The sequence below is a fragment of the Oligoflexus sp. genome (genome assembly GCF_035712445.1).
Taxonomy (GTDB): Bacteria; Bdellovibrionota_B; Oligoflexia; order Oligoflexales; family Oligoflexaceae; genus Oligoflexus.
Window position 1 is genome coordinate 1 of the sequence record NZ_DASTAT010000069.1, and the last position, 57,671, is coordinate 57,671.

43 protein-coding genes and 2 pseudogenes (1 of these 45 running past the window's edge) are annotated in these 57,671 nt (G+C 55.5%); 22 read left to right on the top strand and 23 right to left on the bottom strand.

Features of this window, described 5'->3' with window-relative positions:
- Together VFO10_RS15140 and VFO10_RS15145 are read right to left on the bottom strand one after the other, a co-directional pair.
- Positions 1-994: pseudogene (locus VFO10_RS15140) on the bottom strand (oligopeptidase B); the annotation flags it as partial.
- A gap of 70 nt (positions 995-1,064) precedes the next feature.
- Positions 1,065-1,913, bottom strand: coding sequence for a lysophospholipid acyltransferase family protein (locus tag VFO10_RS15145; protein WP_325141585.1), 849 nt, complete (start codon positions 1,911-1,913; stop codon positions 1,065-1,067).
- A gap of 62 nt (positions 1,914-1,975) precedes the next feature.
- On the opposite strand from VFO10_RS15145, the gene VFO10_RS15150 reads away from it, so the two are divergent.
- The 6 genes from VFO10_RS15150 to VFO10_RS15175 all read left to right on the top strand — a co-directional run bounded on the left by VFO10_RS15150 (position 1,976) and on the right by VFO10_RS15175 (position 7,207).
- A complete protein-coding gene (locus VFO10_RS15150) occupies positions 1,976-2,113 on the top strand; it encodes a hypothetical protein (protein ID WP_325141587.1) in 138 nt (45 codons plus the stop codon).
- 329 nt (positions 2,114-2,442) lie between these two features.
- Positions 2,443-3,165, top strand: coding sequence for a substrate-binding periplasmic protein (locus VFO10_RS15155; RefSeq protein ID WP_325141589.1), 723 nt, complete (start codon positions 2,443-2,445; stop codon positions 3,163-3,165).
- 82 nt (positions 3,166-3,247) lie between these two features.
- Positions 3,248-5,374, top strand: coding sequence for a S8 family serine peptidase (locus tag VFO10_RS15160; RefSeq protein ID WP_325141591.1), 2,127 nt, complete (start codon positions 3,248-3,250; stop codon positions 5,372-5,374).
- A gap of 7 nt (positions 5,375-5,381) precedes the next feature.
- Complete coding sequence (locus VFO10_RS15165) at positions 5,382-5,987, top strand: hypothetical protein (protein WP_325141593.1); 606 nt, start codon at positions 5,382-5,384, stop codon at positions 5,985-5,987.
- Between the two features lie 63 nt (positions 5,988-6,050).
- Positions 6,051-6,641 (top strand): hypothetical protein, encoded by a 591-nt coding sequence (locus tag VFO10_RS15170; RefSeq protein ID WP_325141594.1) that lies wholly within the window; start codon positions 6,051-6,053, stop codon positions 6,639-6,641.
- A 17-nt stretch (positions 6,642-6,658) separates the two neighbouring features.
- The gene (locus tag VFO10_RS15175) at positions 6,659-7,207 is read left to right on the top strand and encodes a hypothetical protein (RefSeq protein WP_325141596.1); all 549 of its coding nucleotides are present in this window, start codon (positions 6,659-6,661) and stop codon (positions 7,205-7,207) included.
- A 15-nt stretch (positions 7,208-7,222) separates the two neighbouring features.
- On the opposite strand, the gene ilvA is transcribed toward VFO10_RS15175, so the two are convergent.
- The 8 genes from ilvA to VFO10_RS15215 form a co-directional block, all read right to left on the bottom strand.
- Positions 7,223-8,731, bottom strand: a complete 1,509-nt coding sequence (ilvA, locus tag VFO10_RS15180) for a threonine ammonia-lyase, biosynthetic (RefSeq protein WP_325141598.1) — start codon at positions 8,729-8,731, stop codon at positions 7,223-7,225.
- Positions 8,732-8,967: 236 nt separating this feature from the next.
- Positions 8,968-10,344 (bottom strand): response regulator, encoded by a 1,377-nt coding sequence (locus tag VFO10_RS15185; RefSeq protein ID WP_325141600.1) that lies wholly within the window; start codon positions 10,342-10,344, stop codon positions 8,968-8,970.
- Complete coding sequence (locus VFO10_RS15190) at positions 10,332-12,227, bottom strand: sensor histidine kinase (RefSeq protein ID WP_325141602.1); 1,896 nt, start codon at positions 12,225-12,227, stop codon at positions 10,332-10,334. Before VFO10_RS15190 ends, VFO10_RS15185 begins: the two co-directional genes overlap by 13 nt.
- A 9-nt stretch (positions 12,228-12,236) precedes the next feature.
- The gene (locus VFO10_RS15195) at positions 12,237-13,904 is read right to left on the bottom strand and encodes a pyridoxal phosphate-dependent aminotransferase family protein (protein ID WP_325141604.1); all 1,668 of its coding nucleotides are present in this window, start codon (positions 13,902-13,904) and stop codon (positions 12,237-12,239) included.
- A 233-nt stretch (positions 13,905-14,137) separates the two neighbouring features.
- Positions 14,138-15,187: a hypothetical protein gene (locus VFO10_RS15200; RefSeq protein WP_325141606.1), complete on the bottom strand. Its 1,050-nt coding sequence runs from the start codon at positions 15,185-15,187 to the stop codon at positions 14,138-14,140.
- Positions 15,188-15,344: 157 nt separating this feature from the next.
- On the bottom strand, positions 15,345-15,755 hold the full coding sequence (locus VFO10_RS15205) for a hypothetical protein (RefSeq protein ID WP_325141608.1): 411 nt from the start codon (positions 15,753-15,755) through the stop codon (positions 15,345-15,347).
- Positions 15,756-15,912: 157 nt separating this feature from the next.
- Entirely contained in the window at positions 15,913-17,031 is a 1,119-nt protein-coding gene (locus VFO10_RS15210; RefSeq protein ID WP_325141610.1) for a lysophospholipase, read from the bottom strand.
- An 11-nt stretch (positions 17,032-17,042) separates the two neighbouring features.
- Positions 17,043-17,645 carry an OmpA family protein gene (locus VFO10_RS15215; protein WP_325141612.1) on the bottom strand — a complete coding sequence of 201 codons (603 nt, stop codon included), beginning with the start codon at positions 17,643-17,645 and terminating at the stop codon, positions 17,043-17,045.
- Positions 17,646-18,264: 619 nt separating this feature from the next.
- Here VFO10_RS15215 and VFO10_RS15220 point away from each other — a divergent pair.
- From VFO10_RS15220 to VFO10_RS15265, 10 genes are all read left to right on the top strand, one after another.
- Entirely contained in the window at positions 18,265-18,696 is a 432-nt protein-coding gene (locus VFO10_RS15220) for a response regulator (RefSeq protein WP_325141614.1), read from the top strand.
- A gap of 2 nt (positions 18,697-18,698) precedes the next feature.
- Positions 18,699-20,588, top strand: coding sequence for a methyl-accepting chemotaxis protein (locus tag VFO10_RS15225; RefSeq protein ID WP_325141616.1), 1,890 nt, complete (start codon positions 18,699-18,701; stop codon positions 20,586-20,588).
- A 21-nt stretch (positions 20,589-20,609) separates the two neighbouring features.
- Entirely contained in the window at positions 20,610-22,847 is a 2,238-nt protein-coding gene (locus VFO10_RS15230) for a chemotaxis protein CheA (protein WP_325141618.1), read from the top strand.
- 27 nt (positions 22,848-22,874) lie between these two features.
- On the top strand, positions 22,875-23,396 hold the full coding sequence (locus VFO10_RS15235) for a chemotaxis protein CheW (protein ID WP_325141620.1): 522 nt from the start codon (positions 22,875-22,877) through the stop codon (positions 23,394-23,396).
- Between the two features lie 10 nt (positions 23,397-23,406).
- Positions 23,407-24,270, top strand: a complete 864-nt coding sequence (locus VFO10_RS15240; protein ID WP_325141622.1) for a protein-glutamate O-methyltransferase CheR — start codon at positions 23,407-23,409, stop codon at positions 24,268-24,270.
- Positions 24,267-24,761, top strand: coding sequence for a chemotaxis protein CheD (locus VFO10_RS15245; protein ID WP_325141624.1), 495 nt, complete (start codon positions 24,267-24,269; stop codon positions 24,759-24,761). The genes VFO10_RS15240 and VFO10_RS15245 overlap by 4 nt, the downstream gene beginning before the upstream one ends.
- On the top strand, positions 24,762-25,151 hold the full coding sequence (locus VFO10_RS15250) for a response regulator (protein ID WP_325141625.1): 390 nt from the start codon (positions 24,762-24,764) through the stop codon (positions 25,149-25,151).
- A 1-nt stretch (position 25,152) separates the two neighbouring features.
- Positions 25,153-25,638: a chemotaxis protein CheX gene (locus tag VFO10_RS15255; protein ID WP_325141627.1), complete on the top strand. Its 486-nt coding sequence runs from the start codon at positions 25,153-25,155 to the stop codon at positions 25,636-25,638.
- A 127-nt stretch (positions 25,639-25,765) separates the two neighbouring features.
- Positions 25,766-27,781, top strand: a complete 2,016-nt coding sequence (locus tag VFO10_RS15260; RefSeq protein WP_325141630.1) for an adenylate/guanylate cyclase domain-containing protein — start codon at positions 25,766-25,768, stop codon at positions 27,779-27,781.
- A gap of 158 nt (positions 27,782-27,939) precedes the next feature.
- On the top strand, positions 27,940-29,853 hold the full coding sequence (locus tag VFO10_RS15265) for a 7TM diverse intracellular signaling domain-containing protein (RefSeq protein ID WP_325141632.1): 1,914 nt from the start codon (positions 27,940-27,942) through the stop codon (positions 29,851-29,853).
- Here the strand turns inward: VFO10_RS15265 and VFO10_RS15270 are convergent.
- Complete coding sequence (locus VFO10_RS15270; protein ID WP_325141634.1) at positions 29,836-30,528, bottom strand: response regulator transcription factor; 693 nt, start codon at positions 30,526-30,528, stop codon at positions 29,836-29,838. The genes VFO10_RS15265 and VFO10_RS15270 overlap by 18 nt on opposite strands.
- A gap of 878 nt (positions 30,529-31,406) precedes the next feature.
- On the opposite strand from VFO10_RS15270, the gene VFO10_RS15275 reads away from it, so the two are divergent.
- The 3 genes from VFO10_RS15275 to VFO10_RS15285 all read left to right on the top strand — a co-directional run bounded on the left by VFO10_RS15275 (position 31,407) and on the right by VFO10_RS15285 (position 36,484).
- The gene (locus tag VFO10_RS15275) at positions 31,407-32,528 is read left to right on the top strand and encodes a glycoside hydrolase 5 family protein (RefSeq protein WP_325141636.1); all 1,122 of its coding nucleotides are present in this window, start codon (positions 31,407-31,409) and stop codon (positions 32,526-32,528) included.
- A gap of 115 nt (positions 32,529-32,643) precedes the next feature.
- Positions 32,644-34,365: an ATP-binding protein gene (locus tag VFO10_RS15280; protein ID WP_325141639.1), complete on the top strand. Its 1,722-nt coding sequence runs from the start codon at positions 32,644-32,646 to the stop codon at positions 34,363-34,365.
- Between the two features lie 118 nt (positions 34,366-34,483).
- Complete coding sequence (locus VFO10_RS15285) at positions 34,484-36,484, top strand: Hpt domain-containing protein (RefSeq protein WP_325141641.1); 2,001 nt, start codon at positions 34,484-34,486, stop codon at positions 36,482-36,484.
- Between the two features lie 11 nt (positions 36,485-36,495).
- Here VFO10_RS15285 and VFO10_RS15290 read toward each other — a convergent pair whose 3' ends face one another.
- The 5 genes and pseudogenes from VFO10_RS15290 to VFO10_RS15310 form a co-directional block, all read right to left on the bottom strand.
- A complete protein-coding gene (locus tag VFO10_RS15290) occupies positions 36,496-37,131 on the bottom strand; it encodes an NAD(P)H-dependent oxidoreductase (protein ID WP_325141643.1) in 636 nt (211 codons plus the stop codon).
- 240 nt (positions 37,132-37,371) lie between these two features.
- Positions 37,372-38,304, bottom strand: a complete 933-nt coding sequence (locus VFO10_RS15295; protein ID WP_325141645.1) for a LysR family transcriptional regulator — start codon at positions 38,302-38,304, stop codon at positions 37,372-37,374.
- 74 nt (positions 38,305-38,378) lie between these two features.
- Positions 38,379-38,870: pseudogene (locus tag VFO10_RS15300) on the bottom strand (NADPH-dependent F420 reductase); the annotation flags it as partial.
- 41 nt (positions 38,871-38,911) lie between these two features.
- Positions 38,912-40,060, bottom strand: coding sequence for a hypothetical protein (locus VFO10_RS15305; RefSeq protein ID WP_325141647.1), 1,149 nt, complete (start codon positions 40,058-40,060; stop codon positions 38,912-38,914).
- A 75-nt stretch (positions 40,061-40,135) separates the two neighbouring features.
- Entirely contained in the window at positions 40,136-41,278 is a 1,143-nt protein-coding gene (locus tag VFO10_RS15310; protein WP_325141649.1) for a patatin-like phospholipase family protein, read from the bottom strand.
- Between the two features lie 221 nt (positions 41,279-41,499).
- Here VFO10_RS15310 and VFO10_RS15315 point away from each other — a divergent pair, with 221 nt between their 5' ends.
- Positions 41,500-42,264, top strand: coding sequence for a hypothetical protein (locus VFO10_RS15315; protein ID WP_325141651.1), 765 nt, complete (start codon positions 41,500-41,502; stop codon positions 42,262-42,264).
- On the opposite strand, the gene VFO10_RS15320 is transcribed toward VFO10_RS15315, so the two are convergent.
- From VFO10_RS15320 to VFO10_RS15335, 4 genes are read right to left on the bottom strand one after another with little or no spacing between them, the layout of a single operon-like run.
- Positions 42,261-42,728, bottom strand: a complete 468-nt coding sequence (locus tag VFO10_RS15320; RefSeq protein WP_325141653.1) for a hypothetical protein — start codon at positions 42,726-42,728, stop codon at positions 42,261-42,263. The two genes, VFO10_RS15315 and VFO10_RS15320, sit on opposite strands and share 4 nt — an antisense overlap.
- 16 nt (positions 42,729-42,744) lie before the next feature.
- Positions 42,745-45,270: a magnesium-translocating P-type ATPase gene (mgtA, locus tag VFO10_RS15325; RefSeq protein ID WP_325141654.1), complete on the bottom strand. Its 2,526-nt coding sequence runs from the start codon at positions 45,268-45,270 to the stop codon at positions 42,745-42,747.
- Between the two features lie 10 nt (positions 45,271-45,280).
- Positions 45,281-46,072: a phosphatidate cytidylyltransferase gene (locus tag VFO10_RS15330; RefSeq protein ID WP_325141656.1), complete on the bottom strand. Its 792-nt coding sequence runs from the start codon at positions 46,070-46,072 to the stop codon at positions 45,281-45,283.
- Positions 46,069-47,079, bottom strand: a complete 1,011-nt coding sequence (locus VFO10_RS15335; RefSeq protein ID WP_325141658.1) for a zinc-dependent alcohol dehydrogenase family protein — start codon at positions 47,077-47,079, stop codon at positions 46,069-46,071. Before VFO10_RS15335 ends, VFO10_RS15330 begins: the two co-directional genes overlap by 4 nt.
- A 233-nt stretch (positions 47,080-47,312) precedes the next feature.
- Between VFO10_RS15335 and ppsA the strand changes: the two genes are divergently transcribed.
- Entirely contained in the window at positions 47,313-49,736 is a 2,424-nt protein-coding gene (gene ppsA, locus VFO10_RS15340) for a phosphoenolpyruvate synthase (protein ID WP_325141659.1), read from the top strand.
- Here ppsA and VFO10_RS15345 read toward each other — a convergent pair.
- Positions 49,696-52,275 (bottom strand): PAS domain-containing sensor histidine kinase, encoded by a 2,580-nt coding sequence (locus VFO10_RS15345; RefSeq protein WP_325141661.1) that lies wholly within the window; start codon positions 52,273-52,275, stop codon positions 49,696-49,698. The genes ppsA and VFO10_RS15345 overlap by 41 nt on opposite strands.
- Positions 52,272-52,934: a BON domain-containing protein gene (locus tag VFO10_RS15350; RefSeq protein ID WP_325141663.1), complete on the bottom strand. Its 663-nt coding sequence runs from the start codon at positions 52,932-52,934 to the stop codon at positions 52,272-52,274. The genes VFO10_RS15345 and VFO10_RS15350 overlap by 4 nt, the downstream gene beginning before the upstream one ends.
- Positions 52,935-53,054: 120 nt before the next feature.
- Here VFO10_RS15350 and VFO10_RS15355 point away from each other — a divergent pair, with 120 nt between their 5' ends.
- Complete coding sequence (locus tag VFO10_RS15355) at positions 53,055-55,769, top strand: cation-translocating P-type ATPase (protein ID WP_325141665.1); 2,715 nt, start codon at positions 53,055-53,057, stop codon at positions 55,767-55,769.
- Between the two features lie 69 nt (positions 55,770-55,838).
- Here VFO10_RS15355 and VFO10_RS15360 read toward each other — a convergent pair whose 3' ends face one another.
- Positions 55,839-57,671: the 3' portion of a helicase-related protein gene (locus VFO10_RS15360; RefSeq protein ID WP_325141668.1), read on the bottom strand. The gene runs 156 nt beyond the window's last position; the window shows 1,833 of its 1,989 coding nt (coding positions 157-1,989); its start codon lies off the right edge, out of view; it ends in the stop codon at positions 55,839-55,841.

Here is a 57,671-nt window from a genome sequence, read left to right on the forward strand (position 1 = left end):
GGGGATTATGTGGGACCACGGTCTTCCAGTTCGCCATGGAAGGCTTGTCGCGGGTCGTTTCCATCACCTGGAAATTCTGGGCGTTGGAGTTGGTCAGGATATAAAGGCGATCGCCGCCATCCTCCACGGAATACTCCAGCCCACGAATACGCGGCTGGACCAGGGTCGGCTGGGACTTGACCTTGTCACTCGGAAGGAAATGCACCTCTGAAGTCGTCGTGCTGGTCGAGCTGATGAAGAGGAGTCTTTCGCTCAGACTCTTGCTGACCGCGACTTCGAAGGTCGTATCCTTTTCTTCGAAGATCAGCTCGCTTTTGAGTTCACCCAAGGTGCGGCGCAGGATCTGATAGGAGCGCAGCGTGGTCGGGTCCTGCCGGGAATAGACGATGGTCTTGCTGTCCTCGGCCCATTCGAAGTTGCCCTTGGTCTTTTCCAGCGAAAGGATGCGCTTGCCGTTCTTGCGATCATAGACCTCGATCGTATAAAAGCGGCGACCCTGGGTGTCCACGGCATAGGCCATGTAACGTTCATCCGGGCTGAGCGAGGGCGCGGTCATGGAAAAATACTTGTGCCCCACCGCGCGCTTATTGCCGTCCACGAGGATCTCCTCAGGCCCTTCCATCGAACCTTTGCGGCGGCAGTAGATGGGATATTCGCCTTCACCCTCGGTGCGCGTGTAATAGGAATAACCGTGATGGGAATAGGGCGCGGATTGATCGTTCTTTTCAATCCGGCCTTTGATTTCCTCATAGAGTTTCGCCTGGAGTTTTTCGGTGTCCTTCAGCACGAATTCCGTATAGGCGTTCTCGTCCTTCAGATGCTGGATGACCTTCGGGCTTTCCCGATCGTGCAACCACATATAGGGATCGATACGAACGTCGCCATGTTTTTCCAGTTTTTTCTCAATGCGCGTCGGTTTCGGAGGAGGCATGGCCAGACCTGTATCAAGGGTAAGACCGACTAACGCCAGAAGCAGAGGAATACGAGCAAGCATCGCAATGACCTTTCCTGTCAAAAACCAGCTGCCATTGCTAGCACAGGAGGGGCGTTTTTTCCAGCGGGCATTACTTCCAACGGTTGTGGAGCCAGAAGTAGTGCTCGGGGTATTTGCGTACCGCGCCTTCGACGACCCGATTGAAAAGCTCGGAATGCTTCAGAATATCTTCGCTGCGGCTTTCGCTGCTCACCAGGTTCAAGGCGGGCTCGAATTCCAGAAGATGCTCGCCAAAGGCCGTGCGGTGCATATAGCCAGGAATGACGGGCGCGGGGCGACGGCTCCAGATAGCCGCAAAACTCGTGTTGGTTTTGGCAGGTGTTCCAAAAAAAGGCAGGCGCGGTTCGCCGGGACGGGCCTGGTCGATGACGAAGCCCACGATTTCCCCGCGGTCCAAAACCTCGCGAATGCCGCGCATGCCATCGCCTTTGCGGTCACGACGGATCCAATAGAAACCATTGTTGAAACGCAGACGCTCCACAAAACGATTGGTGCCCTGGCCGCCGACCTTCTTCACCACTACATAGGCCGGTTTAAAAGTCCGCGTGACCTTGGCGCCCATGGCCTCCCAATTGCCGAGGTGAAAGCAGAGTATGTAAACCCCGCGGCCCTCAGCCAACGCTGCACGCAGGTGTTCGCCACCGCGCACCTCGATGCGGTCGGCGATCGGCTTTCTTACGGATATCATCGTTTCGAATATGGTCAGGACAAAGTTGAGCACTGACTGACGGGCTATGTGTTCGCGTTCCTCGACGCTTTTGCTGTCGCCAAAAGCGATGCCGATGTTCCGCAGCATAACCGAACGCCGCACGCGGAGCAGATCAAAGGCTACGAAGGTAATGAGCTGAGCGAGGCCGACCAAAATGCGATTGGGCAGCCGGCTCAGGCTTTGCGCCAAAGCGGTGAGAACGTGTTCCACGCCGTATCCTTATCAGTCATGGGAGTCTTATATCTTTTACCCATAAAGCTTTTTGGACGGTTTTGTCCAGCAAAAAAACCGGAGCCGCGCAGAGCTTCGTGATCGGCGATCGTTTGACCATCTTTGATGCTGTGTTCGTTGAATACTCATGTCTTCACACAGGTCGCGGACCTGGCGCGAGACCGGCGGATCTTGAATAGCGGCGGTCTGCTTTGCTGGAAGCAGGCTTCGCAGGACATGCCCGTGGCTATCGGAGCATGGACCGAAATCAGAAAAAACCATCTGGCGCCTTTGGGTTTGCAGATCGCCATTGAATCAGGTACTTATGTAGTAGCATCCTCTGGACTATTGTTAACAGAAATCAATAAGCTTGAGTCGCGTTTTCAACAGCCCTGAATTGGAGTTGATTGCGGGCACAATGTGAACGCATATGCTGCGCATTGCAGTATTCCACAGGAGATTATCGCTGTTTCGCAACCTAGGGAGCAAGCATAGCGAGCGATCCTTGTTTGAAAGGTCTGCCCAAGGAATGCCTTATCTAAATTGGATGATCCTGGCCTTTATCCTTCTTCTGACCGGCCATAGTCCCGGCAAGGACAACCGTTATCGATTTTGGGCGGGAGATATCCCGCCTTATTCATTTGTGGACGCGGGGCAGAAGTCCCAGGGAAGTCTTTATCAGATCTTTCAAACGCTGGTGACGCGAATGGGATATGACAGCAAGGTAGAGATCGTGCCCTGGAAGCGGGTTTTGATGGAAACCCAGAAAAATTCGCCCATCCTCTTCATACCGGCCGCTCGCAGCCCGGACCGTGAGAAGCTTTATCAATGGATCGAACCCCTCATGATCGAAAGCTTCGGTATTTTCACCCTGCCTGGACGAGAGCAGGATATGCAGAATAAGGAACGCGTTCGTGAGGCGCGGATCTGCACGCTGCGGGGATCGGCGACCGAAGAGTTGGTCAAACGGCATCAACTATCACGTTTGGAAGTCGTAGCTACGAATGATACTTGCGCTCGCCTTTTGAAAGCAGGTCGCGTGGAAGCCTGGCTGGCGGCCAGGCGCGCCGCGTTCGCGTCCTATGCACAGGTAGGATACGATCCCGCGGAGCTTCGAGCGGGACTCGTCCTGGAAGAGTGGCCTCTTTATCTCGCCGCGTCAAAGGCCGTCCCGGAAGCGGATCTGCAGCGCTGGAAGCAGGAGATTCAGAAAATGAAGAGCGACGGGACTATGGAGCGATTGCTTCGCTAAAATGCATTCCACTTTTTTTTTGAATGGCCATGCTCCTTAAATTCCTGTTTTCTGATGACAACGTGATCAGGAAGGAGATTTTATGAGGCAAGGCATGCAGTCCGGTCTTTTACTTCTGATGCTGGCGAGTCAGGCATCCGAATTATCCGCGGGGCCGGTCAATAGTCCCGGTTCCTATCCCTTTGCCAAGGCGTCGTCGCGCAATGATAGGGTGACGCTCGGTAACCTCAAGAGCCTCGTGTATTGGCAGGAAAAGGGTGTGGAACGCGCAGGCCTCGTTCCCTGGCGTCAGAGTTGGTCCAGGACGGAGCGATTCACCGGGGGCATTGCGGAAGCTTCAGAACGGAAGTCCGGGGCTCCTGCGGCCATCGCTTGCGCTGGGGATGAGACGCAGATTTTCCACCCCGAGCGAAACCCGGCTGCGCCGGCGGGTGTTTGGAAAAATGCTGAAACGCTGGGAACCGGACCCCAGGGCGCGCGGCGCTGTGCCATGCAAAAGACTGGTGCTTTCGCTGAGTTTTTCCCGTCCCGATCCACTCTTGTGCTCAATCGTACGCAGAGTTTTTCGATTCCCTCTGGATTTCAAACGTCGGAGCTTCTGGCTGCGGGCGAGGGCTTTATGCTGATGTCGAGCAGCAAGGCACTGAGCTTTTATCTTCGCGATGCAAAATGGGTGATGTCGTCGGTATGGAATCACGGAGTCTCCAGTGTGGGCCCGGACACCCGCTGGGATGGTCAGGATCGTTTGCTTTTGAAGGCCGATCCCGACGGCTATGCGCTTGCGAGTATAAGAAGCGGCAGTGACGGTCCAAGGCTTTCCCAGGTGCAGCGTCTTCCTGTGAGTCCCTGCGAGACGGACCAGGTCTGTGGTCTTTCCCTGGCCCAGGATGAATCGTGGCTTCTGAGTGGATACTGGGGTCATTATCTGGGGCGCGGGCAGCAGTTCATGCGGCTGAATCTTCCTTTATCCGTGGAAAAAGGCGCCGGAGCGGTGGCCATAGCTCATGCGGGTGCGGGAGGGCGTTTCACTTATCTGGGATGGGATGATGGGGATCAGGGAATACTGCCGAATCTGCCGCAAAATCCCACAGAAACAAGGGCGCAGCCCGATCGTTATATGACCTGGATCAAAAGGGATGATGGCGCTGTTCAGATGGAAGTATGGAATGGACCTTTGCCGGATGACATTCCGCGGCATTGGCTCGCGTGGGAACCGGGTTATGAATGGAGCTTTGCCGATGAACCCATGACCCGCGCCGCGGCTGATGACCGCTGGTGGCTCGATCGTCTGGGCGCCCAGGCTGCGTGGACCAGGCTGAAAGCCGCCGGTATCAGGCCCGCCCCGGTTCGCGTGGCGGTGATCGATAGTGGAGCGGATCCAAGCCATCCCTGGCTTCAGGAGCAGCTGGATCGGAAGGCCCGGGAAATTCCGAAGAATGGCCTGGATGATGATGACAATGGATATGTGGATGATGTCTGGGGCTATGACTTTGTCGAAGAGGATGCGGTCCCGCAGGATGACTTCGGTCACGGTTCGCATGTGGCCGGTTTGATGATCGCGCGGAAAGGTGATGATATTCGCAATCCCGCGCCGAACCTTTCCCTTATGGTGGTGCGGGCCCTGGATCGCAGTGGCAAGAGCAATAGCATTGACCTGGCGCGGGCTCTTTATTATGCGGCGGATAATGGAGCTGAACTGGTGAACTGCAGCTGGGGCGGAGGACCGGATACCCAGGCGCTACGGGATGCCTTCGCCATGCTGCGGGAAAGGGGAATCCTGGTCTTTTCATCGGCCGGGAACGATAGGCTCGATACCGATAAAAGTCCCGATGTGCCGAAGAAGTATTCGGGTGTTGTGTCGGTGGCTGCCAGTGATAAGAATAACAGGCTCGCCGATTTCAGCAGCTACGGAGCGAATTCCGTGCGTTTCATAACGCCGGGTGATGCGATCGTCAGTACAATCCCGGGCGGAGCTTTTGGGGAAAAATCGGGAACCAGCATGGCCTCACCCTTGGCTGTGGCGAGTTTTGCGCTGCTCTGGGGCGCGGTTCGGGATCTGGAGCCAGAACTGGATAAAGCCCGGCAGATCGAAAAAGTCGATCGCCTTCTGTGTGAAACGGCCGAAGCCCAGGGTGTGGAAAAGCGTTCGCAGTGCGGGCGCATTCGGCTGGATGTCAGTGTGGAAAAACTTTTGAACGGAAAGGAATAGGCTTCGGATGATGGAGACCCACGAGATGAATTCCATGCTGCGCTTTTTGGAACGCTACATGGAGCCGACAGAGGATGAGATCAATCTCGTACTCAGTACGAACAGGGTAAAGGCCTTCAAAAAGAATGAAACCATCCGCAGCTTCGGGTCGGCGTCCCGCGAGGTTTACTTCGTGCTTTCGGGCTGCGTCTATTCCCTTTACAGAGGGCATGAGGACCTGGTCGTCGGTGAGGTCTTTTTCACGGGCGAGCCGGTTCTTATTCCCGCGAGCGAGGAGGGGGAAGACTCCTTATATGAAATTCGCTCCGTTGGGCCTACGACACTTGCCGTTTCGATGGCGGATGAAGTCGAGCAGAATACACGCGCCTTCCCCCGGTTCGAGCGGGTCTGCCGGCTTTTTGCCGAGGAGATGCTGGCCCGTAAAACAAGGTTTCACGATCATCTGCGCCGGCTCTCGCCCTTGGAGAAGTATCTTTACGTGTTCAAGGAAAGACGGCAGCTCATTCTTGAGGTGCCCCAGCATCTTTTGGCGAACTATCTGGGGATGACGCCGGAAACCCTGAGCCGTGTGCGCAGGCAGATCGCGACGGGCGAACTTGATTTGAATCAATGAACTGGCCTTGAGCCCCTTGTACACTGGCCCTACAACATTGTGCTGGCTGACAGAGGGGTGACCATGAAGCGAGGGATTTTGTGTCTCTGTATCTTAAGCCCGGGATTGGCTCTGGCTGACGTCCAGGGTTCCCGGTTTTTCGTCGGAACATCGGCTTTTATGCTGTATAACCTGGATCAGAGCACAGACTACCCTCCGCATTTCTATCAGCTGAACTTTGGGTATCAGCTGACGCCCAAGGATGTCCTTTCCCTGGAATTCATCACCTGGCGTTATTATGCTCCGATGGCGATTCTGGGCAACTCCGAGAATGAGGAGGATAACTTTCCCGGCTATGTGAAGGTCGTGGGACCGGCGCTGGCCTATCAAAGGTTCATCGCCTGGGGTTTCTATACCGCGCTGCATAGCGCTTTTTTCCAGCAGAGTTTTTGGAATGAAGAGGACGTGAAGATCGGTACCGGACGCCAGCTGTTCTTGACCTTTCGTCTTGGCTACCACCTGTCCTTTTATTCTGATAAACTTTTCCTCGAACCATCCCTTGCGATGACCCACTGGCCGATCAATACGGGCTTGCCTGAGGATTTTCAAGTCCAGGAAGATAAGTGGCGTAAATATCAGTTCGAACCAGGACTGCATATGGGTTTTGTTTTTTAAGGATAGGATGAAGATTCATGAACAGTCAGCGCGTTCTCTTGCCTCTAGTATTTCTGCTGGTCAATGCGTGTAAAGGCGGGGGAGGCGGATCGTCCAATGACACCACAACCACGCCGCCCTCGAATTCGAGCGGCACGACCGGCGATGAATTCCTGACCAATTGCCCGGCTTCTTCCTCGCTTATTGAAACAACCGAATGGACCAGCTGTCTTGAAGGCAAGAGCCTGACAGGGACGGAACCTTTTACGAACAAGGCCTGTGAGCTGAAAATAAAGGCGAATGGAGCTTTCGATTATCTGCGTGATGACGCGCTTGCGATCTCGATTACCGAGCGCAGTACCTGGCAAAGTCCGAATGGGACCTATCAGAATGCAAACACCGGATCCACCCGGATCTTCCTCGCCGGCATTGCGCCCGACCTGCCTGCGGTCGCCGGCGTGGCGCGCGTGACACGTCTGAATATTTCCATCTTCGGAACGGCAGGCCAGCAGGATAAGATCGAAGTCCAATACCTCGACGCGGACCTTGCACGGCAGACGTTCAATTGCAACGTGTCCTTGCTTTGAGTCAACACAGCCTGCCTAAAGAAGGAGTCGATAGGCGGGATTCTCGGTTTCCCTTTTGAAGGGGTAGCTGATTCTTTGCAGATGCTGTTCGAATTCCAAGCGCTCGTCCCTGCGCACTTCAAAGGCAATCAGCACGCGTCCGTAATCCGCTCCATGCGATCGGTAATGGAAGAGCGAGATATTCCAGCGGTCGCTGATCACGGCCAGGAAATCAGCCAGGGCCCGCGGTCTTTCGGGGAAGACGAAGCTATAGAGTTCCTCTTCGATCGCCAGCGGTGCGCGACCACCGACCATGTGCCTCACATGTTCTTTCGCGAGTTCGTTCTCGGTCAGATCCTCGACGTGATAGCCTTGATCACTGAGTTTGCCGAGAAGGCGCTCCTGATCCTCGATGCCGTGAACGGAGAGCCCAAGGAAAATATAGGCCTCCGGCGTTCCGTTGGTGCGGTAATTGAATTCCGTGATCGCCTTGCCGGCGAGGATGCTGGTACAGAATTCCTTGAGCGCCCCGGGACGTTCCAAAAGGCGGATGGCGAGCAGGCACTCGCGACCGGCTCCGGTCATGGCTCTTTCTGCGACGAACTGCAGGCGCTGAAAATTCATGTTCGCGCCTGAGTTGATGGTCACAATGTTTCGACCCTGGGTGGGGTTTTGCCGTAAAAAAGCCTTCGCACCGGCCCAGGATAAGGCTCCTGCCGGCTCGACGATGGTGCGCGTTTCGCTGTAAATATCCTCGATGGCCGAACAGATTTCATCCGTTGAAACCTTGATGAAGCCATCGACGTAATCCTGGGCCACAGCAAAGGTATTCTCACCGACCTGCCGCACCGCGACACCATCGGCGAAGACTCCAACCTGATTCAGCACCACGCGCTTCTGCTCATCAATCGAGCGGGTCATGGCATCACTATCGATCGGTTCCACGCCATAGATCTTCACGGCGGGATTCAGGCTTTTGATATAGATGGCAAGACCAGCCAGGAGTCCACCACCGCCGACCGGAACAAAGACATAATCCACCTCGGGACAGTCTTCCAATATTTCCTTGCCCACTGTCCCTTGGCCCGCAATCACAAGGGGATCATCAAAAGGATGAATCATCTGCGCCCCCAATTTTTCCACGAGCTGCAGACTGTGATCGTAGGCCTGCGAATAGTGATCGCCGGCCAGAACGATTTCGGCACCAAAGCGCGCCACGGATTTAATTTTGATATCCGGTGTCGTGGTCGGCATCACCACCCACGCCGGCATTCCCAGAATGCGTGCGGAAAGCGCCACGCCCTGACCGTGATTGCCCGCCGACGCGCAGATCACGCCTTTGGCCCTTTCCTCTTTGGGAATGGCGGCCATGCGGTTATAGGCTCCGCGAATCTTGAAGGAAAAAATCGGCTGCAGGTCTTCGCGTTTAACGAAAATGGAATTGCCCCAAATCGAGGAAAGGGTGGGAGCCTGTTCCATTGGAGTACGTTTGGCCACATCGTAAACGCGAGCTTTGAGTATGTCTTTAAACAGCGATTGTTCCATGGGAGCCTCGGGTTAAACTGGGCTCATCCTAACACAAGGAAGGGCGGGGCAAGGGAAGCGCTTTCCGGCAGGGGTTGCGATTTCCCGGCGAAAGCATACAGCCCGGTTGGAGAAAGGCTACCGGGCCGTGTTTATTCAAAATGACGCATCAAGGGTCAGAAGGCGGCGAGGCGAAACAGAGGCAGGGCTTTTACCGGGTTAGCGTGCATGAAGGAGCCTCGGGCCGCTGCCGCCTCTTACGAAGCCTTCAGCTGCTTCGGAACGGGGCGTATAGGCAGCGAGATGCGTTTGAATCCGCGGCGCTGCGGCATCAGGAGCGAGCCATCCCAGGGCTTATATTCGATGTGCGAGCGGGTCTTTTGGTTCAGGGTCAAAGAACGCTCGGCGATCCGCGGTGGATTGGGAAGGACCAGGGGCTCCAGCGGAAACTCTTCATGGATGAAGTCGCGCAGGTCCTCGGGCGACAGCATATCGCTACGAATCAGATAGAGCTTGACCGGCTTGGTTTGTCCCGCGAAGGTGCGCGAGCCGAGATAGATCAGCTCATCGGGCCTTGTGGTCAGATGCTCGATGAAGCTTTCGGTCATGATGATGTTGGAACCCGGCAGTCGATGCACGAGCTTTTCAATGCGATGCAGAAGATCGATCTCGTTCGAGGTCGTATCGAACGATTTCTGGGTGACATCCCCGGCCGGCGTCTTCAGATGGACAGTGTGCACATCCACGACCGCATCATGCGCGGCATGCAGAGCGATCCCGCATTCCAGATCCACATGATAGACCTTATTGAGGCCGCGCAGAGCCACCCGGAATTCACGGGCTGCAGCCAGCGCGGCTTCGCCATAACCACGGATGCCGTCCATCAAACCAAAGTGCGCATAGGCCGAGTCCCCGGAATGCGACTCGCGGAAACCGCCATGACGCATGATGGATTCGGAAAAGAGCTGAATCACGGCCGCGCGCAGAGGCTTGCCATCAATCGTGACATCATGAATGCGACTGGAACCGATGATATCAAAGGTCACGCCCACGAGATCGCGGCGGATCGGGAATTTCAGCTGCGAGTTCTGCAGGGCCCAAAGAACGAAGGGCGGCACCCAGCATTCGAGTTCCCGGCGCATTTCGGTTTCGCGGTGACGCGCCAGTTCCAATTCCAGACGGGCTTTCTCCAGATCCATGGCCTGACGTTCCAGCTCCTGGCGCTTGTGTTCCAGGTCGGCGAGGATCTCTTCCTTCTGCCGGTTGACGCGATAGTATTCGATGGCCTTGTGCAGGGAACTTTCCAGCTGCTCGGGCTCCCAGGGCTTTTTAATGTAGTCGAAGACCTTGCCTTTGGTCACCGAACTGATGACGAGGTCTTCGTCGGAATATCCGGTCACGATAATGCGGACGGCCAGAGGCACGAGCTGGGCGGCGAGCGCGAGGAACTCCACGCCCTTCATTCCCGGCATTCTTTGATCGGTGACGATGACCCAGGGATCGAGTTCCTTCATCCGGGCCAGTGCTGCCAGAGGATTGTCAAAACAGTGGACGGACCAACCCGCATCACAGATCGCATCGAAGACTGTGAGGTTGTTGGCTTCATCATCCACATAGACAATCACGGGCTGCATGCCGGGGCACCTCCCATGGGGTTTTTAGGAAGTGTGATGGTGAAGGTCGAACCGCTTTCCGTATTCGGATCCAAAAGCAGCGAACCGCCGTGGCGGGCCACCTCTTTCCGCGAGATATGCAGTCCAAGGCCTGTGCCTTTGCCCACATCCTTGGTCGTGAAGAAGGGATCGAAGACCTTGTCGCGGATATCCCGCGGCACGCCCGGACCATCATCATGCACTTTGAGGCAGACGGCATCCTGCGCCGCTTCCGCTGAAATCTGGATCAGGCCACGATCGCCGATGGCATCGAGGGCATTGATCACGAGGTTGACCAGGACCTGGTTGATCGCCGCTCCATTCACGGCCACTTCGAGATCATCCGGCACATTGATTTCCACCTTCACGCCCTGGGGCACGCGATTATTCAGAATATTCATGGTGGAGCGGACAAGGTCGATGACCCGGTGCTCGCGCATGCTCGCGTGATTGAGCCCCGAATAGGTCCGCAGGCTATTCATGATTTCAAAGGTGAGGCGCAGGCCTTCACCCATGACGTTCAGGAGTTTATGGGCCTGTTCACCATATTCAAAGTTCGCGCTCTTTTGAAAGAGGCGCCGCAGAGGCGTCAAGGCACCGTTGACATAATTCAGTGAGTTATTGATTTCATGCGCGATCCCGGCCGCGACCATGCCCAAGGACGCCATCTTCGAGGATTGAATCAAATCCGCCTGCGCTGTCCGCAGGGAATTGAGTGCCTCTTCCAGCGCCTCCGTCTTCGCGGAAATCTCGGCGGTTTTCTTGATGACCTCGTCTTCCAGATGATGCCGGAGATAATCGCGTTCGCGATAGGCTTCCGTAATCCGTTCATGCACATCAAGGGCCAGGAAGGTCACACCACCCAGGACTCCGATCGAGAGCAGCACCGGCCCATGGACCAGCCCCAGGACGACCAGCACATCATTGCCGGAAATGAAAATGAAGGAACTGAGGCTCAAAATCTGCAGAATGAAGGTGCGATGAATGCCCTGCCGCCGGGATCTTTGCATAAGGTTATAGAAGCCCATGCCCATGACCCCGAAGAACGTTCCAAAGGGAATCGTTGTACCCAATTGAATCACGTCACCCGTGGTTCCCAGCGAGATGATAAGAACCGCGAGCACGACATGCGCACAGTAAATGGCGAAGGCTTTTTTCCCAAAGAGTCCAATCACGCGGAAGGTGTTGAACAGAAGAAGGGTTCCCATCCAGAGCGAGAAATCGGCCAGCTTATGCAGGTAAAGCATGGGAAATTGCAGATTGAAGGGCGAGGGCGTGGTGGCGATGAAGTAGGCGGCGAACGCGGCCCCCGTGCCGACCAGGGAAAGAGTCAGAAGATGCGGGACCTGGCCCCAGAAGACGAAGAAGCTGATCAGCGCCAGCATCAAAAGCCCACCTGATGCCACGGCGTTCAGCGTTTCCTGAAAGAAATTTATATTCGGGGAATGCGGCTGGAATTTAGGCCAGAAGGAAACCCGTGCAAAATAATGGCTATACGAGTACGCGCGCCAGGTCAGTTTTTTGCCGCCCACAATATTCTTGCACGCGACCAGCATGGTTCCATAGAACGAACGCACCGTGCGGAAGGTGGGATCGCCAAAGAATTCCACGCGCTTGCCATCCAGCAAAGCCTCATGAGCCCCATGGATGATCATAGGGAACTCAATGAAACCGTCCGGATGGGCTGCGCATTCTTTCGGCGCCACTTCGCTACTGGCCTCCAAAGTATAGACCCCTTGCTTGACGTGCCAGGGTTGTTCAACAGTCCAAGGGCTCGCCTGCTCCAAGGAAGAGGGCAAGGTCCCAACACCCAAGAGGGATGTCAGGCTCATGAGCACCGAGACTGCGAACTCGGACAAAGTCATTCAAACCTCCTAAGCCACCAAAGGCAGGGCCACCTGATCCGGAGTAAAATCAGCTTTGCGCATCGCCGCTTCCAAAGTGGTGAGTACGAAATCCAAATCGGAGCGCGTGTGCTGAGCCATCAGAGTAAACCGGAAACGGCAACTCGTGCGACTCACGGCAGGATAGACAATGGGAACAGCAAAGATGCCCTCATCCCGCAAGTGCGCGTTCATGATACTCAATTTTTTTTCATCTCCGATAATAACAGGAATCACCGAACTTTCGTGATGCGGATTAATGCTAAACCCTAGGTGCCTCAAACCGTTCGCAAAGTGGCTGATATTTTCCTTTAAATTGTTTACGAGTTCCTTTTCTGCCAGGAAGATGCGAAGGGCCGCCAAAGCAGCCGCGGCCGTGCTCGGAGGAATCGAAACAGAGAAAATATGCGGCCTTGAAAAATGATAAAGCCAGTCAACCATCTCGGCTGATCCGGCGGCAAAGGCACCGATGCCGCCGCAGATTTTCGAGAAGGTCCCCATCACGACATCCACTTGGGGCAGCACCCCATAGCGTGCGGCAGCGCCCAAGCCGCCTGGACCCACGACACCAAAGGAATGCGCCTCATCCACCATCAAACGCCCGTTATGCTTGCGTGAGACGGCGCTGATCTGATCCAAGGGCGCGATGTCGCCATCCATCGAGAAGACGCCTTCGGTCACGACAAGGCAGCCCACGTATTGCTTGCGTTCGTCAACCATCATCTTTTCCAGATGCTTCGGCTGATTGTGTTTGAAAAAGCGGGCTGTCGCTGAACTCATACGCATTCCATCCTGAATCGAGGCATGCGTGAGCACATCGGCGATGACAAGATCCTGTTCGGCGGTCAGGCCGGTGATGATGCCGACATTCGCGGTGTAGCCGGAGTTGAAGAGCAGGGCTTTTTCCTTGCCGAACATGCGGGCCAGTTCATGCGCGAGCTCATCATGAAGCTTGGTGTTGCCCGTGGTCATCGGCGAGCCGGTGGAACCGAATCCATATTGATCCAGCGCAGCCTTGGTCGCTTCGATGACTTTGGGATGGCTGGAGAGCCCGAGGTAATCGTTGGAGCAGAGCATCAGATAATCATTGCGCCCGTGTTTGCGCGGCATATCGAGCAGAACGCGCGGGCCTTTGGAGGGCTGGCGCAGACTGTAATACTGATACTTCGGCATCTCTTTCCACTTGCGGTAAAGGAACGAGAACTGACGGCAGCGGGCGAAGAGATCGACGTTGGAACTCTCGGAGCTCAGAAACGAGGCGAGACTGAATTTCTCGGGATCAAGCTCGAATTCGTAGGCGCTGTCGGTGATCGAAAGGACCTCGCTCAAGGGGCCATCGATGGGAACCTTGTTATCAATGGTTTGAAAGCCATAGAAATAGCTGTCGTCCTCGGAGCGGATCGCCCGCAGAACGAGGCGTCCGAGATAAGCCGTCTTATCCCCCCAGGTGAGCTTGGCCGGTGGCAGGATGCCCCCTTCATAGAAGCCTTCATCCGAGGAAAGCGCAATTTCCGCCTTCGCACCAAGCCCCATCAAGGAGCAGTTGTGCACATTGAGTCGATGGGTGACCCCCGAATTCGACTGCAAAGTGAGCGTCAGATCCTCGCCCGGCTGGACGCGAAACCTGGTGTGACGAATGGAATTGGCTAAGTTTGTCATAAAATCCCCCATCGGGCCGACTTCACTGCATTCGGCCTCCCTCTTTCCGCCTCGGCAGAATTGAGTCAGGTATTAATTACAAAGTGTACTGTCGCTGATTAGCGTCAGCTCGAAGCCTTTGGCGTGCGAGGGATTTAGGAGGTTTTTAAGGTTTTGACCAGGCGCCTGTCAACGCCCGTTCATGGTAAGAATCGGACCGGCGGCGGTTGCGATTTCTGCTCAAACTGCGGGCATCAAAGCGAGACGTTGACGCCGATAGTCAGGCCTTCCACCTGCATGGGGAAGGAACTTTCGGTGCGGTACTCCTGCAGGATCTCCCGACCGTTCGGTCCATCGGCGCTCAGCTGCCAGCGGTATTTGGTCGCGTAACGGGCGTTGAGGCTGAGGGTGCCTTCCGCGAAGAGACTCACGTATTCCCAGTTATAGGCGGCCTGCAGCACCAGATCTGTTTCCTGCATTTCACCGATGCCGCGCACGACGATATTCACCGGCTGAAGATTGTCACCGACGATCGTATCCTGCAGCGAGCCTTCGCCCTTGGCCTGGATGGTGTAGCGCAGCCCGCTGCTGATCGTCCACCTTGCGAAGTTCCAGCTGTAGGACGCGCCGGCGAAGTACATGAGAACGGTGACGTCATATTCCGAGAATTGATTGACGCCGGAATACACGAGGGCTTCATTGCGAATGCCGAGATGGAAGCCCCAGCCGCTCTGCAAAAGATATGTTCCCTGGAGCTGGGTGCCTGTTCCGTGCAGATCGCCTTCAGCCTTGCCTGCGGGAACAATATAGTAGCGGGTCACAAGGCCTGCGGATAAAACGAGGCTATCCTGCTCGTTATGATCCGGCATGGTGCTGCGTTCCACGAGAGTCGGCGCGCCTGCAGGTTTTGCCTCGGGAACGGGACTTAGATCCTCGGGCCTGATCGTCTCATCATCAGGGGGTGGGAACTCGGTGGGATCGAATTCGGGACGACCGATGGATCGCGGGGCCTCGCCGGGCTTGATGCGGAAGGTTTCGCCGACTTCCATGTCTTCGGAATCATCGTCGATCAGAGTAATGCGCACGCGATTCACGCGATATATTTTTTTGATGAGGCCCGTCCATTGATTTTTTTCGAAGTTTTCGATGAGGATGTATTGCCCCACACCATGCGTTTCCAGTTCCGTGCGGGAAAAACCCATGATGATGGCCCGGCCCGATTTTTTCCGCAGAACGGCAGCGGAGACGGGATCGGTCGCCAAGAGGCTCAGCATGATCGTCAAGAACCAGACAAGTCCTCGCATGGTCTTTCCTTATCCTAAGGGAACCATTTCAGTATTGCAGAAAACCCGTCATGAAAAAAGCCCTGAACCCAGAGGGCTCAGAGCCGACGACAGAGAATAACTAATGAAGAAGGCGCTTGGAAGGCGCCTGGCAATGGTTGAGCGTCTCGCTCGTACGTTATGCAGACGCTGCGTGGCGAGGCGCGGGAAGCTTGTACTGCGCTGCATTCTGCGCCGCGCGGCGATCACGCAGGAGGGCTTCATCGCGCAGCCAGATCATACGGAGCGCCTGGCCAGCCGCAGCATTCAATTTAAAAATATCGCACATGGCATCGTGATAGCGTGCATTCAAACGCCGATCTCCATTCATCACATGCGACAGGTAACCTTTTGAAGTGATACCGCTGCGTCTCATGATATAGCCGAAGGACATATACCGATACAAACTTTTATGCAGTTCATAGAGGCCACGAAATGCAGCAGCTCCATTGGGTGCCTGGGAGATGATCGCAAAATTCATGACTTCCAATTCCTTGTCTTCAAGCGACAGGCGACAGTGGGGAAGTAATTCCGATGCGCGGCCAGACATGATGCGAACTCCTTGTGCGGATGAAATGCCGATCGTTTTGAGCGGCGTATCACCCATTTGCAGAAAGCGTTCCGTTCGAATCCTGTCAATTATGGCGTAAAAAAGTGGGTTTTTAAGGTCAATATGGCGTGATTTGGCCGGTTTCTGTCCAGAAAGCCTAAGGTTTGGTGGCCGGATTTTGGCCAGCGGGGGTGGGCACCACAGCCGGACTTGGACCAGCCGATTGAGGCTCCTGAGAAAGGGTGTGCTCTCTTAAAAAATTCCGAATACTGTCCATATAAGAAGCACGCGGGCCATCCTGCTCGCGGTAAAGTTCATGACGCGTGCCCGGGATCAGAATTTTCTGACAATGCGGGGCCCGGCTGCAGAAAGCATCCTGACCGTCGGGAGTCACGTAGGTATCCTGGTCCGCCTGCAAGAGAAGCACAGGCGTCGTCACGCGAGCCGCCCAGGCCGCGTCATCAATCTGAACGGACGCGCGAATCGCCTCGCCAAGCCAGCGAAACGAGGTTCCACCGAGTGAGAGCGGCCATTCCTCGGGGCTGCTATAAAAATCAGCATAAACCTGCCAACGGGGGCGCGAGCCGGTGCCGGAACGCTCGGTGTATTCGGGTTTTCGCGGTCCAATCTGGCCAAAGGCATAGCTGGCCCCAAAGCCGAGAGCCGACATGGTTTGAGCCAGCAGCAGAGCCGCGGGCCGGGGCACGCCCTTCAAATCAATCGACATCATAGGAGCCGAAAGGATGACTGCTTTTACGAGATCGGGCCGTTCATGAAGGAGGAGCGAGACGACCAGCCCACCCATGGAATGGGCGAAAAGAAAGGTCGGCTTCGTCCCGTCCGGCCGCACGACTTCGGTCAGGAACTGTTCCAGGTCCTTGACGTAATCCTCGAAACGATCGACGTAGATAGCATCCTTGCCCTCGGGATTCAGGCGCGTCGAGCGCCCGAAGCCGCGCTGATCGAAGGCAAAGACATCGAAGCCGGCCTTGGAAAAATCCCAGGCCATCTCCATGAACTTTTCAATGCGTTCACCATAGCCATGGACGATCACGATCTGACCCAGGGCCTTGTCCTGAAGAAAGGTTTTATAGCGTAAGGTGACCGGCGTCGCGGACGGAACGCGGGACGTCAGAAACTGATCCGGCTGGTTTTGAAACCAGGGCTTCAGTTCTTTTTCAGACCAGTCGGCATAAATGGGTTCGCGGGGAGAAGCCGGAAGTGGGGCGGCCAGGAGCATTTGAAGTAAAATAAGGGGCCGAATCCACTTCCGCATAGGACACCTGTTTAAGGGGCTTTGCCGAACGCTGACGGACCATAGTTGATGGTAAAGTCACCGCGGCGATTCTTTTTGAAGACAGCGATGGTATTGCCTTCCTCGATCGGATCGGATTCCCCCATGGATACAGGGTTCAGGCGATCCTTTTCGATTCCGTGCTGGATCAGATAGTCTTCAATGGCTTTCGCGCGTTTGGCACTCAAAGACTTATTATAGTTCTCGGCCCCCTGTTTGTCCGCATGTCCCCGCACGGAAACACGGGCCAGGGGATCTTTTTTCATGCCAGCCACGATTTTATCGAGCGCGGCGATCGTGACATCGGACAGGCGCGCATCATCGAATTCAAAGTGTACGACGATGCCCGAGGGATCGAAGCTTTTGTAATCAGCGATCGCATAGTCCACCACGTCTTCATCCGCGGCTTTCATCGCGCTTTCCGCTTCCTGGATGAGCACGGCTTTTTCCGGCTGCTCATCGCTGATGGCCTCCGCAGCGGACGTCGGCGTGTCGAGGTCATCTTCGGAAAGGATGTCCTCCGGATTGTTCGCATCAGTCGTAGTGCAAGCCGGCAGCAAACATACCAGCAGCGCTGCTTGCAACCCAAATCGCATTATTCGAGTCATCATAAACGTCGCCTTTCGGTTACTGGAGCATCATTTGTACATTATCGGAATTTTTCATATGCAACTTCAGATGAACCTGAAAAGCGCTTGAATCTCCTTTCGCATCCGTGGGTTAAAGCGCAGCCCAGGCCCTTAATTCAGGAGGCCCCTGGGACTTTCTTAACAGAGGCGGGGTCAGGGGGCTGGCTTGGGAGCGCGTGTCGCCAAGGGGGGGGGACAGCCTGGGGGTGCCTCGGCTATTGCAAAAAAGCCAAGGCCGCATGAAGGTAAAGCGAAAGATGTGCTGATAACTCTTTGCGTTCACTTGCTTGCCACGTTAAAGTTTGCGCGCAATCCATCAGAGTTCCCTTGCTGCAGGGAGGCTGAAGTTCCTTCTCGAACCTCGCTGCACATAGACAAACCAGACTGCACGTGTGCACAGGCTGTAGAAAATCGAACAATGACTCCCTGCTTCGAGCCTTGAAAATCTCATCAATAACGCCTTGCTGGACCAACCTTTGGAATATATCAGAATTGTTCATGAAGCCTTGCGTCAAGCGGCGCAGGCCCCCACCGAATGCGTGAAAGAAAATGCAGTGGGTATCTTAAAGTGAGGAGCAGAACTTTCATGATGGCTGGTTTGCCTTACAAGGTCGCGATCCTGGATGATGACCCCTTTCACCAGAGGATACTCGAAAGCCTCTGTGAGGGTTATTCCTGGCTGAAAGTAAGAAGCTTCGCGGATCCTACCGAAGCCATGGAAACGATTCGCCAGGAACGCATCCCCATTGTCTTGGTGGATATCAATATGCCCGGCATGTATGGCGACGATGTTCTGCGTCACTGCATGAGCCTGAAGCAAGGCATTCAGGTTTACGTCATCACCGGTGCCGAAAACATGGTGCTCGCCAGCCGCTGCCTCGAACTTGGGGCTCGTATCGTAATCCGTAAGCCGGTCACACCTCAAACCATGGACGAAGCGCTGAACGATGCAAGGGTGCATTTGGATCGCTGTCAAGAAACCATCAAAAATTTTGCACGTCGGAAAATGGAGGCTTGAATATGACTATGCATTTGAAAAAGAAGCTTTTGGTGAGCTTTCTCGTGTCGGCAATCTTTTCGGTCCTGGTAGGGGCGCTCGGTATCTTCGGCATCAGTCGTACAGTTGATGCCCTTGATAGACTACAGTCTATTTCCATTCCAGGCTTTGATATGGTGTGGCGAGCCAACCAAACCCAGACGGAAGTAAGGTCCATGGCGCGTGGCCTCATGCAGGCTGACCTTTCCGTGGACGAGATGAACCGGCTTCTTCGTGAGTATGGTACCAATTACAAAGATATGTCGAAAGCTCTGGCCGATTATGAAAAAATCGAGGATGTCCCAGAAGCCTTGGCAATCCTGAAGCTCCTGATGAAGGATATGACGGAATGGGATCGTCTGCAAAAAGCGGTCGAACCGCTTTGGGCCCATAAACTCGAAATGATCCGAGACGGCAGTCGCGAGAAGAACCCAGAGGCCTATCAAAAGCTTCAGAATGAAATCATCGCAGCACAGGAAACGACAGGTAAATCCTATGATGAGTGTACTGTCAACATGGTGGCTCTTACCGACCTTAATATGGAGCAGACCAAGGTCCTGGCGCACAGGACAGGTGAATCGGCCCAGACGCTTCGCCTGGCCATGATCGTTCTTGCCTTGTTAGCTCTGAGCGCATCGGTGTTCATTGGCTTTCGCATCGCCAATTCCACTTTGCGTCTTTTGGGAGCTGATCCCTCGGAAATTTCAGAGGTCGTTAAAGTGGTTTCGACGGGTGACACTGACCTGCAAATGGATGCGAACATCAACTTTGGCGTCTATCAGGACATTCGCAATATGGTGCGCGGCCTGAATGAAAAAGTGAACCAAGCGGAAGCGATCGCGTCCGGTGATTTGACCAAAGAGATCGTTCTCTTGTCCGATCGTGATCGGCTGGGCAAATCCTTTCAGACCATGACTAATGTTCTGCGTGAAGTCATCACGCGCTCAAACATGGCGGCCGGCCAGGTTTCTGCCGGATCGGAGCAGGTTTCCAGCGCGAGCCAGACGCTTTCCCAAGGCGCAACGGAGCAGGCTGCTGCCGTCGAGGAAATCACCAGTTCCGTGACCGAAATTAGCGCCAAGATCAAAAATAATGCGGAATCCGCTACAAATGCCAGTGAAACGGCTCAAAAAGCGCAGAAGCTCGCCGAGCAAGGGAACAGTCAGATCGAAGTGACCTTGAAAGCGATGAACGAGATCAATCAGTCGAGCTTGGAGATCTCCAAGATCATCAAAGTCATCGACGACATCGCCTTTCAAACCAACCTGCTGGCGCTGAACGCCGCTGTTGAAGCGGCACGAGCCGGGCGTCATGGCAAAGGCTTCGCGGTGGTTGCGGACGAAGTGCGTAACCTTGCGGGTCGCAGTGCGAAGGCGGCCAAGGAAACGACCGAGCTGATTGAATCCTCATCACGGAAGGTCGAAGGCGGCCTGGGTGAAGCCCGTAAAACTGCAGAGTGCTTCAAGGAAATCCTGGAGGGATCGCTGACCGTTTCGTCGACAGTGAAGATGATCGCCGAAGCGAGTCGTGAGCAGGCTTCCGCTATCAGCCAGATCGCATCCGGCATCAATCAGATCAATAAGGTGACGCAGACCACCACAGCGAGTGCCGAGGAAACGGCTTCGGCCGCAGAGGAGCTGGCAGGTCAGTCTCAAGAGTTGAAGCGCAGCCTTGCTTACTTCCGCCTCGGTGATGAACGATATGAACGCAATTCGGTCCATCAGAACCAAGGCCGCGTCATCGCCATGCGCAACCCAGCCCCTTCCAACCCCGGATCGGATTGGGGACGGCAGGCGAATGGGACGCAAGGCGGCGACTCAGGCGCGAAGCACACGGCCCTCGATGATCAGGATTTTGGAAAATACAGCGCCTAATAGTGAGCTGAAGGAGTCAAGGTGGATCGCGAATATCAAACATCACAGGAATTGGTTGAGACTTTCATTGCGGAAAGCATTGATTTTCTCGATGAACTGGAGCTGCAGCTGATCGCTCTGGCCGAAGCCAGCAGTAACCCGGACACGCCGGTTCAAACCTTCGACTCGCTTATGAATACCATCTTTCGTCTCATTCACACGGTAAAAGGCGGGGCGGGGTCATTCGGCTTCAAAAACATAGCAGCCCTGGCTCATAAGGCCGAAAACCTTCTGGATGCCATTCGGAAGAAAGCGATCAAGCTGGACCGTTATCGCTTGGAGCTGTGTCAGCAGGCGATCGACCTTTTCCGCATACTGCTCGGCTGCATTCAAAACACAAGGATCGACGTGGATCCGGAGCGGCAGGGCGATATCCTGGACCTCATGACCAAGCTGGAGGATGCCCGCATCGACCGCGAGCATGCGCCTTCAGATGGTCTTCCGCCCATGACCGAAGTCTCATCAGGATTCTTCGTTTTTGATGATGACAGTCCCGAGGCCGCACCGACACCAGCATCAGCTGCACCGCCACCGGCCTTCCGCATCACCGATGCCATGCGACTCTCCTATCTGCAGGAATCCGATGAGACTCTGCAGAAAGTGGAGGCCAGTCTCCTGGCCCTGCCCAATCTTCGCGGCCTGGAGCAGGTCGAGCAGGTGGAAGAAGCCTTCCGCCGCATCCATAGCTTCAAAGGCAACTGCGGCTTCATGGGTTTTCAGGATCTTTCCCAGCTGACCCATGCCCTGGAAAGCCAGCTGGAGCGCGTGAAGACCCATCCTCAGTTCATCACCCCGCCCGTCACCGAATGCTTTCTGCGAACAGTGGATGCGATCAAAACCACGCTCTTCAGGATCGGACAGCATGGGGATGATGCCGTCGCGGATAAGGATCAGCTGCTGGAACATCTGGACGCTTTGATTCCAAGGGCTGATCGAAAAGTGCAGCTGCAGGCATTGGATGAAAAACGATTCAAAAGTCCAGCGCCTTCCGAGGGAGCTGCGCCGCAGCTGACTCCTGTGCGCAATGACATTCGCGTGGATCTGAAGAAACTCGATACTCTGATCAACCTGGTCGGCGAACTCGTGATTGCCGAGGCGATGGTGAGCGGCAGCCTCAAGGATGCAGGGATCGAAAATGAACAGCTGGAACGCGCCATTCATCATCTGAGGCGCACGACCCTCGATCTGCAGGACGTTTCAATGTCGGTGCGCATGGTGCCGGTGGCGCAGACCTTCCGCAAGATGACGAGGCTGGTGCATGACACCACGCAAAAGATGGGAAAAAAAGCCCGCCTGGTCCTGAAAGGCGAGGACACCGAGGTGGACAAGACCGTGATCGAACAGATCGCGGATCCCTTGGTTCATTGCGTGCGCAATGCCATAGATCATGGTTTGGAACTGCCTGACGCTCGCAAGAACGCCGGCAAAGACGAGGTGGGAACGATCACCTTGGAAGCGCGGCACGAGGAAAGCGAGATCTGGATCATTATCAAAGACGACGGCGGTGGCCTGCGCCGCGATAAGATTTTGAAACGGGCCCGGGAACGGAACCTGCCCGGCATTGAACGGGAACAGTCGCTCACCGACGCCGAAGTCTTCGCCTATATATTCGAGCCGGGATTCTCGACGGCGGAGCAGGTCACCGACATCTCGGGACGCGGCGTGGGCATGGACGTGGTCCGAAAAAACATCGAGAAAATCAAAGGCCGGGTTCGAATGGAATCCCATCCCGGCCAGGGAACCTCCATAATTTTCGAGATCCCACTGACTCTGGCCATCATCGACGGGATGCTGATTCGGGTGGGTCAGACGAAATACACGCTGCCCCTGCTCTTGATCCAGGAATCCATCATCCTGAATCCTGAGCGTGTGACGGTGGGGCCCGACGGTCAGAAGATGGTCGAACTTCGCTCGCAGTTTATCCCCATTATTCAGCTGGCCCAGCTCTTTCATCAGAACGAGGTGCCCCCTTTACCCGATGATGGACTCGTGGTCCTGGTCGAAGCCAATCAGGAAACGCTGGCGCTTCATGTCGATGAAATACTGGGTCAGCAGCAGACCGTTATCAAAGCCCTTCCCACCAGCTATAAAAGATCGCGCGCCATCAGCGGCTGCACGATACTCGGCAACGGGGAGGTGAGTCTGATCCTGGACGTCAGCGGCATGAGCGAATGCCTGGGCCAGACCTATCAGAATCTTGTTTCCAAAGAGGCAGCCTAACACACAACGCAAGGATGCGGAGGAACCATGGTCACGAAAAAAGTCGGCGAACGCGAGCTTCACGATGACGATTGGGATGAGGATGAAGAGGACAGCATGAAGGGCCGCTATCTGGCCTTCCGCGTCCACGAAGAGGACTATGGCATCGAAATCCAATACGTCACGGAAATCGTGGGGATTCAAAAAATCGCCGCTGTCCCGGATATGCCTGATTTTATCAAAGGCGTTATCAACCTGCGCGGACAGGTGATTCCCGTTATGGATATCCGTACGCGCTTTCGCATGCCGCCCAAGGATTATAACGAAAGGACCTGCGTAATCGTCGTCAACTATGACGAGCATCCCATTGGACTCGTCGTGGATTCGGTGAATGAGGTCACCAATATTCCGGATGACAATGTCTGCGAACCCCCACGCGTCGCGCAGAATGAAAGCGCCCGCTACATCCGTGGAATCGGCAAGGTGGGCGATGAAGTGCGCATTATTTTGGATGTGAGTAAACTGCTTTACGGTGCTGAAGCCGAGGCCCTGTCGCAGATCAGCAGCTGAGGACGTGCCCTTGGAAGACGTTGAAGAAAATCCTGGCATGGGAAACCTGCGCCTGTCCGCGGTCGAATTTCGGGCGATCGCCAGCCTGATTTACGATAATTTCGGCATCTGCCTGACCGAAGAGAAACGCGGGCTCGTCATGGGCCGCCTGCAATCCACCCTCTATCGGCGTCAGCTGCGGAGTTTTTCGGAATACCTGGAGCAGGTTCGGCAGGATCGAAGCGGGGCGATGCTCTCCGAGCTGGTGAACCAGATTTCAACCAACCACACCTCGTTTTTTCGGGAACAGAGTCATTTCCAATTTCTGCAGCAAAAAGCCTTGCCTGATGTCCTGACCCGCCTGCAGCAGCAACGCCGCCGCGACCTGCGCATCTGGTGCGCGGCCTGTTCCAGTGGCGAGGAAGCGTATACGATTCAGATGAGCGTGATGAAAAGCCTCGGGCTCCAGTATCAATCCCTGGATGCCGGGCTCCTGGCCACGGATATTTCGGCCAAAGTCCTGAGCCAGGCCGTGCAAGGCATATATGGAGCGGATCGAGTCGGGGATATCCCCGCGAATTACGTCCAGAGCTTTCTGAAGGAACAACCGGACGGCAGCTATCAAATCATAGACAGAGTGCGCGATGAGATCATGTTTCGCCGTTTCAATCTGATGAATGCGGCCTTTCCCTTCAAACCGTTTCAGATCATCTTCTGCCGGAACGTGATGATATACTTCGATGCCACCACGCGCCTGAATCTTCTGAAGCGGCTCCATCACTGCCTGGAGCCCGGCGGCTATTTATTCCTTGGGCACTCGGAGGCCATCAATCCCGGCACCACGCCCTTCATCAATCTGGTTCCCGCCGTCTATCAAAGGAGGCTGGAATCATGAGCGGGAAAATCATCATGCTCGGCGTTGGAGGTTTGGATGCGACAGCGGCACCCGGGGGCGCTTTGAAAACCATGGCCCTTGGCTCCTGCGTGGCCTTGATCATGCTGGATCCTAAGCACAAAGCCATCGGCATGGCTCATGTGGCCTTGCCGGAATCAAGCACGGACGCGGTCAAAGCCTTGGCCATGCCGGGCTATTTCGCAGATACGGCCATCCCTGCCCTTCTCGCCCGCATGGCCCGTCTCGGCTGTGACGCGCGCGGCCAGGGCTTCATCGTGAAGTTGGTCGGAGGGTCGAGCATTCTGGATGTCGAAGGGCTCTTCAATATCGGCAAACGCAATGTGCTCGCGCTGAAGAAATACCTCTGGCAATCCCGCCTTGCCCCCATGGGCGAGGATGTCGGCGGCGATTTCAGCCGCACCGTGGAAGTCCATCAGGAAACAGGCCATATCGTTATTACAAGCCCTATCAAAGGCAGTTGGGAGATCTGAATGGCAAAGCGAATTCTTATCATCGATGATTCAAGAACAGCGCGCATGTTCATAAAGCAGTGCTTTGAGATCGCGGGCTTCTCCGACTGCGAGTTTCTGGAGGCCAGCCAGGGTGAGGAAGCCTTGACCATGATGAATACCGAGGGGAACGTGGCCCTCGTGATCACCGACATCAACATGCCCGTGAAGGACGGTCTCACCATGATTCGAGAGATGCGATCGAGCGAGACTCTGAAGAAGATCCCGGTGCTGGTCATCACATCCACGCAGAACGCCGCCCGCGAGCAGGAACTCAAGCCCTTGGGAGTCGAAGCGATTCTGGCCAAACCTCTGCATTTGCCATTGGTCGCGGAAAAGCTGACAGCACTTAAAACACAGTTGGGTATGTAATATGGCCATTGAACGCGCGAGTCTGGTGTTGGAAAGTCTGAGTGCATTGAACGAAGCCGTTCAGGACACTCTCGAAACCCTGACCTATAAGGAGGCTCTCCCGGTGGATGCCGCGAGCATCGCCAGCCTCAGGGCCCCTTACTACATAACAACAGTCGCCGTGAACAGACCGTACACGGGAGTCATTCGCCTGAAGATCGGCCGTGATCTTGCCATTGGTCTGGTCGGTTCCATGCTCGGTTCGCCCCAGCCCATTGAAGAGGCCTGGGTCCATGATGGGCTGTCCGAGCTTGTCAATACGATCGGTGGTCGTATCCTCGCGCATCTGGTTGATGCCTATAGCTCTTTTGATCTGGGAATTCCTGAAACCCTTTTCGTCGAGAAAGAGGCTGGACCTGCGGAGGGGGTTTTGATTCGGCAGATCTACGCCGTCGATGAGAGTTCGATCGAACTGGAGTTGGAATTCAAAAAAGCCCGGGCCGCATGATGGTATCAGAATGAATGGCATCCGGCCGAAGGAGGGCAGGGACGGTATGCCCCCACTCTCCTTCCAGCCTCATGATTCACCATAAAATGGCGATAAGCTTTGCAGCATCCATGACTGAGTGGGACGCATGCTGCATCATGTCCGCAATCTTTGGGGACGCTGGGTACTCATGAGCCTAAGCTTATGGGTCGGCGGCTCCCTTTACGCCGCGACCGGAGATGGGCTCTTCGATCTGAACCTTTGGGATCGCAGTCGGCAACTGAACCTCGACGGCCAATGGCTTTATATGCCTGGGCGTTTTGTGGAACCCCAGGATTTCGAAGACATCCTTGACCATGATAATCAGGATATCAAAGTGCTGAAGGCGGGCGCTTCGATTCAGGACGAAGCCCACGCCTCGCGTTTCGGAACCTATATCCTGCGCCTGAGTCATCCGCAAAAACTGGAAGAAATGGCCATTTTTCACGGGCTTTATTATAGCAGCGCCAAAAGCCAGGTCTTTTGCAGGAACCTGCCTCAAAGGTCCCTTACGTTGAACCTCGGGCAGGTTGGTGCAAGTGCGAACAGCAGCACGCCGAAGCTTTCCACCTTCGCCGTGCAGAATCTTCAGGAACTCAGCAGCGTCATGCCCTGCTCGGAACTCGTGATCATGCTGCAGGTCAGCAGCTTTCATCACAGCTGGGCGGGCATGTGGCTGCCGCCGCGCCTTGGGCTTCGTGCAGAATTTCAGGATTTCATTCAGCAGCAGGATCGGTCTTATGCCTTTATTTTAGGCATACTCCTCTTTGTCTCCTTTTATGCGGGCAGCTTTGCCCTACGCCGTCGTCAGGAACGCAGCGCACTCTATGTTAGCCTGGGAGCCATGCTCTTGGGGCTGCGCATTGCCTGCCTCTTTCGCGCCGCGCAAAGCGCTGAGGGTTCATCACCCTGGGTCTGGCAGATCGAAAATCTTTTCATCTATGGCGCGGGCTACCTTGTTCCCTATCTCTCGCTCAAGAGCCTTAAATATTTTCTGCCGGGAACCCATCTCTCTCAGAAGGCGGAGCGTCTGCTGGATGGACTGGCCGTGACCATCATCATGATTCAGCTGCTGACTCCGGTGCGCTTTTGGACTGAGTATGCCGGTGCTTTTCTGCTCTTCGGTGTGGCATGCGTCCTCATCGTCTTTCATTACTTGATTCAGGCTCTGCGCCGCCATACACCTAAAGTATGGCCGCATGTTTTGGGTGTGATCTTCGCGTTCAGCGGTATGGTGCTCGAAATGCTGGTCGTCTATCGCGTGATTGATTATCTGCCGCTCAATATTTCAGGCTACGGAAGCGCGATCTGGATTTCCCTGCAGCTGCAGCTCAGTGCGCAACGCTTCGCCGATGCGCTGGAAAAGTCGGAGTATCTGTCGCGGCATCTGCAGGATGAGGTGCAAAAGCAAACCGAGAAGCTGCGCGAATTGAATCGCTATATCGCGGAGAACGTGCTGCGGCGATTTTTACCGCCGACAGTGGTCGCGGATATCGTTGCAGGTAAACGTACCCTGGATGAAAAGGCACGTACGCTGGAGATCACCGTGCTGTTTGCGGATCTCTGCAATTTCACGCGACTCTCCGCTCAGGAAGGGCCGGAACGCACGGCGCATGTTCTGAACGGCTTTCTGGTGCAGATGACGGAAACGGTTTTCGCCTATAACGGGACCATTGATAAATTCCTGGGCGACGGTGTGCTGGTCCTGTTCGGAGCCCCAGAGGTGATGGACCTTCACGCTCAGGCAGAGGCTGCATGGAGGTGTGCAACAGAGATGCAGGAAGCCTTGCAGCGGCTCAATAAAACCTGGCAGGCGGAAGGATGGCCGGCTGTTGAGATGCGCATCGGAATACACTGCGGCTCAGCTTTTGTCGGCAGCTTTGGTGGCCCCATGCGGAGTGATTATACTGCCATCGGTGATACGGTAAACCTTGCATCCCGGATTCAATCTGTAGCGGAGCCGAATCAAATTCTCATGAGTGAAGAGATGGCGCGTCACCTGCCTCAGAGAGCGAAAACCCGCAACGGAAGCTATCAATTGAAGGGTATTCGCGATGCGCAGGTGCTCTATCAACTGCGCCCCTGGACAGAAAACACAGCTATTTCCCAGAAAAAAAGCAGCTGAACGCGCGTCTTGCGGGTTACCGCAGTCCGCGGGTGAAAACGTGAATACTTCAAGCTCTTGCCTAAGTGTTAAAGACCAGCCTTTTCTCCAAGCGAAAAACAAGTTACCACTAGTTCTGGATGCTTGAATCCTTTCGCTATTTTCAATGTGGACGACGCATGAGCTTACGACTGGTTCCGATCTTGATTGCCATCTTTGCCATGAGCGCAGTGTCCCGTGCATCGGTCATGGTTTTAGACCCTGAAGCGGAGCGGCAGCCGATTGAGTTCATGGATGTCTTTGCTCCGCAAAGTGGAACCGATGGCGAGGTGCTGAAACGCCTCGCCCACGAGCCTTCGCGCGAGGTTCGCCACGGTCAGATGCTCGGCCCGGCGTTCGCGGAGATCTGGCTCCGTTTTACTCTGCAGAATCCCAGCAACCGTGACCTGGAACGAGTCGTGTCGCTTCCCAACAACTATGCCGCGAAAAGATTTGAATTCTATAGTTTCCGTGATGGAGTGCTGCAGGAACACCACAGCTATTACCAGGATCGCGAGATACCGGGTGACACCATGCGCGGCCGCAGCAGCTATGTGATCCTGAACATTCCTTCAAGCGGCAGCACGGTCGTCCTGGTTAAAGTCGATACGGGCTATGAACAACTGAATCAGAGCTTTCAGGTGAGCACGCGGCATGAGTTCATGAACTGGGAGGTTATGAGTACCTTCTTTGTTGGGCTCTTCCTGGGCATTCTCTTTTTGACCGTTCTCGCCAACCTCATGCAGGCTGCGGCATACCGCGATCGAACCTTCCTCTGGTATTCGGCGTACTGCGCTAGTCTGATGATCAGCTCCCTATCCTTTTATGGGATCTGGGTGCGCATGTTCGAGCTTTGGGAAGTGCAGCGCTATCTCTCCTATATCGGAGGCGTGATGACCCTGGTTACGGGTGTCTGCTTCATGCGCCTTCTGCTCGATACCAAAGTGCTGGCCCCGCGACTCGATTACGTTTTTCAGTTCATCGCGTGGCTGGCGGTCGTGACTTTCGCGCTGCGTCTCTTTCCGGAAACAGCGAATTACGGCTTCGCGATACAGAGCATCAACTCGATCGCGTTCATGCTGGCGTCGATCGCCGCCGGCGTGAATGCCATGCTCCGTGGCAAGGAATTGGCTTGGCTCTATACGAGTTCCTTCCTCTTCATCGCTCTCAGCGTGATCTATGTGCGCCTCTCGCACATCAACCTCGTGCCTGTCAGTCCTTCCGCCTTCTATGCGCCGGCCGTTGGCCACATCATGCAGGTGATCCTGATCAGCTATGTGATGTTCATTCGCTCACGACGGGCCTATGTGGAATCCCTGCGAAGCCAGCGGAATCACAGTATGAACGAACGGCTCAACCTGCTTTTGAAAATCATTTCGCATGATATCGCCAATCCCCTCCAGGCTATTTCCCTTTACTGCAACATGGCCATGCATAAGGTGAAGTCGGAGAAGCTGCCCGAGATGGAATTGCAGAAGGCTCAGGAAGCGATCAATACCCAGACGCGCATCATCCGACACGCCAAGGAAGCGGTTAGACAGATGCAGCTCGGGCAGAAGCTCCAGATTCAGCCGGTGCAGGTGTCCCAGATCATCGGCGAGATCCTGCAAATCTTTCAGCCGCTTTGCCAGGATAGGCGCATTCGGCTCGAGGTCGTCAATGAACTGAAAGAAGACCTTGTTATTCACACCGACGCGACCATCCTCGTTCATAACATCATCGGCAACATCCTCTCCAATTCGATCAAATTCACCCCTCAGGAGGGCCTGATTCGCATTCTGGTACGCTGCATCAATCGGCGACTGATATTCGAACTGGTGGACAATGGGCCCGGTATTTCCAAAGAAAAAAGAGTCGAGATTTTTACGCTGAATGTGGAGAAGGGGTTCAACGAGCAGCTGACGGGGGCGGGGAGCTTTGGACTCAACATTCTACAGATGTGTTCCGAACTGCTGAATGGGCAGCTCGACATAGGGCCCAGTTCTGTCTCGGATGCGGGACAGGAACTGGGTCTTAGAATCACCGTTTCTTTGCCGCTACATCACGCCCTTTAGAGGCGTCTCCTGAAAAAAATCGGGGGTCCCTCCTTGCTGCTGCAGGTAGGGCGGTTGAGCCTTGGCCACCATGCAGTGGAGGCTAACCAGCTCGGCCAGCGAGCCCACACCAAAGGACTTCAGGAGCTTGGCCCGACGCAATTCGATCGTGCGCAAGCTGACGTTCAGCTCCGACGCGATCACCTTGTTCGCCGTGCCTTTCAACAGGTATTCAAACACCTTCTTTTCACCGAAGCTCAACTTGTTCATGGTTTCTTCGTACACGTTGAAGTTTTTCTGATCCTGTGCGCGCTTGTCGAGTTCCTGGGTGGCCAACTCAATCTTGCGCTGAAAAGTCTCATTGGTGAAGGGTTTTTCCAGCACATCAAAGGCGCCGTGTTTGATCGCTTCCGCTCCAGTTTCAAATCCACCGAACGAGGTCGTGACGAGCACGACTTCAAGAGGATTGCGACGCAGGATGGAATCCACAAGGTCCATGCCGTTGTGGACGCCAAGACGCACGTCGATAAGATAAATCGTACGTTCCTGAGGAACGTCGTTTTGCTGGAAATCAGCGACCGAAGTGAACGATTCAACACGATAGCCCTGTTGTTTCAATATTTCACTTAAGGCACTTTGCACCAGCTCGTCGTCTTCCACGATTTTGACGACTACAGGGTCTTTGAGTAGGGTCATTGTATGCTCCACGATTCAGATTGATGCCAACAGGGTATAAGACAAAACATTTTTATCCTGAGATCCCTTCATGAAAGAGCAAACCAGATCTCTGCTAATCGCACACATTCCAGCTGAAATGAGCTTAAGCATCTGGTTTGCCGATCATGACTATGCGTGAGTGAATTATGTCATTTCATTGACTTTTTAACAGTTGCGGAAATCCGCAAAAATAATGATATACAGAATCAAATCAAAGTGCAGCAGAAATAGATGAGAGAGGAGCAAAAGTGATCTGACCAGGACGTAGTGAAGGAAATTCACGGCACGTAGAAGCATTGATCCCCATGCATTTGCAGCATGCATGTATCATCTCCACTACAGCAAAAAAAAATTTCGAAGTTTTTTCTCATTGTCAAAAACTATCAGAAGTCCGTCGGTAAATTAAAATTAACTCATGCAAAGGCGAGTCTGAACGCTAATATGGGCGGGCCAGAGAAGCACTTCACGGACACGAGCGCGTCCACATAGGTTTTATGGAATTCATTACCGCCAGCATGCATCTGACTCACGCGCATGGGATCCCATGCTTTCATCGAACCGCGACTTTCCCCTGGAAATCCTCTCTTTTTTTGGACGGTGGAATTGCTGAGGCCATGTCATTGCCTTCACGACCTTTCATCAGAAGACCGACTGATGATGAGCGTGGCACGAGATATCTGCGCTGATTGAAGAGCCGTGGTGCTCACGAACTGGTGAAAAGTTGATCAGGTCCCGGGGATCTGAGGGAACTTTGCGTCCGCAACACTTTTTCCGACCTCTACGCAATTCTTGCTTGCCCCCTCCCGCCAAAAAAGGTCATAGTTAAAAATAACGAAGCAAAATAGAGGAAGCTCATCATGCTCAAAGCAGTGAAGGCTTTTTGTGCCTTGTTTTCCTTGTGGGTGCTTGGCTCGCATGCCCTGTACGCTGCCAATCCGGGGCAGAGTTTCGTTCGTCGTGAAGGCTCGCGGCTGGTTGTGGATGGGCAGAGCTTCTATTTCGCCGGTGCCAATCAATATTATCTGTTCTATAAGTCCCGGAAGATGATCGACGAGGTGCTTGAGGATGCGGCGCGCATGGGGCTGACTGTAATGCGGACCTGGGCCTTCTGCGATGGCCAGTATAACGATGGTTTCTGCTTTCAACCGAAGCCGCGCGTTTACGACGAGAACACCTTTCGAAACCTTGACTATGCAATATGGAAGGCGGGCACCCTGGGTATCCGCCTTATCCTGAGCCTTGTCAACAACTGGGACGCCTTCGGAGGCATGAATGCCTATGTGCGCTGGTCACCGACTGCGCGCAGCCATGATGATTTCTATTCTGATCCTGAAACCAAAGCGATCTATCGTGATTATTTGAACTATGTCCTTTGGCGGACCAATCACATGACAGGTGTTCGCTATAAAGACGATCCTACGATTTTAATGTGGGAGCTGGCCAATGAGCCTCGGATCGAGCGCAGCCGCGTGCAGGAGCTTTATGCATGGATTGATGAGATGGCTGCTTATATCAAAAGCATCGACTCCAACCACCTCGTCACAACCGGATCGGAAGGGGACGAGGCCACGAACTTCGTCGCCACGCATGCATCGTGGCACATTGATATCGCATCGTTTCATCTCTACCCCGAGGACTGGGGCTTCGATGATTATAAGACGATGACCTATATCCAGCGGCAAACGCAGAACGCGAGGCAGAAACTCGGCAAGCCGATTTTTTGCGGGGAAATGGGCCGCCGCGATCGGAACACCCGCGATGCCAAGTATCAGAGCTGGTATAACGAATTTGATCGACTCGAAATTGATGGCGCCAATTTCTGGCTGCTTTCCGGCCATCAGGATGATGGTTCGCTCTATCCGGATTATGATGGCTTCACCGTCTATTATCCGGAAAGCGCCTCCACGGTCGCCGTGATCGAAAACTTCGCCAGGACCCAGCAGCGGAAAACAACCCGGAACGCGAGTTCCGCTCCTTAAAAATAAGCAGCTTTCAAACTTAACTGGACAGTTCCCATCTGAAGGAGTTCTATGAATTCCGCAGGTCGGAGTCCTGATAGCCTCTGATCTGCCTCGGCTACACCTGAGGCGGAGTATGACGACGTCGTCAAGGCAAGGAGAAAAAGAGCGCACGTGCTTTCACGTAGCCCTCATCAGCTGGGCATTGGCAGCGCTCGGTATGATATGGGCCGTCAGCTTCAATATCTCCACCTATCACACGGCCATGCTCGAAGCCCGCGAATACCAGAAAGACAAGGCCCAGGAGATGGCAACCCAGCTTCGCAGCTACTTTTATGTGGCGACCCAGCTGGCGGAAAGTTTGCAGGTCTTCGTGGAGCATTACGAAGGCCACGATAAAAAGCAGATTGAACAGTATCTTGATTATTTCCTGGCCAGCGCTCCCCCGAATTTCATTTACGGCACGGGAATCTGGTGGGAGCCCTTTGCGTTTGATCCTGCCGTGGAGCACTTTGGTCCATACGCCTATCGCAGTGAGCCCGGAGCCTCGCGCATCCTCACCTATGAATGGAATACCGCTGCCTACGACTATCATAGTCAATTCTGGTATCGCGCCGCGGTCAGTGAAGAGGTGATGGTCACTGATCCTTATCTGGATAAGGGCGTGGCGTATATCTCGCTGATGAAGACTTTCCACGATCTGAAAACCGGGCAAAAAAAAGGCGTGATCTCGGTGGATATGGTCGTGGCGCAGATGCAGAAGATTCTGCTGGATATCAAAACCCGGCCATCGGATATCCTGATGATCCTGGGAAAAACGGGGCATGTGATCGCTCACTCCGCACCTGAGGAACTGATGAAGCAGGCTCGGGCACGGCATCCTGAACTCAGGATTGAACGCATGCTGGACGTCGGGCGGGCTGATGCCATGGCCGGTCACGAGGAGCATCTGACCCATTCCAATGCTCTGACCAGGCTCGGCTGGACCGTTGTCATCATCAGTCAGCCCGATGAGCTTTTAGCGGACTATCATAAATCCCGCCTCGTGATTGCTCTGGCGGCCGGGGTTTATCTTATGATCGTGATGCTCGGATATTTTACGATCTGCTATTTTCTGCGCTCGCTGGAAAGGCAGCGGGAGAACTTTCTCTATACGGAAAAGATGGCCTCGCTCGGCGAGATGGCTGGCAGCATCGCACATGAAATCAATAACCCCCTGGCCATCATCCAAGGGGCGGCGCAGAAGCTTCAGATTCGCCTGCGGCACGAGGAATTGAATCGCGAGGATCTCAAACAGACCGTCCACATGATACTCAAAACCTCCGAGCGCATCGCCCGCATTATCCGCAGTCTGCGATTCGTGGCCCGCGATGGCAGCACCGATCCCTTCGTGAATACCAGCATTCGCAGCATTGTGGATGAAACGCTGGCGCTCTGTGATTCCCGCTTGAAGAATGAGAATGTCTGCCTCGATGCGAGTGCGGTGCCCGTGGACCTTTCGTGCGTGTGCCGGGGCGTCCAGATCTCGCAGGTTCTAATCAACCTCATCAATAACGCAGTGGATGCGATTCGGGATCGACCTGAAAAGTGGATCCGTATCGAAGCGAGTCTGCAGGCGGGAATGATTCGCATCGCGGTGACGGATTCAGGGCCGGGCATTCCGAAAGAGCTGGCCGATAAAATCATGAAACCATTTTTCACCACCAAGGGCGTGGGCAAGGGAACCGGGCTCGGACTGTCCATTTCCCGTGGGATCGCGCACGCGCATGGTGGCGATTTGGAGTTGGATGAGGGCTCGCCCCACACGCGCTTCGTGCTGGTTCTTCCTCAGGCGCATGAGAGTTTGCAGACAGCTTGAGCCTGGGCTTTCGTGCTGGCGAAAGGCCGGCAAAAGCTGCCTTCGGCAAAGGCTTCGAGGTGCCTTACAATGGTAAGGAACAACCCACGTGCAAGCCACTGCAAAGGCAAATCATAGCATGGGTCATAACTGGACGAAGCCTTTCGAAAAATTCATGGAATTCTGCGGTATCCGCATGGATGGCTATCCCAGTATCCAGGAGTTTTGGTTCGCCCGGTCCTCTTTCCTTTTCACCAACATTGGTCTGATCGTTGCCCTGAGCTACATGGGACTTTACCTGGGAACGGGAGCCTATGCCGCCGCGCTTTCCATCGGCAGCCTCGCTGTGATCCTCTTGCTGACGCATCCCCTTCATTGGTACGGGAAAACCCGTCTTCTGGCTTATATCAACCTTGCCGCGACAAGTTTCGGGCTGGCCGGGGTCGCTCTGCATCTTGGGGGGATCCGATCCAGCGTCGCCTGCTGGCTTCTGGGAACGGCTCCTGGCATTGCCGCGTTGCTCTTCCGTCGGGTGAAAGAGATCGTGCTCCTGACCCTTTTCGCGATGATTTTGTATGCCGGTATCTTTCTTCTGGAACTCCAGAACTATCCCATTCACCAGACCCCTTTTCCTGAAGGCTCGCCCGCCGATTCCCTTTTCACCTTCCTTACGTTCATGAGCTACGCGATCTTCATCTGCATCGCCCTCTCGATTTTTGCGTTCTCGCAGAAAAAATTGTACGAGGCGCTGCAAAGGACCAAGGAAAAAGGCGAAGCCACGGCGGAGAATATCAAGGCCATGTTTCATTTCATGGAGCAGGTCATGTTCACGGTGGATGCCAGCCTCGGGATCTCCAACCAGAATGAGCAGCAGTTCAGCCTCGTGCTGGGTTCGGACGTTAAAGGTTTGGGCGATTTCCTGGCCCGGTCCTCGCTGCCCGGTGATCAGGAGGCCATGGTGAAAAACATCATCCAGGCTTGTATCGGTGAAGGGATGGAATCCTTCGAATTCAACGCCCATCATCTGCCTGCTCGGCTGCATTACCGCAAGCAGCCTGATGCCGCGCCGCAGGTCCTGAACCTTCAATGGACGCCGGTCATGCGCGGGACGCTGATTCGGGCTATTTTAATAGCCATCCGGGATAGCACGAACGCGGAACTGGATCAGGCTCGTGAAGAGGAAGCCCACATCCGCAATAGCTTTCTCCTTGCTCTTCTGAAAGCCCCGGCTGCGATCGTGCGGCTGACGATCGCCGATATGGTGGCGCTCGAACGCAGGCTCGATGCCGCCCTCAGCGCGGAACGCATGGATCTGCTTGGCCTGAAAAGCCTGGTTCACACTCTGAAGGGCAATGCCCGGTCCTTTGGTCTTAAGGTCATTACCGAACGCTGTCATGCGCTCGAAAACCGTTTGCAGGCGTTTCCGAACCTTGATGATCCCGGCGTGAAAGAACTCGTCATGAAACTCCGCTCGGATCTGGTCCTCTTCGTCACGATTTACCAGGAAGACCTTGCGTCCCGCCGAAGCGAGGCTGTGCAGATTCCTCGTGAGGCTGTGCAGATTCCTCATGAAAGCAGGTGCGAGGATGTCGTCCAGATTCTAAAAAATGACCTGGAAAAGATCTCCGCGGAGTTGGGCAAGCCGACGCCAGACCTTTTGTGGAACGATGGCAATGTTTCTCTCTGCGACGAGCAGATCAGTATGCTCATCAATGTCCTCGGGCATCTGATTCGGAATAGCTGCGATCATGGGATTGAAGAGGCCGATGAGCGAAGGGCAAGGCAAAAGCCCTTGCATGGCCATATCTTGATCGACCTGGAGAGGGAGCAGGATGGTTACGTGATCAAGTTCAGGGATGACGGACGCGGGCTTCACCTGAATAAAATACGGCAGCGACTTGGGGTGCCCCTTCAGGTTCCCTGGGATGACGAGCGGCTGGCCCGCACGATTTTCGAACCTGAATTCACAACGAAGGATGCTGTCAGCTGCATATCGGGGCGCGGCATCGGTATGACGGCTGTCGTCGACGAGCTGAGTTCCCTCCAGGGCGGAATTTCGATTGAATTCACAGCCCCGGAAGAGGGTGGCTTCCGACCCTTCATGCTTCTTTTGAGATGGCCTTTCCGAAAAGCCGCTTGAGTCCCCGGTCTTCAGGGGATTTCGGTCACAAACGTCTCTCGCGAGCGGCGGATCTTTTTCAAATTCACGAGCCAGTCACCGTCCGCCTGACGATAACCAAGCGGCAGGATCGTGACGCTGCGAAGTCCTTTGGCACGCAGGTCGAGGATTTCGTCCAGGGCTTTAGGATCGAAGCCTTCCATCGGTGTGGTATCGACGCCTTCTGCGGCGGCAGCGATCAAGGCTGTGCCGAGGGCGATATAGGTCTGGCGTGCAGCATGCTCGAAGTTCACCTGAGGACCGCGCTGCGGATAGGTGTTCAGCAAGGATTGCCGATAATTTTCCCAGCCTTCATTTTTAAATCCACGCAACTCATTGGTCAGATCAAACATCATGTTGATGCGTTCAGGCGTGTAGTCATCCCATGCGGCGAAAACCAGAAGGTGGGAGCTATCAGTCACCTGGCCCTGATTCCAGGCGATTTTTTTGATGTCTTCCCGCACGGCCTTGTTGGTGATGACCAGGACTTCGTAAGGCTGAAGGCCGCTGGATGTCGCCGTCAGACGAATGGATTCGAGGATGCGATCGAGCTTGTCCTGGGGTACGACTTTTTCAGGGTTCATTTTCTTCGCTGCATATCGCCAATTCAGAAGTTCGATGAGGTTCATAAGGTTTCCTTGTCCAGAGAGAGGGAAGAGCGTGGGCCCAATTTGTTATGACCCGCCGGAATCACTCTGGAGTTATCGACGATCTGCTAAAATAACTGAAATGGATTATCGCTATCATAGCTATAGATTTGATGAATATGATGTATAAGCTGCTGTTTAGATTACAGTTTAAGGCGCGTCACATTCGCTGTTATCGCCTAACTGCACAGGCTGCACAGGATTTTGCGGCAGCACTCTCGATCAAGTTTGAGGTGAGGGCTCGACTTCCGTGGCCTGGCGGATCAGGCGCCGCAGAGTCTCGCGCATCCAGGCGTGCGGACGGCTGCTGTGGGTCCGGGCGTGCCATACGAGTTTCACGGAAAATCCCGGTATATCAATCGGCGGCGGCAGACTGAGAACGTTATAGCGTTCGCTGCCCAAAAGCGCAATGCGCGTGGGAATCGTGGCGATCGTGTCGGAGGCTTCAACGATGGGCAGAGGACTGTGAAAGCTCATCACACCGGCCACGACTTTTCTTTTGAGTTTATGACGATCCAGAACACGATCGACCACGCCGTGCAGATCACCATGCAGCGTGACGAGGATATGATCCATTTTGGCAAAGGTCGCCAGATCAAGGCCCTTTTTCATAAGGGGATGCCCCTTGCGCACGACGCAGCTGTAGGTTTCCTTGAAGAGTTCCACACTATGAAAGCCTTCCGGCAGATCGCCGAAAAAACCGCCGGCCGCAAAGTCGATCAGTCCTGCTTCCATTTCACTGACCGGCAGGGTACCCGTGGTTGGCCTCATCACAAGCGTCATGCGCGGCGCCTCGGCCCGCAGAAAGCTGAGGATATCGGCAAGAAACACCAGCTCGAAATAGTCAGTCGTGGCCACGCGGAAGGCGCTTTCCTGAGCGCTGACATCGAAGGTTTCCCGGGCGAAGATCGAGGTGGCCTTCTCACAGAAGACCTGCACCTGAGGCCAGATGCGAAGAGCGGTCGGAGTCGGTGCCATCCCCTTGCTGGATCGGACCAGAAGCGGGTCGCTGAAATCACGCCGCAGCCGGGAAAGGGCATTGCTCACCGCGGGCTGCGAGAGCTTCAAACGTTTGGCCGCCCGCGACACATTCCGTTCTTCCATCAGGACCTGAAACACGAAGAGGAGGTTCAAATCCTTACTGCCAAGATTCATAGCGGGTCGACTCCTGATCTATCCTCAATGGTCCCATCATATCCGGCAGACTCTGGGGACGCCAGGGGATGTGCTCAGGCCTTCAAAAGTTTGAAAGCATGGCTCCATTCATTGCGAAGAAATCCCGGTATGCACCACAGCATGCAGAGGGGTTCTATCGCCCGAGCCGCTTCCACGGATCCCATATCCTCGCTGTCCCAACCGAATTCCACCAGGATATCCCGAACGACCTTCTTGGCCTTTTCGCTGTTGCCGCAGATAAACATGCTGGGTTTCCCCTCGCGAAAACTCGGATTCACCATGAACGCGCTGCCGACGCAGGAGAAGGCTTTGACAAAGTTCGCGTCGGGAACCTTCTTCTGCAATTTTTCCATCAGGGATTGATCGAGCTCTGTAAAGAACTTCAGCACGCCTTTCTCGGGGGCGTTGGGCGCGATCGGGTTGGTCGTATCCACGATGGTCTTGCCTTTCAGAAGGGCGGGCCCGCATAAATCCAAAGCGGATTCTGCAGCATCACCTTTGACGGAAAGGACGATGATGTCCGCATACTGGGGCAGTTCTGCATAACCTTCAGCAGGTCGTCGTCAAGGCCTGCACAGTTCCGACCTTATCGTGTGAAGCAGGCGACCACTTCCACGTGCGGCGTGTGCGGCATCTGATCGAGGGGTTGAATGCAGCGGGCCTGAAAACCCTGCTCGGTCAGTTTCCTGGCGTCGTTGGCAAAGGACTGGGGATCGCAGGAAATCATGATCACCGTGTGCAAAGCGGGAAGTCGCGGCACGAGCTTCCATAAGGTCCCAAGGCCGGCGCGGGGAGGGTTGGCCAGCATCATGCGCGTGTCTGCGGCGACGCGGGCGATATCCGGCAGGGCCTGCTTACTGTAAAGATCCATGCGCTGCGCCTCGACCCCGGGCCAGTTTTTTTGCTGGAGGGTTTCGATGGCTTCGGCTCCGACCTCAAGCGCCAGGATGCGGGAAAAGCCGAGGGAAACGAGGACCTCAGTGAAGTTGCCGGCACCGGCGAAGAGTTCAAGCACGGGCTCGGTTTTGGATTTTGAGTGCAGCCGCTCGGCGACCCAGTTCCGCATGGCTTCATTCTGTTTGGCGTTGGCCTGCTGGAACGGTCGGCGACGATTGATCTGAAAATCCTGGGGATCGCTGTCTTCATCAAGATCCAGATAATTCCAGATGTGACCTGGGCCGGGCTGCCATGAAGCATCCGGGAGTCGGGACTTGAGACTCTGCAGATGCTCGTGCATGCGAGGCGTCAGGACCATGCATTCTTCGATCGGGGCGATGCAAAGACCCTGACGACCGGAGTAGCCGAGGATGTGTCCATCTGTTTTGAACTGCGCGCGGCGTCTGTAATGATAAAGATCCGGCGAGGGCCAGATGTTTTCCACCGCCAAAGATCCAAGGCCGACACGCTGAAGAGCATAGCTCACGCGATGCTGTTTCTCGCGCAGCTGAGCCGCGTAATCCACCATCATCCAGGGGCAGCCGAAGCATTGCGCAGCGCCAGGGCCCAGATGCCGGCACGGAGGAGTCTGGCGTTCAGGGGAAGGACGCACAAGGGTCAGGAGTTCCGCGAACTGATAATCACCATCCCGTTCATCCGTGCTTTGAAAACGTCCGACATCACCGCGCCAGGTTCCGCGCACGAAGTAGGTGATCCGATGCGGACCCTTGACCACGCCGTAGCCCTGATTGGAAAGATGTGTGACTTCAGCTTCAAAGATGGATGCGTCCCGTTCCACCAGCTTTGCTCCCTTCGCTCTGGAAATCGGCTGGTTATAGCATCAAGGCGAAGGCGGGCCAAGGGCTGATGGGGTTCAGCCCACGCTTTCCGAGGTCTCGGTGGAACTGACCGCATTCTGAATGAAGTCCTCGATTTCCTGCCGCCGGTTCATCGCATCGTTATAGCCCAAATCCGCCAAACGTTCGCAGTAACTCGGAACGAAGAGGAGATAGCTGACGAGGTTGCCGGCGTCGTCCTTGGACCCGAGGCCGCCGACGAGATAGCGGATGGAGCGCGGGAGCTTTTCGTATTCCTGATAGGCGATCGCGCTGATGTCCTCGGTCGGGCTGATGTGCAGGCAGTTGATGGAACGCAGCTGGGATTTCTGCCTTTCGGCTTCGGGGACAAAGCTGAGGGTATTGTTGATGCGGCGCAGGCGTTCCACGTCGATGGCCACACCGTCGAGCAAGACGGAATTCAGCAAAACGCTTAAAATACGGGCAATGCTCGGGACGTTGTGCTGCACGGGAACCTGAGGCTCACCGGGTGGCGTGTGCTGGACGCCGATGACGAGTATGTTTTCCGCGTGCAGGTGAATCGCGGGACTGAGCGGGGCGGTATTCCTGAGGCAGCCGTCGCCGAAGTATTGACCGTCGATGGCGACCGGCGCAAAGAAAAGCGGAATCGCCGCGGACGCGCAGACGTGATTCAGAGTGATGCCCGAAGGCTGGCTGACGCGCCGCGTGCGATGCCAGTCCGTGTAGGGCTTGGCGCTGCTGACGAAGGTGATGTTCGTCGAGGTCGCGTAATCGGTGGCCGAGAGGGCCAGGGCATCTATAAGGCCCGTTTCCAGATTATGCTGGATGTTGGAGAAGTCGATGTGATCGGTCAGGTACTTGAAAAGTGGGGTCGTATCGAGCAGGTAGTTGGCGCGCTTGGTGCCGAAGGAACCGCTGGTGATGATGTCGGTGGCCAGATTCCAACCGATATTGCCGAAGGAACGCAGATCGGTGCGGAAGATTTGGTTGATGTTCAGCTGACACCAAAGATCCGTGAGTTTTTTCGCGGACCACACAAAGCTTTCATGCCTTGCGGCCAGGAAGCTGGCGTTGATGGCGCCCGCGCTGACGCCTGTGATGACGGTGAACGCATCCGGCCGTCCCATATCTGTGCACAGTTCTGCCAGAGCTTTGACCACACCCGCTTGATACGCGCCGCGCGCTCCGCCACCGGACATAACCAAAGCCAGACGCTTTTCACGAAGGAATGTGATGGCCCACCTCCCTGTTAGCTAGACACTGAGCATCATCTTATCGCATTCAGGAGCTTGCGAAAAGAGCGGACGGAGCGGAGTCAGCAGACTGAGCAGCACAATTCCCCGCCTCGATTGTGTATGTCGGTTTGTACGCGGATGGGTCATCTGCTAAGCTGGATGGATGCCAAAGGAGGGGCTGGACCATGCTCGCTAAACTGAAAAAAATTCTGGGTTGGGGGGACGGAGGGTCCCAGGGAGCGCCGGCGGCTGTGGGTGAGGCGCGGCTTCATACGCGGTATAACCTTGAGGACTTCGATTTCATCCGCCTTGAATTCCCGATCGAGCAGTTTCCTAAACTTCGCGATATCAGCTACGGGGGCTTTGCGCTCCTGAAAACCGGCCTGGCGCTGCCCGAGTTTTCTGACCCGGAAATCCCGGGCTTTCTGCATCTCTTCCAGCGCAGCTGTCCGATCAAAGCCAAGAAGGTGCATGAGGACCGCGATAAAATCGGCTTTCAATTCATCCACGATAGCGAAGGCATCCTGGTCTTCCTGCGTTCGTTTCTGGAAGATATGCGCTGCGGATCCACACTCGATAAGGTCGATCCCATCCTTCTGAGCGAAAGCTTCCAAAAGAAATACACGCTCGCCCTGCGCGGCGACGGTCCGGTCGATCTTTACATCGACTGGCACGACGGCCAGCTGCACAAAGCCCTGCTGACGCAAAGGGAAAATAAAATCTATTCCGAAGTCCGCTGGCTCGAAGGCAAATTACAAACCGGCCGCGTTCTGGATCAGGAAGGGGTGGCCCCGCGCATGGTCACCGATGCCACTCCCGATCCTTTGGCCCTGCAAAAATCCCTGCAGATCATGGTCGGAGCCCTGATCAAACGCAGCGACTGGATCGAACCCCTGAATGCCCTTTACCAGGAACTTCACCGCTGGCATGACCTGCGCAGCCAGGACTAAGGATGCAGGGGCTGCCCAGGCATGGTCGGCCAGATCCGAGGCGCGGCCTGGTCGAAATGTTCGCGAGCGGTTCTTTGCAGCTGCCGCTCGCTCATCTCCTCGGCTTTCTCGGTAGTCACGCGCACATCCCGATGCCGCAGCTCGCTCTGAAAAAACTCCGCGAATTCATGCGGCGCCCGGCCTATGCCCAGCACCAGAAGATCGGTGACGCCATCCAGCACCGTGCTGACCTTTTCATAGAATTCGTGCAGCTCATGCTTCTGGTGCGCTTCATGATGCTGGGCGGAAAAGGGCCCTGTTTCATGCATGTAGGGCTGTGATTTGGCTTTCCCACCCGTGCTGCGATGCTTCGATTCGAGGCCGGAATATAGAGTGGAAACGTCAGCTTCCTGAGGTCTGACCAGAATGGCTTTAAAGTGGTCGATCCAGACTGCGCCCCAATTTTTCTGAGTGGATGCATTCATAATTTTCCCCTTTGTTCTATACGATACCCTCCCGCAGAATACTGCGGGACGCCTTGCCGTAAAACAAGGATTTTGCAATCTCCGTGACCAAGGCATAGACCACGGTGATGATGAGTATCAAAAGCAGAAGACGTGCAGGCAAAGGCGAGAAGCCGAGTCCGCTGGCCAAGGGCGAGGACGGAATGAAGAAGGCTAAAAGGGCCACGGTCACCGTGCTGAACAACAAAAAGGAACTGGGCCGACTGCGATAAAAACGTCGTTGGGTACGAAGCACCAGGGCCACGATGAGTTCGGTCATGAGGGATTCCACAAACCAGGCCGTGCGAAACTCGATGACATCCGCATGAAAGACAAAACGCAGAAGGCCAAAGGTCAGAATATCAAACACGGAACTAATTAAACCGAAGACCAGCATGAAGCGCAGAATCCTTTGCAGGTCCCAATGAAGAGGCTTCAGGGTCACCTCGGGGTCCACGCTATCCGCCGCCAGTCCCAAGGCGGGAATGTCCGATAGAAAATTATTCAGAAGAATCTGTCCCGCCAGCAGCGGAAGAAAGGGCAGCGTCAGCGACGCCAAGGCCATGCTGAACATGTTTCCCAGGTTGGCGCTGGTGGTCATCTGAATATACTTCATCGTGTTGGCAAAGGAACGGCGGCCTTCCAAAATACCCTGGCGCAGAATCGCCAGATCCTTTTCCAGGAGCACAAAATCCGCAGACGCCTTGGCAACATCCACGGCTGCCTCGACGGAAATGCTGGTGTCCGCAGCATGCATGGCCGCGATGTCATTGATCCCGTCGCCCATGTAGCCCACGGCATGACCGCGCTTTTTCAGGGCGAGTACGATCCTTTCCTTCTGATTCGGATCGACCTGCGCAAAGACATCGACCGATCCCGCGGCCTTGGCCAACGCCATGCCATGCAGAAGATCCAGCTCATCCGCTGTCATGATGCGCGGCTCTGCAATGCCGATGCTGTGCGCGACCTGACGGCTGACGGCCGCGTTATCGCCGGTGATGATCTTGATCTGAACTCCCAGCCGACGGAGTTCCTGCATGGTGCATTCAATGCCGCTTTTGATTTGATCCGCAAAGGTCAGAAAACCAAGTAAGGTCAGATCCCGCTCATCGTCCTTGTCATAGCGATCCTTGGGCGCGACTTTTTTCTCTGCGATACCGAGGACGCGAAAACCCTGGGCGCTCCACTGCAGGAAAAGCTCCTTCCAGCGCTGCGCGTCCTCGGGGTTTTGCGTGCAAAGGGCCAGCATGGGTTCAAACGCGCCTTTGGTGATCATCCGCGGGCCATCCGCCGAGCTGATGATCACACTCAGGCGTTTCCGAACAAAATCATAGGGGATCTCGCCGAGTTTGGTCTCGCTTCCTTTCGGTTCCAAGGCTTGACGTATCGTATCATCCAGAGGATTGGACATGCCGGTTTGAAAGAAGGCATTCCATGCGGCCGCTTCCAAAACGGCATGGGAAAGCTGACCGCTGGTATCATAAGCGCCTTCCAGCTGAATCACGCCTTCGGTGATGGTGCCGGTTTTATCCGTGCAGAGGATGTCCATGCTGCCCAGATTTTCAATGGCATTCAGCCGTCGCACCAGAACACCGAGTCCTGCCATGCGCTGAGCGCTCGACGCGAGGTTGATCGTCAAAATCGCCGGCAATAGTTCCGGACTCAACCCGACCGCCAAGGCCACGGCAAACATCATGGACTCGGCGTTGGCAGCGCCTTTATACGCATGGGCCGCGAACACCAGCAGCACCATGACGAGCATAATCCAGAGCAAAAGCGCCCCGAAACGGCGAAGACCCTTATCAAAATCCGATTCCGGCGCGGGCTGACGCAAATGCTCCGCGATCTTTCCGTATTCGGTATCCTGGGCGATGGCCACGACCAGAGCGCGACCATGACCACTGCGAACGCTCGATCCCATGTAAATGCAGTGGCTGCGTTCCACCAGCTGCGTGCCCGGAGGCAGACCTTCGGCCTTCGGAACTTTTTGAACCGCAAAGCTTTCGCCGGTGATGACAGCCTGATTGATAAAAAGTTCGTCAGCGTCCAGCAGGACGCAATCGGCGGGCACCAGGCGTCCCGGTCCTAAAATCACAAGGTCGCCCGGCACCAGTTCATCATTGGGAATCTGAATCAGAGCGCCGCTTCTCAGGACCTGGGATTTTAATTTCAAGCGACTCGCAAGTTCCTCCAGGGCGCGACTTGAGGCGTATTCACGCCAAAAGCTGATGCAGGCGCTGATGAAGATAATGGCGAGAATGAGCAGAGCATCGGTCCAGTCGGCAAGAATCCCCGAGATCACAGCCGCGAAAATAAGCAGCAGCACGAGGGGACTTTGGAACTGGCGCATGAGAAGGCGCAGAGGGGATGTTCGCGAAAGGATCTGTCGCTGCGAGGGCTTCAAAAGCTTCAGGCGCTGCTCGGCTTCCGCGGTTGCCAGGCCCTGAGGCCCGGATCCAAGGCGCTGGCAGAGTCCGGCCTGCGTCTCCGTCCAGTAGGCCTCTTTTGTTCCGTGATTCCCCAAAGCCCCGCCTTTAAAAAAACAGGTTTAAAATCGGTGCTGCCATCAGCGCGCTATCCATGCGATCCAGGAGTCCGCCATGTCCGGGCAGAATGCGTCCTGAGTCCTTGATACCGCGATAGCGTTTGAAAACGGATTTAAAAAGATCTCCGCCTTGTCCCACCATCCCACAGACGGCACCGACGACAAGGATGAAGGGCCAGGAGCCCAGCTCGCCCCCATAAATCCCTGCGACCACCAGCGCGGCCAGACAGCTGCCGATGAATCCGCCCAGGGCGCCTTCCCAGGTTTTTTTCGGGGAAATGAAAGGAGCCATCGGTCGACGGCCCCAGGTGCGGCCGCAAAAATAGGCCGCGGTGTCGCCAGCCCAGGCTATGCTCAGGAGCAGGATCACAAAGCGTTCATTCTCCGCTTTCTGATAGAGCTGAGCGATCATAAGCCAGGGAAGGATCGCATAGGTCATCGCAAGAACCACCGAACCGGAGCGATGACTTCTTTGCTCCATGCTCCCGGGCAGGAGCGCGCTCAGGGCCGCTGCGCCCAGCAGGAAAACAGACAGGAGCGCAAGCGTCTCCTCATGCGGAGCCCAGAGCAGCACAAGGAAGACCAGCGTCGAGGCCAGGGCGAGGCTTATATTCTGCCTTCGAAAGCCCGGGCCCTCTTCCACGTAAATGCGCATGATTTCCCAGGCAACAAGGCCTTGAATAACGGCGAAAAAAATCAGGACAAGTTTCGAGCTTCCGTAAATGAGTATTCCCAGCACCAGGGGCAAACCGATCACACTGCTCAGGATGCGTTTGATCATAATACGTCAGCGATCTGCAGACAGCCCGTACCCTGGATGCGGTCTGCTTTCAAATCCTGAAGTGCTCGGTTCGCCTCGTCCAGGGCATAGATATGCACATGCGGCTTGAGGCCGATCGCAGCCGCCACCTTCAGCAGCTCTTCGCCGTCACTTCGCGTATTGGCTGTGACGGAGTGAATATTTTTTTCGTAAAAAAGATGCTTCTCGTAGTTGAGCACCGGGATATCGCTCATATGAATTCCAGCCAAAGCCAGGGTTCCTCCTTTTTTTAAAGCCTCCAGCGCCACGGGAACAAGGTCACCGGCCGGCGCAAAGATGATGGCGCTATCGAGTTTTTCCGGAAAGTCTTCCTGCGGGCCACCCACCCATCGTGCGCCCAGCTGCCTCGCAAGGTCCTGATGCAGCTCGCCCCGCGATTTGACCAGAACCTCGCAGCCGCGCGCCTTTGCGATCTGAGTGACGATGTGAGCTGACGAACCGAAACCGAAAATCCCCAAACGTCCACCCGGTGGAAGTTCGGCGCGTTTTAAGGCGCGATAGCCGATAATGCCGGCACAGAGCAGGGGAGCCGCTTCCGCATCCTCGAAGGCATCCGGGATCGCATAAGCATAGTCCTCAAGCACGGTGGCGAATTCCGCGAAGCCGCCATGCGCATGGTATCCAGTGAATTCCGGGCTTTCACAAAGGTTTTCCCGTCCACTTTCACAATAGGCGCAGCTTCCGCAGGTCTTTCGCAGCCAGGCGATGCCGACCCGCGCGCCGATCGGAAAACGCGAGGCATGCGGGCCCAGAGCCTCGACGTGACCGATGACCTGATGCCCGGGAATGACTCTTTTTTTGCGCGGGGGCAGATCGCCTTCAATCACATGCAGATCAGTCCGGCAGATGGCGCAGCAGTGAACGCGAATGCGGATTTCGCGATCGCCCGGAACGGGGACTGCGAGATCAGCCAGAAGCAGCGGGGATTCCATTATGTCCGTTTGATGTTCCAAGACCATGGCTTTCATACAAACGCCGCCTCCCTCAGAGTTTTCTCCAGGTCCATTCTCAAGCAACCCTTATGCCAGTCTTCAACGCGGCGAAGAGCGAGGCCACGGCGTGAATTGAGCCAGTTCATCGAGTGAGATGCCGCGACTCTGGAAGGTCTGCGGCCAGCATGAGGACTTAAACAGCGGGCACAGTCCTTGCTCTTTTTCCTTTCCAGGTAAACTCATCGTAAGTTTATGGAGGAGATATCCCCATGAAAACGTCAACAGCCGCCCCCTACATTCAATGGCTAGGGGATATCAGCCTGAACGATTTACCCCAGGTTGGCGGGAAAACAGCAGCGCTCGGTGAAATGTACCAGAAGCTCGGAGCCAAAGGCATTGCCATACCCAATGGTTTTGGCATCACCGCGGCCGCGTACTGGTTCTTTCTTGATGAAAACGGACTGCGTGATTTTATCAGGTCGACGATTGAAGGAACTGATCTGAAGAATGCCGATGAACTGCAAAGGGTCGGCCAGACGATCCGGCAGCGCATCGTGAACGCAAGGCTCCCGGAAGCCCTGCAAAAACCGGCATTGGAGGCCTTTCGCGAACTCATGGAAGGACGCTGGGACGCGGGCGTGGCCATTCGCAGCAGCGCCACGGCCGAGGACCTTCCCGAAGCGAGCTTCGCCGGTCAGCAGGAAACCTATCTGAACGTAAGAAGCGAGGAGCAGTTCCTGCTGTCGTGCAAACAGTGTTTCGCGTCGCTCTTCACCGATCGCGCGATCTCCTATCGTGAAGATCGCGGCTTTGATCATTTCTCCATAGCGTTGTCGATCTGCGTGCAGCACATGGTGCGTTCGGATCTTGCCTGCTCCGGTATCATGTTTTCTCTGGATACCGAGACAGGTTTTAAGAACGCCGTCCTGATCAACGCCTCCTATGGGCTGGGTGAAAACATCGTTCAAGGCGCGGTCAACCCAGATGAGATCTATGTGTTCAAGCCGACCCTGAGGCAGGGAAAGCGGCCCATCCTGCAAAAGAAAGTCGGCTCGAAGGAATATAAAATGATCTATGATGCGGGCGGCAGTCGCATGGTGCGGAACGTCCCTGTGCCCGAGGCCGAGCGCGGAAGGATCTGCATCAGTGATGAGGATATCCTGCAGCTGGCGCACTGGGCGGGGGCGATCGAGGATTATTTTTCGGAATTGAAAGGGCGGCCCACGCCGATGGATATGGAATGGGGCAAGGATGGAATCAGCGGGCGCCTTTACATTCTGCAGGCGCGACCTGAAACCGTGCAGTCGCAGAAGAATACGCTTCAGCTCTCGTTCTATCGGCTGAAAGAACCGGGCAAGGTCCTGGCGGAAGGCCGTGCGGTGGGCGAGAAAATCGCCCATGGGAAGGCCCGGGTGATTCGGGATGCCATGAACCTGAGGGAGCTTCAGGACGGCGAGATCCTGGTCACAGAAAAAACTGATCCTGACTGGGAACCTTCCATGCGGAAAGCGGCTGCGATCGTCACCAATCGCGGGGGCCGCACCTGCCACGCGGCTATCGTCAGTCGCGAGCTGGGTCTGCCGGCGATCGTGGGAACGGAAAATGGAACCGAGGCCCTGCGCGATGGGCAGATGATCACCGTGTCCTGCGCGGAAGGGGAAACGGGTCATGTCTATGAAGGGGCCCTCGCCTATGAGCAGCAGTCGGTGGATGCGGAAGCGGTCGCCCAGCGCCCGCGGACACAGATCATGATGAATATCGCCAACCCTGATGAAGCCTTCCGTCTGAGCCAAATCCCGAATGATGGAGTGGGGCTGGCCCGGATTGAATTCATCATCAACCATTCCATCAAAATCCATCCCATGGCCCTCTTGCGCTTTGATCAGCTGAAAAATCACGCCGATGCCGAGAAAATAGCGGCTTTGACCCAGGGCTATCCGAGCCGCGCGGCCTATTTCATAGACAAGCTGGCTCAGGGTGTCGCCATGCTGGGGGCCGCGTTTTATCCGAAGCCGGTGATCGTCCGCTTCAGCGATTTCAAGACCAATGAATATGCGAACCTTCTGGGCGGCCGGCAATTCGAGCCGGTCGAGGACAACCCCATGATCGGTTTCCGCGGGGCCTCCCGCTACTACAGTCCGCTTTATAAGGAAGGTTTTGCTTTGGAATGCGAGGCCATCAAAAAGGTTCGCAATGAAATGGGGCTGACCAATGTCAAGGTCATGATTCCCTTCTGCCGAACTTTGGATGAAGGGCGCAAGGTGCTGCAGGTCATGAAAGAGAATGGGCTGGAGCGCGGACGTGATGGTCTTGAGGTTTACGTGATGTGTGAGATCCCCAGCAATGTGATCCTGGCGGATGAGTTCGCGAAGATCTTCGATGGCTTTTCCATTGGCTCCAATGATCTGACCCAGCTGACGCTCGGCGTGGATCGGGATTCGGAACTCCTCGCTGAAATTTTCGACGAACGCAATGCCGCCGTGCAGCGCACGATCAGCGAGCTGCTTCGCAAGGCTCAGGCCTCCCATACCAAAATCGGAATCTGTGGCCAGGCTCCCAGTGATTATCCTGAATTTGCCGCTTACCTTGTGAAGGAGGGCATCGACAGCATTTCGCTGAATCCTGATACGCTGATGAAGACCACGCTTTTGGTCAAAGAGATTGAAGCGGCGGAAGCTCGTCCTCATTCGTAGCGGGATGACCGCAGGCGGCCGCACCCAGGCGCTGATGGATCAAGGTTGAAGGGAGGGTGAAGGTGAAGGACGTTCCGCGCCCTTCCTCGCTCGTCACCCGCACCTGGCCGCCATGCGCTTCGACGATGCCTTTGACCACGAACAGTCCCAGCCCGAAACCCCCTTTGGAATCATGCGGCTTCCAGTAGCGTTCGAAAAGCAGAGGAAGATAATCCTCTTTGATGCCAACGCCGGTGTCCGTGACATTGAATTCCAGCCAACCATCCTCGCGCAGGTGAACGCTCAGGTCAATCGTTCCATCTGCAGGCGTGTATTTGATGGCGTTGGTGATCAGGTTATTCAGAATCTGACAGAAGCGCGTTCGATCCATATAGAAGAGCGGCAGGGAGTCAGGGAGATTCATCTTGAGCTGCACAGATTTTTCAGTCGCAAAGGGGCGCAGAAGGTCGATGGTCTCCCGAATGATGGCCATGCCCTCGAAACTTTCATAGTGCAGAACGAACTGATTGGAATCAAGGTGAGAGAGATCGAGAAGATTGGCGATCAGCTCGTGCATGCGGCGGCTAGCGGATTTTGCCAGCTGGGCGATGCGTACGATCTGTTCGCCGGTCTGTGAGCGCGTCAGCTGCTTTGTGATCAGATCGCAGCTTTGCATGATCACAGTCAGGGGACTGCGCAGGTCATGGGACACGATAGCCACCACGTCCTCGCGAGCCTGGACCGCTTGCTTTAACCTTTCTGCATAGCGCGCATTCTCGATGGCGAGCGCTGCGAGACGTCCCAGCTCCTCGGCGGACATGAGGTCCAGTTCATCATAATGACGAGTGCGTTCGTAGCTGATAAAGCCAAGGACACCGATTTTCTTATCTTCGGCGATCATAGGGACGAACATATAGGAATGCAGGATTTTCCGAAGCTCCGCGGCCTGCTCCGCGTTCTGGGCTATGGAAGCGATCACCGATTCATCGACATTCGAAATCAGAACCGAGCGGCGCGTGTCGAGGACGCCCAGCACGCCCAGACGGGTCCTGGGATTGGGCGCATAGCGATTCAAAAAGGCTTCAAAGCGCTCCGCGCTGATAGCACTGTTATGAGCTTTGGACACGAGCCGCGGCACCCCGGTTTCATCCAGCAGATAAATAAGGCTGGAGTCGGCGAACTCTTCGGTCATGAGACTCGTCACCCGCTGCAGGGTGTCCTGGACATCCCGCATGGCGATCAGCTCCTCGCCTGCATGCGCGACGAGGGCCTGGTTTCTTTCCAAGCGGTAGCGCCGCGAGATATCGTAGTTGGTGACGATCGCACCGAGGATGCCGCCTGACTCATTGCGCAGGGGCATGGCTGAATTCAAAACGACCTTATGGGAGCCATCGAAACATTCGATCTTGATGGTTTCATCGACCGATGTTTCCCCTTTCTCCAAAGCTCGCGCCAAGGCCCATTCATGCGCGCCTATCAATTGCCCATTATGCGCCCACCAGCCTTTGTATTCTCCATACTGCTCGATGCCGACATACCGCATGCCGCGCCAGATTTCGATTCCTGCAGGGTTGCCCCTGGTGATTTTCCCTGTGCTATCGGTTATCCAAATCCCAACCGGCACGGCATCCAGAACTCCGCTTAAAAGCTGCTCCTGGTTTTTGAGTTTGAGCTCATCCTTTTGCCTCTGCTGGTCCAATCTATCGAGTTCTCGTGCTGTCAACCAGTTGAAGAGGAGAAGGCCCCCAAGCGTGAACAGCATGGCCCAGGCCAGCGCATAAGGCCGATTGGTCTGACCGAAGAAATATTCAAAGCGGCTGACAAAGACGATGAAAAAGGGCGCCACAATCACGGCAATCAGCTGTCGCCGGGCGATGACGCCACCGACGGTCTCCTGTATGAATAGTCCGGCGAGACCGTCATAGGGGGGCCTGAAAAGCAGCGCGAACGACAGCAAAACCGAAGCGACGGCCGTATTGGTGGCCGCGCCGCTTGCATGCCTAAAGGCTGGAAACATACTGTAGAATTGATCAGCTCCTAAAAACGCGCTGATGAGAGTGATCAAAGGCAGGACCAGGAGCAGTGCCGATAGCAGCCGATGAATCAGCTGCAGCGACGGCTCGCGGCGATTGTTAAGGATAAGGGCTAATCCCAGTAGGGTAAGGTTCAGAGCCGTTTCCGGAGCTGGACGTCCCGGAATTCCCTTGACGGACAGCTTATCTTGGGAAAACAGGTGATCCACGCCAAGGTCGATCGGTACTGAATATTGCAGCAGCGTGATGAAACCTATGAGGAACGGCACGAAACCAAGAGCGAGACCGATGCGGTTGGCGAGTTTGCGGCGGACACTGGCAGGATCCATACTGCGCAGGATCAGACTTACACCCGCGCAGCCCAGGGCGACCGCGGTATTGAAACGCATCGGCGGACTTTCATCAAACCATTGCCGAAGGGGCGGTTTGTCCGCATACATTCCGAGCAAGGCTGTAAGACTGATCGCGACCGTGCCCAAACAGGCCAGGAAGGAAAACGTTTTGAACCGCTGTTCCCACTTGTTCAAGGTCGCCCGTCCTCACTGATTCGGAGACGATTTTCCACATCCGAAACACCTGGAACCGCCCAGGCAGCCCATTTTACGTCTTCGCTTTCTGCAAGACTTTGCACTGTGCCTGTGAGTATCACTTTGCTGCCACTGATTTCAACACCGATGTTTTGTGCGTCGTCCGCCGCCATGCGCTGCAGGGCTTCTTCGATTTTTTTCTTCACATCCAAAGGCTCGACGCCCTTTTCGATGCTGATGTGATTGACGAGCTCGGTAATTCCAGTCAGGTTGCGGAGAGCTTTTTCCGCAGCGTTGCGTTGAAAATCCCAATCCACATGCCCGCGCAGGATCACCCGGCCGTTTTCCACCGACACCTGAACGGACGCCGGAACCAGGACATTCCAGGCCAAAGCGTCCGCAGCTGCCCGCGCAATATCCGTATCGGAACGCACATGCGTGCCGGGCAGTTTGACTTCAAGGGAATCGGCGACAGCCTTCACCCCGTGAACTCGAAAACAGGCTCGCTCGGCTGCATATTTTTCGGCATAACTGCTGACCTCTCCGGTCAGGGTTACCACTCCATCCTGAACGGCCACACCAATGTGCTCGGCGGCAACCGCGGGACTGTATTCCAGTGCCGCTATGATATCTCTCTGCAGCTGTCGATCGTTTTTCATAAGACCCTCCTTTCTTTCCCAGGGTGGGGATTTTCCAAGAGTAGACTTGTGGATTCCTGCATAGTCTGTAGGATTGCTTGCGTCCGCTTCGTTTGGAACTCCATGAAGGATGCCGCATCCATGCCACCGATTCCGTCTCAACCTTATGCCCTGACTTTGGAGCGGCTCAAGGAATATATGCAGACCGATCCTGAACGAGGACTCTCGGATGATGAGGTCCAGCGGCGCTTGGGCGAGTATGGCTCGAATCAGCTGGAAGAGGAAACATCGGAATCCTGGCTGATTAAATTTTTCAAACAGTTCCAATCTGTTCTGATAGTAATCCTCATCGTCGCGGCAGCCATGGCCGGTCTCATGGGGGAATGGACGGAAACCTGGGCCATCCTTGCCATCGTGCTTTTGAACGGAGTGATCGGATTTTTTCAGGAAGCGCGAGCGGAACAAGCGATCGCGAGTTTGCGTCAGCTCGCCTCGCCCCAGGCGCGCGTGATTCGTAGCGGCGCGAGCCGATTGATTGCCGCCGTCGACCTTGTCCCTGGTGATCTGATTGAACTGGAGGCCGGCGATTTCGTGCCGGCGGATACGCGCTTGATCGAAGCCTACGATTGCCGTTGCCAGGAAGCGGCCCTGACCGGCGAATCCGTCCCGGTCCATAAAAAAGCCCAGCCACCTCTTGCTGAAAAAACCATACTGGCCGAACGCAGCAATATGCTCTTCATGGGCACCACAGTGCTTTCCGGCCGCGCGAAAGGATTCGTGGTGGCGACCGGAATGCAAACCGAATTGGGGCACATCGCAGGAATCCTGCAAAGGCAGCCGCAGGAGCCGACCCCTTTGCAGCTTCGCCTGGCTGAACTCGGTCGCATACTCATCGTGCTCTGCCTCGGCATGATTGCGCTTATTTTTGCGCTTTATAGCCTGCGCGGGGATGCGTTGAAAGATGTTTTTCTTTTTGCGATCAGCCTTGCGGTCGCGGTGATCCCGGAGGGCCTGCCGGCCTTCGTCACGATCGCGCTGGCTCTTGGCCTGACCCGCATGGCCAAACGCAATGCCTTGATCCGACGCTTGCCGAGCGTGGAAACTTTGGGATCGGTCACCGTCATCTGCACGGATAAAACCGGAACACTGACCCGCAACGAGATGACCGTCCGGGTTTTGGAGATCGGTCCCTATGCTTATGAAGTCAGTGGATCGGGCTATCAAAGGGAAGGTGCCATCACGCGGACGCGCGAGGTCGAGGGCCTTGGCTCCGGGGATGACGATCTGCATTTGGCGCTTTGGATCGGAGCGCGCTGCAATCACGCGAAAATCATCCCGGAAGCGGCTCCTTCCCAGTCCTGGTCGGTTCTTGGAGATCCCACCGAAGCCGCGCTCTTGATTGCCGCGGACAAGGCAGGCATTGCAGTGGGCAACGATCCCCTTCTGCAAAACAAGCCCTTTGATGAACGAAAGCGCATGTCGATCGTGGTCCAGGCCGAGGGCGGTGGACCGATGATGCTCATGAAAGGTGCGGCCGAATCGCTGCTGAGCTGCTGCGCTCATGAGCTGTGGGATGGTCAGGTGCGAAGGCTCAGTCCAGCCCGTCGTCAGGAAATTTTGAATGCGAACCATGCGATGTCGTCCCGGGCTCTGCGTGTGCTCGGTCTGGCATTTCGCAGCTTTCCCGCAGTGCAGACCGACTATAAGGAAGACGAGCTTATCTATGTCGGCCTGGTCGGAATGATGGATCCGCCGCGCGATGAGGCGAAGGCCGCTATTCGGAGCTGTCTCGACGCTGGAATCATGCCGGTGATGATCACCGGGGATCATCCGGCCACAGCCCGGGCCATCGCCATGGAACTGGGATTAACGACGGCCGACGGGCGTGTGATGACAGGGCAGGACATTGATGATGGACCTTTAGGTCAACTCGAAAAGGATGTCGCCGGCATTGCTGTTTATGCGCGTGTCACCCCGGAGCATAAGCTGAAAGTTATTGAAGCCTGGAAAAAACATGGGGCCATCGTTGCCATGACCGGCGACGGGGTGAATGATGCGCCCGCGGTCAAGGCCGCTGATATCGGCATTGCGATGGGCATCACCGGCACCGATGTGACGAAGGAGGCATCGGATATCATTCTGATGGATGATAACTTCGTTTCGATCGTGAACGCGGTGGAAGAGGGGCGCGGGATTCTTGATAACATCAAAAACATCATTCATTATCTTTTAGCGGGCAATGTCAGCGAGGTCCTGCTTGTGCTGACCTGCGTGATCGTGGGCTGGCCCTTGCCGCTGCAGCCGATGCAAATCCTTTGGATCAATCTCGCGACCGATGGCTTCCCGGCCCTGGCTTTGGCTGCGGAGCGGCCTGAGCCCGGCATCATGCGTCGAAAGCCAAGGCCGGTCAAGGAACCTATCCTGTCCTGGGGCAATGGCCGCCGCATCCTTGGTCATGGCCTGCTTCTGACCGCGATGATGCTCATAGGTTTTTACTGGTCTTATGCTTTGCATCCACCCACGCGGGGTCAGTTGCCTTTGGCCCAGACGGTTACATTTTTCATCTGTGCTTTTGCGCAGCTGTTCTTTGCGCTTGGCTGCCGGAGTCAGACCCAGACCTACTGGAGCCGAGGCGCACTCAGCAACCCCGCCTTGATCGGGGCTCTTATCGTGGCGGCGGGACTTCAGTTTGCGATCGTTTACATTCCCGCTTTGCGTGTGATCTTTTTACGCGCGGATCCCAAGTTTGGCCTGGATACATGGATGCCCATGCTGATTCTGGCGATTTTTCCCGTGTCGATAGTGGAGCTGATTAAAATTGGGAGGGGAGTGATCCGGTCAGGGTCGAAGCCCTGACCCTTCGGGTCTTTAACGTCGCCGGGCGTGTTGAACGTCGCCGGGCGTGTTGAACGCCGCCGGGCGTGTTTAACGCCGCTGGGCGTGGCAGTCCCGGCAGACGGAGAACTGCGAGAATGGAGGCATCATCGCCTTGCATTCAGTGCAGAAGGAAAGAGGAAGCCCTATAGTTTTCTTCCGCGTCACCCTTTTATTGCCGGCCAGCAGCTTATTGATCAGCCCGTCATAGAACGCGGCCAATTCCTGCGCCTTTTCTTTTTCCTGGAAAATTTCCGGTTTTTTGTTGGCGAACCAGAGGTAAACTGTCAGGTTCTTCCTTTGGGACTCGGCATATTCCAGACGGGCACCGGGATCCTCAAAGATTCGAAGGTCGACGGTGTTCTTCTCTTTTTCCAGGACCTTCTTGTAGCCGATCGCCAGATCCAGAAAGTACCCGAAGGCATCCTCGTTTTTCGGATCCGCCGGCGCGATGCTGAAGAACCAGCGGACGCTGAGCGACGACGCATCGGTGCCGAAGATCCGATCCATCTTCTCGGCCACGATCAGGGTCTCTTCCGAGATATCGACCGAGAAAATCTCATGACCGATCTTTTGGAATTTCCTGAGGGCGAAATCCAAGCTGTGGTTATTAAAACTTTCACAGATTTTTCGAATGTGCGCCGCGGTCGGCTTCATATGCACATCGGTCAGGCCCACATCGGGTTCGGGAGCGGTGTAACGCTGCCGCAGAAAGTGCAGGTCCTTGGCATCATAGCTCGTGATAATCCCGGCTTCCGAAGCGATGCCGTAGCGACCCGCGCGGCCTCCGATCTGCTTGACTTCCTGGGGGGCAAGACGCCGGAAGCCTTCGCCATCGAACTTTTCCGTTTCCGTGAAAAGGATCTTGTGGATCGGCAGGTTCAACCCCATGCCCACGGCATCGGTGGCCACGAGGTAATCCGTCTCCCCATCGCGGAAACGGCGGGATTGCTCTTTTCGCACTTCAGGCGAGAGCGCGCCGTACACCACCGAGACATTGGCCCCGGCTCCTTCCAGCATGTCCTTCCACAGCAGGACGTTCTTCCGCGAAAAACAGATGAATGCTGTACCTGCCTCGGGGAGTTTCTTCGGATCCTCTTTATGCTCGGCAAAAACCAAAGGCGACATCCTTTGGGTATAGATGATCTCGATCTCGTCGCCGGTCAGCTCCGCAAGATCCCGCAGGATGTTTTCCACGATCGGAGCGCCGCAGAGGTAGACGACATCGGCCGCGATGCCGATGACCGCGTTGAGCCAGTAGCCCCCGCGATCCTTGTCGGTCAAAAGCTGAATCTCGTCGATCACAGCCACTTCATAGTTCTGGTTGAAGTCGGCTGTTTCGATCGTCTGGCAAACGTGGGTGGCCTCGGCCAGGTCCACGCGCTCTTCACCCGTAAGGAGTCCGGCCTTGACCCCTTTCTCACGCAGGCGGTCGTAGTTTTCGAGGGCCATCAGGCGCAAAGGCCCGAGGTAAACACCCGAATGGGCCGTACGCAGAGCTTCCATGGCCGCATGAGTCTTGCCGCTGTTGGTGGGGCCGAGGAAAGCGATCAGCTTTCTCTGCTTGCCACGGGCTGCAAAAAACACGTCCTTATAATCCGAGAATTCGCGGTTTTCCCGCAGCGCTGCGATCAAAGCGATTTCGAGCGCATTCTTCTGCCGCTTCTGAGCGGCTTTCTTCTCCCGCTTCTCGGCCTTCGCCTGCTCTTTCTTCAGATCCTCGGGAACGTTCCGATGGGCCTGTTTCAAAGACTGGCTCGCCGCGCGGTTGACGCTTTTTATAAAGGTTTTGGGAGCGGCCGGCTGAATTTTGGGAACGCCGGCGCCGTCCTTCCAACGATGATATTCTTCAAGCAAGCTGTCGGGCGTGTGCGAGCCCGAACG

Excerpts from the sequence above, each read along its gene's own strand:
- VFO10_RS15155 (WP_325141589.1), top strand. The coding sequence starts at position 2,443 with ATGCCTTATCTAAATTGGATGATCCTGGCCTTTATCCTTCTTCTGACC.
- VFO10_RS15160 (WP_325141591.1), top strand. The coding sequence starts at position 3,248 with ATGAGGCAAGGCATGCAGTCCGGTCTTTTACTTCTGATGCTGGCGAGT.
- VFO10_RS15165 (WP_325141593.1), top strand. The coding sequence starts at position 5,382 with ATGATGGAGACCCACGAGATGAATTCCATGCTGCGCTTTTTGGAACGC.
- VFO10_RS15170 (WP_325141594.1), top strand. The coding sequence starts at position 6,051 with ATGAAGCGAGGGATTTTGTGTCTCTGTATCTTAAGCCCGGGATTGGCT.
- VFO10_RS15175 (WP_325141596.1), top strand. The coding sequence starts at position 6,659 with ATGAACAGTCAGCGCGTTCTCTTGCCTCTAGTATTTCTGCTGGTCAAT.
- ilvA (WP_325141598.1), bottom strand. The coding sequence starts at position 8,731 with ATGGAACAATCGCTGTTTAAAGACATACTCAAAGCTCGCGTTTACGAT.
- VFO10_RS15185 (WP_325141600.1), bottom strand. The coding sequence starts at position 10,344 with ATGCAGCCCGTGATTGTCTATGTGGATGATGAAGCCAACAACCTCACA.
- VFO10_RS15190 (WP_325141602.1), bottom strand. The coding sequence starts at position 12,227 with ATGACTTTGTCCGAGTTCGCAGTCTCGGTGCTCATGAGCCTGACATCC.
- VFO10_RS15195 (WP_325141604.1), bottom strand. The coding sequence starts at position 13,904 with ATGACAAACTTAGCCAATTCCATTCGTCACACCAGGTTTCGCGTCCAG.
- VFO10_RS15200 (WP_325141606.1), bottom strand. The coding sequence starts at position 15,187 with ATGCGAGGACTTGTCTGGTTCTTGACGATCATGCTGAGCCTCTTGGCG.
- VFO10_RS15205 (WP_325141608.1), bottom strand. The coding sequence starts at position 15,755 with ATGTCTGGCCGCGCATCGGAATTACTTCCCCACTGTCGCCTGTCGCTT.
- VFO10_RS15210 (WP_325141610.1), bottom strand. The coding sequence starts at position 17,031 with ATGCGGAAGTGGATTCGGCCCCTTATTTTACTTCAAATGCTCCTGGCC.
- VFO10_RS15215 (WP_325141612.1), bottom strand. The coding sequence starts at position 17,645 with ATGCGATTTGGGTTGCAAGCAGCGCTGCTGGTATGTTTGCTGCCGGCT.
- VFO10_RS15220 (WP_325141614.1), top strand. The coding sequence starts at position 18,265 with ATGATGGCTGGTTTGCCTTACAAGGTCGCGATCCTGGATGATGACCCC.
- VFO10_RS15225 (WP_325141616.1), top strand. The coding sequence starts at position 18,699 with ATGACTATGCATTTGAAAAAGAAGCTTTTGGTGAGCTTTCTCGTGTCG.
- VFO10_RS15235 (WP_325141620.1), top strand. The coding sequence starts at position 22,875 with ATGGTCACGAAAAAAGTCGGCGAACGCGAGCTTCACGATGACGATTGG.
- VFO10_RS15245 (WP_325141624.1), top strand. The coding sequence starts at position 24,267 with ATGAGCGGGAAAATCATCATGCTCGGCGTTGGAGGTTTGGATGCGACA.
- VFO10_RS15250 (WP_325141625.1), top strand. The coding sequence starts at position 24,762 with ATGGCAAAGCGAATTCTTATCATCGATGATTCAAGAACAGCGCGCATG.
- VFO10_RS15255 (WP_325141627.1), top strand. The coding sequence starts at position 25,153 with ATGGCCATTGAACGCGCGAGTCTGGTGTTGGAAAGTCTGAGTGCATTG.
- VFO10_RS15260 (WP_325141630.1), top strand. The coding sequence starts at position 25,766 with ATGCTGCATCATGTCCGCAATCTTTGGGGACGCTGGGTACTCATGAGC.
- VFO10_RS15265 (WP_325141632.1), top strand. The coding sequence starts at position 27,940 with ATGAGCTTACGACTGGTTCCGATCTTGATTGCCATCTTTGCCATGAGC.
- VFO10_RS15270 (WP_325141634.1), bottom strand. The coding sequence starts at position 30,528 with ATGACCCTACTCAAAGACCCTGTAGTCGTCAAAATCGTGGAAGACGAC.
- VFO10_RS15275 (WP_325141636.1), top strand. The coding sequence starts at position 31,407 with ATGCTCAAAGCAGTGAAGGCTTTTTGTGCCTTGTTTTCCTTGTGGGTG.
- VFO10_RS15280 (WP_325141639.1), top strand. The coding sequence starts at position 32,644 with ATGACGACGTCGTCAAGGCAAGGAGAAAAAGAGCGCACGTGCTTTCAC.
- VFO10_RS15285 (WP_325141641.1), top strand. The coding sequence starts at position 34,484 with ATGGGTCATAACTGGACGAAGCCTTTCGAAAAATTCATGGAATTCTGC.
- VFO10_RS15290 (WP_325141643.1), bottom strand. The coding sequence starts at position 37,131 with ATGAACCTCATCGAACTTCTGAATTGGCGATATGCAGCGAAGAAAATG.
- VFO10_RS15295 (WP_325141645.1), bottom strand. The coding sequence starts at position 38,304 with ATGAATCTTGGCAGTAAGGATTTGAACCTCCTCTTCGTGTTTCAGGTC.
- VFO10_RS15310 (WP_325141649.1), bottom strand. The coding sequence starts at position 41,278 with ATGTCCGGTGGCGGAGCGCGCGGCGCGTATCAAGCGGGTGTGGTCAAA.
- VFO10_RS15315 (WP_325141651.1), top strand. The coding sequence starts at position 41,500 with ATGCTCGCTAAACTGAAAAAAATTCTGGGTTGGGGGGACGGAGGGTCC.
- VFO10_RS15320 (WP_325141653.1), bottom strand. The coding sequence starts at position 42,728 with ATGAATGCATCCACTCAGAAAAATTGGGGCGCAGTCTGGATCGACCAC.
- VFO10_RS15330 (WP_325141656.1), bottom strand. The coding sequence starts at position 46,072 with ATGATCAAACGCATCCTGAGCAGTGTGATCGGTTTGCCCCTGGTGCTG.
- VFO10_RS15335 (WP_325141658.1), bottom strand. The coding sequence starts at position 47,079 with ATGAAAGCCATGGTCTTGGAACATCAAACGGACATAATGGAATCCCCG.
- ppsA (WP_325141659.1), top strand. The coding sequence starts at position 47,313 with ATGAAAACGTCAACAGCCGCCCCCTACATTCAATGGCTAGGGGATATC.
- VFO10_RS15350 (WP_325141663.1), bottom strand. The coding sequence starts at position 52,934 with ATGAAAAACGATCGACAGCTGCAGAGAGATATCATAGCGGCACTGGAA.
- VFO10_RS15355 (WP_325141665.1), top strand. The coding sequence starts at position 53,055 with ATGCCACCGATTCCGTCTCAACCTTATGCCCTGACTTTGGAGCGGCTC.